Here is a 54,659-nt window from a genome sequence, read left to right on the forward strand (position 1 = left end):
AAGGTGCTCAACCCCTCATGCCCGAGCTGGTCTTCTTCTCCGGAACGATGGACTGCGGGAAGTCGACCCTGGCCCTCCAGATCGAGCACAACCGCTCCGCGCGCGGCCTGGCCGGCATGATCTTCACCCGGGACGACCGGGCCGGCGAGGGCAAGCTCTCCTCCCGGCTCGGCCTGGTCACCGACGCGGTCGAGGTGGCGGACGGCACCGACCTGTACGCGTACCTCGTCGACCACCTCTCGCAGGGCGGCCGGGCCGACTACGTGATCGCGGACGAGGCGCAGTTCCTGGCGCCGGACCAGATCGACCAGCTGGCCCGCGTCGTCGACGACCTCGACCTGGACGTCTACGCCTTCGGCATCACCACCGACTTCCGCTCCAAGCTGTTCCCCGGCTCCCAGCGCCTGGTCGAACTCGCCGACCGGGTCGAGGTCCTCCAGGTCGAGGCCCTGTGCTGGTGCGGCGCCCGCGCCACCCACAACGCCCGCACGGTCGGCGGCGTCATGGTGGTCGAGGGCGCCCAGGTGGTCGTCGGCGACGTCGACCAGTCTCTGGACGAGGTGGGGTACGAGGTGCTGTGCCGCCGCCATCACCGGCGCCGCATGACCAGCGCCTCGGCCCGGGCGGCGGCGCTGTCACCGGACGTGCTGCCGGTACCGCCCGGCTGACGGCCCCGGTCACCCCGGCGGGCGCTCCAGCAGCGCGAACCGCGCCCCCTCCCGGTCCGCCACCATCGCCACCCGCCCCAGGTCGCCCTCCCGCACCCCCTCCAGGACCCGCCCGCCCAGCCCGGCCACCCGCCGCACCGCCTCCGCCACGTCGGCCGTCTCGAAGTACGTCACCCAGTGCGGCCCCCGGCCTGGGGGCAGCGCGTCGCCCACGCCGCGGACGCCGGCGACCGGACGGCCGTCGACATGCAGGGTGACGTAGTCGCGGCCGGTGGCGGGCACCGCCTTCTGCGTGTGGCCGAACGCCGTCACGTAGAACGTGGCGACGCCCGCCGCCGTGTAGGTGACCAGCTCGTTCCAGGCGGGGGTGCCCGGCACCCCGGTGACGGCCGTGCCCAGGTGGGCCGCCGCCTGCCAGACGCCGAAGACGGCGCCGGACGGGTCGGAGGCCAGCAGCATCCGCCCGGCCTCGGCCGCGTCCAGTGGTCCCACGGCGACCGTGCCGCCGCACGACCGCACGGCGCCGGCCGTGCGGTCCACGTCGTCGGAGGCCAGGTACGGCGTCCAGGCGACGGGCAGCTGCCGGCCCGGGGGCAGTTGTCCGATGCCGGCCACCTCCCGGCCGTCGAGCAGGGCCCGCGCGTAGGGGCCGAGCTGCTGGGGGCCCGGCTGGAACTCCCAGCCGAACAGCGCTCCGTAGAACTCCTCGGTCGCCTCCAGGCCGTGCGCCATCAGACTCACCCAGCAGGGTGTGCCGGGGATGCGCAGGGTGGTGTCATCGCCGTCGTGGCCGGCCCGTCCCCGTGACTCGGTCATCGTCGCTCTTCTCTCGGCCCCTCGCGGTGGCCGGTCGCTTCCGCACTGACGGACCCCCCGGCCGTACCGGCACCCGTCCCGGAGCTGAGCGTGTCAGCCCGCCGCGCTGTCCGTTTCCGGGCGCTGGTTGACGAAAGCCGATCGGCTGTACAGCATGTGCCCGATTTTGTACGCCCCGTGATCGGGGCTGCCCGGCGGGCAGGTTAACCCGACATCGACGCGTCGGCCAGCCGGTGCGTCAGGATGGTGGCCATGAACGCCATCATCTCCGCTTCCGACCTCGCGAGCGACCTGGCGGGGGCGGCGCCGCCGGTCCTGCTCGACGTCCGCTGGCAGCTGAGCGCGGCCAAGGCGGCCGGCGCGCCGCCGTTCGACGGCCGGGCCGCGTACGCGGCCGGTCACCTGCCCGGCGCGGTCTACGTCGACCTGGACCGGGAACTCGCCGCCGCGCCCGGTCCGGGCGGCCGGCACCCGTTGCCGGATCTGGCCGAGTTCGGTGCCGCGATGCGCCGGGCGGGCGTGTCGGCCGGGCGGCCGGTCGTCGTCTACGACGGCGGCCAAGGCTGGGCGGCGGCCCGCGCCTGGTGGCTGCTGCGCTGGACCGGTCATCCGGACGTGCGAATCCTGGACGGCGGACTGGCCGCCTGGTCGGGCCCGCTCGCCATCGACGTCCCGGCGCCCGCACCCGGCGACTACGAGCCGGTCCCGGCCGCCGCCGGTCTGCTCGACGCGGACGGCGCCGCCGAACTGGCCCGCACCGGACTGCTCCTCGACGCCCGCGCGGGGGAGCGGTACCGGGGCGAGGTCGAGCCGATCGACCCGGTCGGCGGCCACATCCCGGGCGCGGTGTCGGCCCCGACGGCCGAGAATGTCGCGGCGGACGGGCGGTTCCGCCCCGCCGACGAACTCCACGCCCGTTTCAAGGAACTGGGCGCCGCCGGGGACGTCCCGGTGGGCGTGTACTGCGGCTCGGGCGTCTCCGCCGCCCACGAGGTGCTGGCCCTCGCGGTGGCGGGCATTCCGGCCGCGCTGTACGTGGGGTCCTGGTCGGAGTGGTCGGCGGACCCGGAGCGCCCGGTGGCCGTGGGCCCCGACCCGAACTGAGGAACAACGGGTAAGGGCCGCTCTCCTGGAGAGCGGCCCTTACCCGTACGTCCGAAGGGCATCCGAGGGACGTCCGAAGGGCCGAGGGGCCGTCTACTCCTGCTTCTTGCGCCGCGTGCCGAACACGATCTCGTCCCAGCTGGGGACCGCTGCCCGGCGTCCGGGCCGGACCCCGTCGGCCTCGGCCTGCCGGTCGGTGGAGCCGACCAGCCGGTCCCGGTGGCTGCCCACCGAGCGCGGCATCAGCACATCGGCGTACGCGGAGCCCGCGCCGGCCGACGCGGCGGGCGCCGGGGGCTCCTCGGCCTCCGGTTCCTCGGGCGGTTCCTCCACCGGCTCGGGCGCGGTGACCGGGCGCTCGGGCACGACCAGGTCGCCCCGGAAGCTCGGCACCGCCTCCAGCAGGCTGGTCAGCGAGTCCCGTTCGCTCTCCTCGGCGACGGGCTCGGCCGGCTGGGGCGGCAGGCTGGGCCGCTCCCGCTCCCGGTCACCGGGCCGGTCCAGCGGACGGTCGCGCGGCAGCCGGGCGATGCGCGGCACGAAGGGGAAGCTCGGCTCGGGCGCGGCGAGGTCGTCGGACTCGCCGATCAGCGCGCGCGCCTCGTCGTCGACGGCCTGCACCAGCCGCCGGGGCGGGTCGTAGGTCCAGCTCGCCGAGTGCGGTTCGCCCGCGACCAGGTAGACCAGCAGGACTTCCCAGGTGCCGTCGTCGCGGCGCCAGGAGTCCCACTGGACGGTGTCCTTGTCGGCGCCGCGCAGCAGCAGCCGCTCCTGGACGGCCTCGCCGAGCGGCGGGCCGGAGTTCTCACCGGGGCGGCGGACGGGGGTCTTGCGGGCCCGCTCCGCCATGAAGGCGCGTTCGGCGAGGACGGGGCCCTCGAACCGGCGCACCCGGTCGACGGGGATACCGGCCATCTGGGCGACCTCTTCGGCCGTCGCGCCGGCTCGTATCCGCGCCTGGATGTCTCGGGGGCGGAGATGGCTCTCCACCTCGATCTCGATCTGGCCGAGGCGGGGCCGGTCGCCGCGTACGGCGGCGCGAAGACGCTCGTCGATCGGAAGCGTGTACTCCGTCGCGTCGGCAGCCTTCAGCACCAGCCGTGTGCCGTCATTCGAGACGGCCACGACACGCAGTTCGGGCATGGGGACCTCCCGGGTGGTGCCTGCCGACGTCACGTGCGTCGCTGCTTCCGCTCTGTCGAGTGTGGCCTGCCCGGGTGCAGCCTGCCACAACCTTGCCGAGTTGCCCGGCGTGTCGGGCGGGGGCCCTGGATCGCCGTTATGGCACGGTTACCTGTTCGCAACGCTAAGTGACCGTATCAGTCACCCAGTGCAACTAGCCCCCTCCCGGCGGTCCTTGCGGGCCCTGAACCCCCTGACGGGAGACCGGACCCAGGGCTCGCAACAGTACTCCATTCGGGCCACGTGCGTGGATCGCCGCGCCGCCGACTTCTGCCGGGAACCCTTCCCGTGGCGTACTTCACGCAATCACCAGAAACGGAACTAAAGGTTTCGTCCGTACGTCCTCTTCTCGTGCAGTTGTCAGCTCACGTTCGGAAAAGACAGGCAAGGTCCGGTGATGCGGGAAAGGTCCGTTGACGAGGTCACGGAGAACGGCACGGCGAACAACACGCCGAACAGCACGGAGGACAAGGCGGAGGACAAGGCGGAGGACAAGGCGGAGGACAAGGCGGGGGACAAGGCGGGCAGGCGGATCGAGCTGAGCGTCCCCCAGGTCGCGGGCAGCGCCCTGGCGGCCGTGGTGGCCGCCAAACTGGCCGCCTCTTTCGGGGTGTACGGCACGATCCTCGGCGCCGGTGTGGTCAGCGTGGTCGCCACCTGCGGCGGCACGGTCTTCCAGCACTTCTTCCGGCGCACCGGCGAACAGCTGAAGGTCCGGCGCACCGCCGAGCAGCCCCGGGTGGCGGCGGTGTCCACGGTGTCCGGTCCCACGCCGCCGGGGGAGTTCGGCGCGGGCACGGTCTACCGCGCGCGGGTCAGGAGCTGGAAACGGCCGGTGATCGCCGCGGCCGTCGTCTTCGGCGTCACCATGGGCGGCATCACGGCCTACGAACTGATCACCGGTCACAACCTGAGCGGCGGCGGCAGTACGACGGTGAGCGACGCGCTCTCCGGTCACAACAGCTCCTCCTCGTCCGGCTCCGGCTCCGACTCCGACTCCGACTCCGGGGACTCGGACGACTCCGGCGGGACGGGTGACGACGGTTCCTCGCGGTCGCCCGACCCGGGGGAGTCCACCGGCACCGGTTCGGACGACGCCCCGGCCGCCACCCCGTCCGGGTCGGCGGACACCACCGACGAGGGCACGTCGTCGGACGGCGACTCGGCCGAGGACGGCGGCACGACCTCCGCCCCGACCCCCACGCCGGGCGACGGCGGCACCGCGACCCAGGACCAGGACCAGGACCAGGACTCCGGGGGGTCGACTACGACCCCAACACCCTCCGCAAGTGGTCGTTCCGAAACCGCCGGTCCGGGTCAAGACGATCCCGCAGCGCGGTGAACTCGCCGAAGCGCGGATACACCCGGGAGAGGTACTCCGCGTCCCGGGTGTGCACCTTCCCCCAGTGCGGCCGGCCCTCGTGCGCGGTGAAAATACGCTCGGCGGCGGTGAAGTAGGCGCGGTAGGGCGTGCCCCGGAACATGTGGACGGCGAGGTAGGCGGTGTCCCGGCCGGCGGCGGTGGACAGCGTGATGTCGTCGGCCGGGGCGGTGCGCACCTCGACCGGGAAGCTGATCCGCAGCCGGGAGCGGTCCACCATCGCCCTCAGCTCGCGCAGCGTCTCGACGACGGCCGCGCGCGGAACGGCGTACTCCATCTCCACGAACCGGACCCGGCGCGGTGAGGTGAAGACCTTGTACGGGAGGTCCGTGTACGTCCGCGCGGACAGCGCCCTGCTGGAGATCCGGGCGATCGACGGGATCGTGCCGGGGGCGGCGCGGCCGACCCAGTTGGCCGCCCGGAAGACGCCGTTGGAGAGGAACTCGTCCTCGTAGAGGCCGCGCAGCCGGCCCACCGGGCGCTGCGGGCCCGCGCTGCGGTTGTTGCGCTTGGTGTTGGTGTGGCCGGTGTGCGGGAACCAGTAGAACTCGAAGTGCTCGTTCTCCGCCCACAGTTCGTCGAACCGGCCCAGGACCTGGTCCAGCGGCATGGGTTCCTCCCGCGCGGTGAGCAGGAAGAGCGGTTCGACGGCGAAGGTGAGGGCGGTGACGACGCCCAGCGCGCCGAGGCCGACGCGGGCGGCGGCGAAGACGTCCGGGTTCTTCGCGCGGGAGCAGGTCAGGACGGAGCCGTCGGCGGTGACCAGTTCCAGGGCCCGGATCTGGGCGGCGATCGAGCCGGAGTCGCGGCCGGTGCCGTGGGTGCCGGTGCCCGCCGCCCCGGAGACGGTCTGCTCCATGATGTCGCCCATGTTGGCCAGCGACAGGCCCTCGCGCGCCAAGGCGAGGTTGAGCCGCCTGAGCGGTGTGCCGGCCTCCACCGTGACGGTCATCGCCTCGCGGTCGATGTGCCGGATGCCGGTCAGCAGGTGCGGACGTATCAGCACCCCGTCGGTGGCCGCTATGGAGGTGAACGAGTGCCCGCTGCCCACGGCCTTGACCGGCAGGCCGTCCTCGGCGGCCCGGCGGACCGCCTCGGCCAGTTCCGGCACGGAGGCCGGGGCGACCTCCCGCGCGGGGCGAGCCGTGACGTTGCCGCCCCAGTTACGCCATGTGCCGCTCCTGCCGCTCCCGCTCGCTGTGCTGCTCAACGACGCCTCCCCGACCCGCGGCCGGCCGCTTGAGCCGGCGGAACCCGAGGAAACCGACCGTCAGCGCGACGGCACCGGCCACGGCCGGCACCCCGTACCCGGCGCTCGCCCCCGCCGCGTCGATCACCCAGCCGCCCGCGGCGGAGCCGAGCGCGACGCCGACCGCGAGGCCGGTGCTCACCCAGGTCATCCCCTCGGTGAGCTGTGCGCGTGGTACGTGCTCTTCGATGAGGGACATCGTCGTGATCATCGTCGGAGCGATGGACAGGCCCGCCACGAACAGCGCCACGGCCAGAGACGGCAGGTTTCCGACCAGTAGGGGAGGGATCATACTCACGGCCATCGCGCAGACACCCAGCAGCCAGCGGCGGGCGGGCGGCCCCGCGAAGCGCAGCAGCCCGAACACCATGCCCGCCACGCAGGACCCGGCCGCATAGACGGCGAGGACCAGGCTGGCGGCCGCCTTGTGCCCCTCCTGCTCGGCGAAGGCCACGGTGACCACGTCGATCGACCCGAAGATCGCGCCGGTGGCCACGAAGGTGCCGACGAAGACCTGGAGCCCCCTGGAGCGCAGCGCGCTGCCCGCGCCGCCGCGGCCGCGCGGGTGCGGTTCGGGCTCGGTGCCGCGCTGCGCGGTCAGCCAGAAGACACCGGCCGCCAGGAAGCAGGCGGCCAGCAGCGGACCGGCCTCCGGGAACCAGGCCGTGGACAGGCCGATGGAGATGATCGGTCCGAAGATGAAGCAGACCTCGTCGACCACCGATTCGAAGCTGTACGCGGTGTGCAGCTTCGGCGTGCCCCGGTACAGGGCCGCCCAGCGGGCCCGCACCATGGCGCCGAGGCTCGGTACGCAGCCGATGCCGACGCACCACACGAACAGCAGCCACTCGGGCCACCGGAAGTGCGCGGTGAGCAGCAGCCCGGCCGCCGCGGTCAGCGAGACCAGGGTGGCGGGTCGCAGCACCCGCCGCTGCCCGTACTGGTCCACCAGCCGCGAGACCTGCGGGCCGCACCCGGCTGCGGCCAGCGCGATGGTGGCGGAGAGTGCCCCGGCCAGCCCGTACTCCCCGGTGAGCTGCGAGACCATGGTCACCACGCCGATGCCCATCATCGACAGGGGCATCCGGCCGACGAAGCCCGCGGCGGAGAAACCCCTGGAGCCGGGGGCGGCGAACAGAGCGCGGTAGGGGCTGGGCAACGGGGTCTCCGGGAAGCGGCTCGGCGAGGACGGCCCACCTCACGTCGGTAAGGTCCGTATACAACCTGTAGAGCTTACTTGCCGGTCGGCCCGGGCGCACCCGTCCGGACCAGCCGGAGCGGGCTGACACCCCCCGCCGTGACCCGGCTGTCAGTGCCAGGTGGCAGGATCGGGACCATGCCAGACGTGCTCGATGCCACCCCCTACGACGCCCTGCTCCTGCTCTCGTTCGGCGGCCCGGAAGGACCCGACGACGTGGTCCCGTTCCTGGAGAACGTGACGCGCGGCCGGGGCATCCCCACCGAACGCCTGAAGGAGGTCGGACAGCACTACTTCCTGTTCGGCGGCGTCAGCCCGATCAACGACCAGAACCGCGCCCTGCTGGACGCCCTGCGGGGGGACTTCGCCGAGCACGGCCTCGAGCTGCCGGTCTACTGGGGCAACCGCAACTGGGCGCCCTACCTGACCGACACCCTGCGCGAGATGGTCCGCGACGGACACCGCCGCATCCTCGTCCTCGCCACCAGCGCGTACGCCTCCTACTCCGGCTGCCGCCAGTACCGGGAGAACCTCGCGGACGCCCTGGCCACCCTCCAGGAGGAGGGCCTGGAGCTGCCGAAGATCGACAAGCTGCGGCACTACTTCAACCACCCGGGCTTCATCGAGCCGATGGTCGACGGGCTGGTGCGGTCCCTGAACGACCTTCCCGAAGAGGTCCGGGACGGCGCGCACATCGCCTTCAGCACCCACTCCATCCCGACCTCCGCAGCCGACACCTCCGGCCCGCTGCCGGAGCACGGCGACGGCGGCGCGTACGTGCGTCAGCACCTGGACGTGGCCCAGCTGATCGCCGACGCCGTCCGCGAGCGCACCGGCGTCGACCGGCCCTGGCAGCTCGTCTACCAGTCCCGTTCCGGCGCCCCGCACATCCCGTGGCTGGAGCCGGACATCTGCGACCACCTGGAGGAGCGGCACGCGGCCGGGGCGCCGGCCGTCGTGATGGCCCCCATCGGCTTCGTCTCCGACCACATGGAGGTCCTCTACGACCTCGACACGGAGGCCACCGCCAAGGCCGCGGAGCTGGGGCTGCCGGTGCGCCGCTCGGCCACCGTCGGCGCCGACCCGCGGTTCGCCGCCGCGATCCGGGACATGATCCTGGAGCGGGCCGCCGCGGAGCAGGGGCGGAGCGTCGCACCGTGCGCCCTGGGCGCGCTGGGCGCGAGCCACAACGTCTGCCCGGCGGGCTGCTGCCCGGCCCGCGTCGCCCGCCCCGCCGCCGCGGGCGCCGACAGCCCCTACGCGTGAGGAACCCTGTGACCAGCCCCGTGACCGACGCGACCGACCCGCTGCACGCCGAACTCCTGGAGCTCGCCCGGGAGGCCGCCCGCCGCGCGGGCGAGCTGCTGCGCGACGGACGCCCCGCCGACCTCGCGGTCGCCGCCACCAAGTCCAGCCCGATCGACGTGGTCACCGAGATGGACATCGCGGCCGAGAAGCTGATCACCACGGTGATCGCCGACCGTCGCCCGGCCGACGGCTTCCTCGGCGAGGAGGGCGCCGCCGCCGAGGGCACCAGCGGCGTGCGCTGGGTGATCGATCCGCTCGACGGCACGGTGAACTATCTGTACGGGCTGCCCACCTGGTCCGTCTCCATCGCCGCCGAGCAGGACGGCGAGACCGTCGCCGGGGTGGTCGCGGCGCCGATGCGCGGCGAGACGTACCACGCGGTGCGCGGCGGCGGAGCCTGGGCGACCGGCTCCTGGGACGGCGAGCGCCGACTGACCTGCCGGCCCGCGCCGCCACTGGACCAGGCCCTGGTCTCCACCGGGTTCAACTACGTCGCCGAGGTCCGCACCCACCAGGCGGAGGTCGCCCGGCAGCTGATCCCCAGACTGCGGGACATCCGGCGCGGCGGCTCGGCCGCGGTCGACCTGTGCGACCTGGCCGCCGGGCGCCTGGACGGGTACTACGAGCGCGGGCTGCACCCCTGGGACCGTGCCGCCGGTGACCTCATCGCCCGGGAGGCGGGCGCGCTGACCGGCGGACGCCCCGGTGAGCGGCCCACGGACGACCTGACGGTCGCCGCCGTGCCGGGCGTCTTCGAGCCCCTCCAGCGGCTCCTGGAGGACCTGGGCGCCTGGCACGACTGAGCCCCTTCGGCACCGTGCCGCACAGCACTCACCCCCGGCGCTGGATTCGCCGGGGGTGAGTGCCGGTGCGGGTGCGGTACGAGTCGCCGGGCGGTCAGCCGCTGGTCGCGGTGACCTCCACGCCGTGCTCGGCGGCGAGGCGGCGGAGGTCGTCCAGCTCGCCGAGCTCCACCTCGACGAGGAAGTCGTCCCCCTCGTCACGAGCCCGGGTCAGGTCGGACTCGGTCGCCTTTATGCGCTGCAGAAGTCCTGTGGTGAATGCGTCCATGCTGCGCCCCCTCGTCCTGGGTCGTGGGTCGGTGGCACGGGGGTGTGCCGTTCGGAAGGGGCGATCACGTCTCGAAGGTGCCCAGCGCCGCGCGGCCGGGCGGCGACGGTGCCGGACACCCACGCCCGCCCTGCGGCGAACGGTCGCTGCGCACCGCTGGACGTGCGGTACAGGCAGAGCGTGATCGCGGGGTGTAAAGCCGTCCTCCCCCAGCTCCCTTCCGCGGAAACCTCAACCGTCCGAGAAAATCTCGCATTCCCGTTCGGACCCGCTTTCTCCTCCGGCCCTTCCGCCCCGCCCACCGGGGCGCGCGCCGGGACCCGCGCCGGTCGTCCGCCGGTCGTCCGCCGGGCGGTCGCCGAGCCGTCGTCGGGTTGTCGTCGAGGCCGCGCCGACGGTCTCCGACAGTCTGCGTCGGGTGCCCGCGCCGGGGTGCCTCCGGGGCCGGGACCGGCCTCCCACGGGCGCTCGCGCCGGGACCGGTCCCGAAGGGCCCGCGACCGGGCGGCCGTTCCCCCGCCCGTCCCGGGCCCCGGCCGCCTTACAGCCGACTTATGGCCGAAAAGGGCAGGATGGAGGTCAACACACCCACCAGGCCCTGCCCGCGTGCGCCCGCCAGGCGTCGCCGGGCGGACAGAGGAAGGACAAGCGACGTGCGCGTACTCGTCGTCGAGGACGAGCAGCTGCTCGCCGATGCGGTGGCCACCGGACTGCGCCGGGAGGCCATGGCCGTCGACGTCGTGTACGACGGTGCGGCCGCCCTCGAGCGCATCGGCGTCAACGACTACGACGTGGTCGTCCTCGACCGCGACCTCCCCCTCGTGCACGGCGACGACGTCTGCCGCAAGATCGTCGAGCTCGGCATGCCCACCAGGGTGCTGATGCTCACGGCCTCCGGCGACGTCAGCGACCGGGTCGAGGGGCTGGAGATCGGCGCCGACGACTATCTGCCCAAGCCGTTCGCGTTCAGCGAGCTGATCGCCCGCGTCCGCGCGCTGGGCCGGCGTACCAGCGTGCCGCTGCCGCCGGTGCTGGAGCGCGCCGGGATCAAGCTCGACCCGAACCGCCGCGAGGTCTTCCGGGACGGCAAGGAGGTGCAGCTCGCGCCGAAGGAGTTCGCCGTCCTGGAGGTGCTGATGCGCAGCGAGGGCGCGGTCGTCTCGGCCGAGCAGCTGCTGGAGAAGGCCTGGGACGAGAACACCGACCCGTTCACCAATGTCGTCCGGGTGACCGTGATGACCCTGCGCCGCAAGCTCGGCGAGCCCCCGGTGATCGTCACCGTGCCCGGCTCCGGCTACCGGATCTGATCGCCCGTGGCAGCGTCCCCGGCGCCCCCGCAGGCGCCCCCGAAACCCACCTGGGACCCGCCCTCGGCCGCTCCCTTCCCGTGGCTGCGCCCCACCATCCGGATACGGCTCACGCTGCTGTACGGCGGTATGTTCCTGATCGCCGGCATCGTGCTGCTGTCGATCATCTACCTGCTGGCGGCCCAGGCCCTGAACGTGGGCAGTGACCTGCCCTTCAAGATCACCTCGGGCAGTGTCACCAGCGACACGTGCAATCTGCCCACCAAGGCGTCGCCCGAGGTCTTCAACACGGCGATGAACGACTGCGTCAACGAGCAGCGCCAGCACGCCCTGGACAGCCTGCTCAGCCGCTCACTGCTGGCCCTGCTCGGCCTCGCGGTGATCGCCTTCGCGTTCGGCTACGCCATGGCCGGCCGGGTGCTGTCGCCGCTGGGCCGGATCACCCGTACCGCCCGCGCGGTGGCCGGCTCCGACCTGTCCCGCCGGATCGAGCTGGACGGCCCGGACGACGAGCTCAAGGAGCTGGCGGACACCTTCGACGAGATGCTGGAGCGCCTCCAGCGCGCCTTCACCGCCCAGCAGCGCTTCGTCGGCAACGCCTCGCACGAGCTGCGCACCCCTCTCGCCATCAACCGCACGCTGCTGGAGGTCCACCTCTCCGACCCCGGCGCCCCGGTGGAGCTCCAGCAGCTCGGCAAGACCCTGCTGGCCACCAACGAGCGCAGCGAGCAGCTCGTCGAGGGCCTGCTGCTGCTCGCCCGCAGCGACAACCAGATCGTCGAGCGGGGGCCCGTCGACCTCGCCGAGGTCGCCACCCAGGCCGTCGACCAGACGCACGCCGAGGCCGAGGCCAAGGGCGTGGAGCTGCGCGGCCGGCGCGCGCCCGCCGTCGTCCAGGGCAACGGCGTGCTGCTGGAGCGCATCGCCCTGAACCTCGTACAGAACGCGGTGCGGTACAACATCGCCGAGGGCGGCTGGGTCGAGGTCACCACCGAGGTGGAGCACGGTCTGGCGGTGCTCGTGGTGACGAACACCGGGCCGGTGGTGCCGGCGTACGAGATCGACAACATCTTTGAGCCGTTCCGGCGGCTGCGCACCGAGCGGACCGGCAGCGACAAGGGCGTCGGCCTCGGGCTGTCCATCGTGCGTTCCGTGGCCCGGGCGCACGGCGGCCACATCTACGCCCAGCCGCGCGAGGGGGGAGGACTCGTGATGAGAGTGACCCTGCCGGTCTGAGGCGGCCCGCCGATCTGAGATCATGGCGCCGATCGCCGCCCCGAGGGTCCGGGCTTGTTCGCTTTGCGCGGAATTTTCGGACCGCCGCTCCGGTGCTCGCGTGTGTGATCGATCACAACGAGGCTTTTCCAGCCATCTACTCTCCGTGATCAAGAAACCCGCCGGAAAGCCGGGAAAGTCCGGGTTTTCAGGTGTCTTGATCACGGGAAGTACACGGTGAGACGCCTTTGGCGTGCGGTATCGGGACCGTGTACGGTCCCCATCGCCATCCAAGCCGATCACTCGAGCAGAGTCCGGTTGGGTGTCGATTGAGTAACAGACCTTGATGTGAGGCAAAATCTCCGCCTCGGGTCGGGCACAAGTCCGGCCTCTCACGCGTTACGTGCGCTGGAGACACCGCAGACACCCAGAGGGGGAGAGCGACATGGCAACCGATTACGACACTCCACGCAAGACCGACGACGACGTCGACTCGGACAGCCTCGAAGAGCTGAAGGCTCGCCGGAACGACAAGTCGGCCTCGGCCGTGGACGTCGACGAGTTCGAGGCCGCCGAAGGCCTCGAGCTTCCCGGAGCCGACCTCTCGAACGAGGAGCTGGCAGTCCGAGTACTGCCCAAGCAGCAGGACGAGTTCACTTGCATGAGCTGCTTCCTGGTGCACCACCGCAGCCAGCTGGCCCGGGAGAAGAACGGCCAGCCGATCTGCCGCGACTGCGACTGAGGCGGGGTCGGCCGTGACTGGCTCGACCCCTCCCTGGAAGCGCCGCTTCTCCAAGCGAGGAGCGGACCAAGGGCCGCCCGGCGGCCCGTACCGCGCGCGTGACGAAGAGCGGGGCCCGACCCTCCCGGGGACGGCCTCGCTCGGACCGGCTGCCGACCGGACTGACCTCCCGGTGCCGGTGCCGACCCCCGCGCCCGCTGCCCGACGCCGGGCGGCGGTGCTGCGGGAGAAGGCGACCGAAGGCGTCCGCAAGGGCGGCGACCGTGCCAGGGCGGCCCTGGCGCACCTCGCCGACCGCGTCATCGAGATCGCCCCGCGGGTCCCCGTACGGGACCTTCCCACGCTTCGTCGGCAGTTCCCCGGCCTCGGGCCCGAGGAGCTGGCCGACCGGCTGGTGGCCGGTGCCACCAGGGCCACGGCGACCGTCGGCGCGGGGGTCGGCGCGGCGGCGATGCTGCCCGTGCCGCCCGCCATGCCGACCGAGCTGGCCGCGGAGGTGACCGGCGTCGCGGCCATCGAGCTGAAGCTGATCGCCGAGCTGCACGAGGTCTACGGCCTGCGCCCGCCCGGCTCCCGCGCCCAGCGCAGCACCGCGTATCTGAACTCCTGGTCCGACGAGCGCGGCATCGACGTGACCAAGCCGTCGACGTTCGGCACGGCTCTGAACGGCCACATGAAGCGCCAGCTGCGCCAGCAGATCATGAAGCGGATGGTGCGCAACCTGCCCAACCTGATGCCGTTCATGGTCGGCGCCGCCGTCGGCGCGGTGCTGAACCGCAGAGACACCCACAAGCTCGCCGCCCGCATCAGGGCCGACCTGCGCAAGATCCAGGTGCCCTGGGAGGCGCTGCCCGCCCTGCCGCCCCTGGAGACCCCGCCGGACGCGCTGGAACTGGACCCGGGCGACCGGCCCGGGCCGCAGGACGGCCGCTGACTACGCGGCGGTGGCCCTCGCCGCTTCCAGTGCCTCGGCCAGCAGCTCCGGCTCCCGGGTCGACAGATACAGGTACGGCGTCGGGTCGTCGGGGTCGGTGACCTCGACCCGCAGCGCGGTCGGGATGTACGCCCGCAGCAGCAGGAAGGCGCGGGTGTCCGCCTTGTACGTACGCCAGGCGCGGGCCTCCTCCGCGTCCATCACCGTCGCCTCGCCCAGCGCCGTGACCGGGATCTTCGCCTCGCCCGCGATCAGCGAACCGCCCACCACCCGGATCCGCACCGAGCCGTACGAACTGGTGACGACCGCCGCCGCGGCCGTACCGCAGGCCAGGCCGCCGAGGATCGGCAGGGTGCCGAACGGCACCAGGACGATGGCGATCGCGAGACCCACCAGGAAGCACAGCAGCCACGCGGAGCGGGGCGCGGTGAGGCGTTCTTCGTACGGGGCGGCGGAGAGCTGCATGGAGCCAAGCTTGGCACGGGTTCCGAGCGGGGCCGCAGCCAGGGCGGAGAGGTAAGGTCTGCGCCTGTGAGTGGTACTTCCCCGGCCCTTCAGCCCCCCGCCGACGCAGTCCGGCCCGTACGGCACCCCGACGCCCCCGCGCCCGGCGAACTGCTCGGCGCCCATTACGGACAGTGCTTCGGCTGCGGCGGCGAGCAGCCGCACGGACTGCACCTGGCGGCGCGGGCCGGCGAGGGCGTGACGATCACCGCCGAGTTCACCGTGCAGCCCGCCCACCAGGGCGCCCCGGGGCTCGCGCACGGCGGGGTGCTGGCCAGCGCCCTGGACGAGACGCTCGGCTCGCTCGGCTGGCTGCTGCGCACCATCGCGGTGACCGGACGGCTGGAGACCGACTTCCTGCTGCCGGTGCCGGTCGGCACCACCCTGTACCTGGCGGCCGAGGTCACCGCGGTGGCCGGCCGCAAGATCTACTCCACCGCCACCGGCCGGATCGGCGGCCCGGACGGCCCGGTCGCGGTCCGCGCGGACGCCCTCTTCGTCGAGGTCAAGGTCGAGCACTTCACCGACCACGGCCGCCCCGAGGAGATCCGGGCCGCGATGGACGACCCGGACCAGGTCCGCCGGGCCCGCGCCTTCGAGGTGAACCCGTGAGCCGCGCCCCGCTGGAGGTGCTGCTGCGACGGGTCGATCCGGACGTACCGCTGCCGGCGTACGAGCACCCCGGTGACGCGGGCGCCGATCTGCGCACCACCGTCGGGTGCGAGCTGGCCCCCGGTGAGCGGGCCGTGCTGCCGACAGGGGTGTCGGTGGCCCTCCCGGAGGGGTACGCGGCCTTCGTGCACCCCCGTTCCGGCCTCGCGGCCCGCTGCGGTGTCGCCCTCGTGAATGCCCCGGGGACGATTGATGCCGGGTACCGTGGGGAGATCAAGGTGATCGTGGTGAATCTCGACCCGCGCGAGGCCGTGCGGTTCGAGCGCTTCGACCGGATTGCCCAACTGGTCGTCCAGCAGGTCGAGAGGGTCCGCTTCCGCCAGGTCGCGGAACTTCCCGATTCGGCACGGGCCGAGGGGGGCTTCGGGTCCACCGGCGGGCACGCCGGCGCGGACCCGGCAAGCGGCACAAGCGGTCGGGCCGTCACAGGCGGCCCGGCGGGTGGGAATCGATACGCTTCGGTCGTATCCGACCGGGAAGGACAGTGACGTGTTCGGACGTCGCAAGAAGAAGGGTGCCGCCGAGGACGCGGCCGGCGAGGCCGAGCAGGTCGTCGACAGCGTCGACACCGAGGCGGACGACGAGGGCACCCGGGTCCGGCTGGAGCCGGAGCCGCGGCCCGACGGGCCCTGGGACAGCACCGAGGTACGCGACCCGGTCGAGGGCCGGGTGGACCTCGGCGGCCTGTTCGTGCCCGGCGTCGACGGCATGGAGCTGCGGGTGGAGGTCGCGGGCGACGCGATCGTCGCCGCCACCGTCGTACTGCGCGACAGCGCCGTCCAGCTCCAGGCGTTCGCCGCCCCCAAGCGCGAGGGCATCTGGGGCGAGGTCCGCGAGGAGATCGCCACCGGCATCACCCAGCAGGGCGGCATCATCGATGAGGTCGAGGGCCCGCTCGGCTGGGAGCTGCGGGCCCAGGTCCCGGTCAAGCTGCCGGACGGCACCGGCGGCTTCCAGGTCGTACGGTTCGTCGGCGTGGACGGTCCCCGCTGGTTCCTGCGCGGTGTGATCTCCGGGCAGGGCGCGGTGCAGCCGCAGGCGGCCGGTCTGCTGGAGCAGATCTTCCGGGACACGGTCGTGGTCCGCGGCGAGGGCCCGATGGCGCCCCGCGACCCGATCGTCCTGAAGCTGCCGAACGACGCGCAGATGGTCCCCGAGGGGGTCCAGCAGGAAGAGGGCGGCTCCCGTTTCGCCGGCGGCATGGGGCAGCTTCAGCGCGGGCCGGAGATCACCGAGGTGCGGTGACCCTCGCGGGGCGGCCGCGGGCGGTTCGTGGTCGCTCGCGCCCGCGCGGCGAAGCCGCACCTCGACACAGCCCCGCGCCCCTTGAGGGGCGCGTCTTGGCGGCCTGCGTCGAAAGGGCTGTGCCCCGCCGGGGTGCGGCCCTTTGTCGTCGGCGGCGCGTCAGGGTTGCGTCAAAGACGTTGCCGGCGCCGCCATCGGTCCGATGTGACCGGGCCGGCAGCCGTAGGGTCGACGCTGCGTGGTCACAGTGCGGCGGAAGACAATGAGGACATGGGACGCGGCAGGCTTCGGATCTACCTCGGCGCGGCGCCGGGCGTCGGCAAGACCTACGCCATGCTGTCCGAGGCGCACCGGCGGGTGGAGCGCGGTACCGACTGCGTGGTGGCGTTCGTGGAGCACCACGGCCGGTCGCGCACCGAGGTGATGCTGCGCGGCCTGGAGCAGGTGCCGCGCCGGGAGCTGGAGTACCGCGGCACCCGCTTCGAGGAGATGGACCTGGACGCGGTGCTGGCCCGCCGCCCCCGGGTGGCCCTGGTGGACGAACTGGCCCACACCAACGTCCCCGGCGCGCGCAACGCCAAGCGCTGGCAGGACGTCGAGGAACTGCTGGCCGCCGGAATCGACGTGATCTCCACCGTCAACATCCAGCACCTGGAGTCGCTGGGCGACGTCGTGGAGTCGATCACCGGCGTGCGGCAGCGGGAGACCGTGCCGGACGAGGTGGTGCGCCGGGCCGGCCAGATCGAACTGGTCGACATGGAGCCCGAGGCGCTGCGCCGCCGCATGGCGCACGGCAACGTCTACCAGCCCGACAAGGTCGACGCGGCCCTGTCGAACTACTTCCGCCCCGGCAACCTCACCGCCCTGCGGGAGCTGGCCCTGCTGTGGGTGGCCGACCGGGTCGACGCGTATCTGAAGCAGTACCGCAGCGACCACCGGGTGTCGAAGATCTGGGGCTCGCGGGAGCGGATCGTGGTCGGGCTGACCGGCGGCCCGGAAGGGCGGACGCTGATCCGGCGGGCCGCGCGGCTCGCCGAGAAGGGCGCCGGCGGCGAGGTGCTGGCCGTCTACATAGCCCGCAGCGACGGGCTGACCTCCGCCTCCCCGAAGGAACTGGCGGTGCAGCGCACCCTGGTCGAGGACCTCGGCGGCACCTTCCACCACGTGGTCGGCGACGACATACCGGCCGCCCTGCTGGACTTCGCGCGCGGCGTCAACGCCACCCAGATCGTGCTGGGCTCCTCCCGGCGCAAGACCTGGCAGTACGTCTTCGGACCCGGCGTCGGCACCACGGTGGCCCGCGAGTCGGGACCCGACCTGGACGTGCACATCGTCACCCACGAGGAGGTCGCCAAGGGCCGCGGACTGCCCGTCGCCCGCGGCGCCCGGCTGGGCCGATGGCGGCTGCTGTGGGGCTGGCTCGCCGGCATCGGCGGCCCGCTCCTGCTGACCCCCCTGCTGGACAGCGTCCACCTCGGGCTCGCCAACGACGTGCTGCTCTACCTGGCGCTCACCGTCGCGGCCGCGCTGCTCGGCGGCCTCTACCCGGCGCTCGCCTCGGCCGCGGTCGGCTCCCTGCTGCTGAACTGGTTCTTCACCCCGCCGGTCAACCGCATCACCATCTCCGACCCCAAGAACATCATCGCCCTGGCCATATTCGTCGGCGTCGCGCTCTCGGTGGCCTCGGTCGTCGACCTGGCGGCCCGGCGCACCCACCAGGCGGCCCGGTTGCGCGCCGAGTCCGAGATCCTCTCCTTCCTGGCCGGCGACGTGCTGCGCGGCGAGACCAGCCTGGAAGCCCTGCTGGAACGGGTCCGGGAGACCTTCGGCCTGGAATCCGCCGCCCTGCTGGAGCGCGAGAGCGACGTGGCGCCCTGGACCTGCGCCGGCCGGGCCGGCAGCGGACCACCGGTCGAACGCCCCGAGGACGCCGACGTGGACATGCCGATCGGAGACCACATGGCGCTGGCGCTCACCGGCCGGGTGCTGCCCGCCGAGGACCGCCGGGTGCTGGCCGCCTTCGCCGCCCAGGCCGCCGTCGTACTGGACCGGCGGCGGCTGCGCGCGGAGGCCGACCAGGCCCGCACCCTGGCCGAGGGCAACCGCATCCGCACCGCCCTGCTGGCCGCCGTCAGCCATGATCTGCGGACCCCGCTGGCCGGCATCAAGGCGGCCGTCTCCAGCCTCCGGTCCGACGACGTGGCCTGGTCCGAGGAGGACCAGGCCGAACTGCTCGAAGGCATCGAGGAGGGCGCCGACCGCCTCGACCACCTGGTGGGCAACCTGCTCGACATGTCCCGCCTCCAGACCGGCACGGTCACCCCGCTGATCCGCGAGATCGACCTCGACGAGGTGGTGCCGATGGCGCTGGTCGGCGTGCCCGAGGCAGAGGTCGGGCTGGACATCCCCGAGACGCTGCCCATGGTCGCCGTCGACCCGGGGCTGCTGGAGCGGTCGGTGGCCAACCTGGTGGAGAACGCCGTCAAGTACAGCCCGCCCGGTGGCAGCGTCCTGGTGGCCGCCAGCGCCCTCGGGGACCGGGTCGAGGTCCGGATCGCCGACCGGGGGCCCGGCGTGCCGGACGAGGCCAAGGACCGCATATTCGAACCCTTCCAGCGGTACGGGGACGCCCCGCGCGGTGCCGGTGTCGGGCTCGGCCTGGCCGTCGCCCGCGGCTTCGCCGAGGCGATGGGCGGCACCCTCGACGCCGAGGACACCCCCGGCGGCGGCCTCACGATGGTCCTCACCGTCCGCGCGGCGGGGCCGGCGGCCGCGCGGTCCCGCGGCGTCGCCTGCGCAGAAGGCTCCGAAGGCCGCGTAGAAGGCCCTGCAGAAGGCCGAGTAGAAGGCCCTGCAGAAGGCCGCGCAGAAGGCCGCGTAGAAGGCCCCGTAGAAAGGCAGGCTGCCCGATGACCCGGGTGCTCGTGATCGACGACGAGCCGCAGATCGTGCGGGCCCTCGTGATCAACCTCAAGGCGCGGCACTACGAGGTCGACGCCGCCCACGACGGCGCGACCGCGCTGGAGCTGGCCGCGAGCCGGCACCCCGACGTGATCGTCCTGGACCTGGGCCTGCCCGACCTGGACGGCGTCGAGGTGATCAAGGGACTGCGCGGCTGGACCCGGGTGCCGATCCTGGTGCTGTCCGCCCGGCACTCCTCCGACGAGAAGGTGGAGGCACTGGACGCGGGCGCCGACGACTACGTCACCAAGCCGTTCGGCATGGACGAACTGCTGGCCCGGCTGCGGGCCGCGGTGCGCCGGGCCGAACCGGTGCCCGGCGGCACCGACGAGGTGGTCGTGGACACCGCCGACTTCAGCGTCGACCTGGCCGCCAAGAAGGTCGTCCGGGGCGGGAAGGACGTACGGCTGACCCCGACCGAATGGCATCTGCTGGAGGTGCTGGTGCGCAACACCGGGCGGCTGGTCAGCCAGAAGCAGCTGCTCCAGGAGGTGTGGGGGCCGTCGTACGGCACGGAGACGAACTACCTGCGGGTCTACATGGCGCAGTTGCGCCGCAAGCTGGAGGCGGACCCCGCCCATCCACGGCACTTCGTCACCGAGCCGGGGATGGGCTACCGGTTCGAGAAGTGACCCTTCCGGTTGCGCGCCCAGCGGATGCGTGGCTGTCGGCGGCTCCCGGTACGCTTCAGGTATGAGCGCTGTTCCTCGTTCCGACAAGCCGGTGGGCCGGTTCCGGCGCATGTTCGACCGGCTCTCCTCCTCGCAGGAGGACCTGGAGTCGGAGGAGCTGCGGGAGGACACCGCGACCACCGGCTGCACCCGTATCGGCGACTGCCGGGACCGGCAGATCGTCACGGTTACTGGTACCTTGCGCACGGTCACGCTGCGCCCGCGGGCGGGCGTCCCGGCGCTGGAGGCCGAGTTGTTCGACGGCTCCGCGGCTTTGGACGTGGTGTGGCTGGGCAGACGTTCCATCGTGGGCATAGAGCCGGGACGCAAGCTCATCGCATCGGGCCGGATCTCCCTGAGCCGGGGCCGCCGGGTGCTGTTCAATCCCAAGTACGAACTGCGACCCCTCGGACGGGAGTAGCCGGTGACGTCCCTCGACAAGCCGACTGAAGACACTACTGAGGACACTGAAGACACGGCAGCGGGCGACGCCCGGGCGGTGACGGAGGCCGCCCTCTTCGAAGCCTTCGGCGGCGTGCGGGGCATGATCGAGACGGTACTGCCGGGTCTGCTCTTCGTCACGATCTACACGGTCAACAAAGACCTGCGCATGTCGGCGATCGCGGCGCTGGCCGTGTCGGTGGTGCTGGTCGTGGTCCGGCTGGCGATGCGGGACACCGTCAAGCACGCCTTCAGCGGCGTCTTCGGGGTGGCCTTCGGTGTCGTCTTCGCGATGATGACCGGCAACGCCAAGGACTTCTACCTCCCCGGCATGTTGTACACCTGCGGCCTCGCCCTGGCGTACATCATCACCACGCTCGCCGGGGTCCCGTTGATCGGCCTGATCCTCGGCCCGGTCTTCAAGGAGAACCTCTCCTGGCGCACCCGCAACCCGGGCCGCAAGAAGGCGTACGCCAAGGCCAGCTGGGCCTGGGGGCTGATCCTGCTCGCCAAGTGCGCGATCCTCTTCCCGCTGTACTGGTGGGCGGACACCACGCAGCTCGGCTGGGTCCTGGTCGCCCTGAAGATCCCGCCCTTCCTGCTCGCCGTCTGGCTGACCTGGGTCTTCCTGGCGAAGGCGCCCGCGCCGATCGACGTGTTCGCGGAGATGGACGCGGCGGAGCAGGCGGAGCAGGCGGAGCAGGCGGAGCAGGCGGAGAAGGCGGCGAAGGACGGGTCCGGCAGGGCCGGTTCGCCCGGTGCCGTGGACCCGGTGGGCGGGCGGCACCGCAAGGACTGACCGGTCGGGCGGTAAGGACTGACCGATCGGGTGGTAAGGACTGACCGGTCCGGCGGTTGTGTGCCGGCCGCGGGTGGGTGGGGGCTGGTCGCGCAGTTCCCCGCGCCCCTTGCGGGGCGCGGGCAGTCGCCCGGCATCGGACAGGGGGCGCCCGGTATCCCTTTCGAGCGCCCCGTCCTCCTGCCCTCAGCCGGCGGTGCTGCCCCGCCGGGCCGACAGCAGGTCCTCCAACTGCCCTTCCCGGTCCTGTGCCGCGACGAACAGCAGCTCGTCGCCCGCCTCCAGCGAGTCCTCCTGCGACGGCGCCAGCACGCGCGTCCCGCGGATGATCGTGACCAGGGACGTGTCCTCGGGCCACTGCACATCGCCGACCTGCGTGCCGGCCAGCGCGGACTCCTCCGGCAGCGTCAGCTCGACGAGGTTGGCGTCGCCGTGGCTGAAGCGCAGCAGCCGCACCAGGTCGCCGACGCTCACCGCCTCCTCGACCAGGGCCGACATCAGCCGCGGGGTGGAGACGGCGACGTCGACCCCCCAGGACTCGTTGAACAGCCACTCGTTCTTGGGGTTGTTCACCCGGGCGACGACGCGCGGCACGCCGTACTCGGTCTTGGCCAGCAGCGAGACCACCAGGTTGACCTTGTCGTCGCCGGTCGCGGCGATGACGACGTTGCAGCGCTGGAGCGCCGCCTCGTCCAGCGAGGTGATCTCGCAGGCGTCCGCGAGCAGCCACTCCGCCATCGGGACACGTTCCACCGAGATGGCGGTCGGCGCCTTGTCGATGAGCAGGATCTCGTGCCCGTTCTCCAGCAGCTCACCGGCGATCGAACGGCCGACCGCGCCGGCTCCGGCAATGGCGACCCTCATCAGTGACCGCCCTCCTCTTCGGGACCCTTGGCGAACGCCGCCTCGACCTTGTCGACCTCGTCGGTGCGCATCATCACGTGCACCAGGTCGCCCTCTTGCAGCACCGTCTGCGAGCTGGGCAGGATCGCCTCCCCGAGCCGGGTCAGGAACGCCACCCGGACGCCCGTCTCGTCCTGGAGCCGGCTGACCTTGTGCCCGACCCAGGACGCGGCGGTGTGCACCTCGGCGAGCTGCACACCGCCGGTGGGGTCGCGCCACAGCGGCTCGGCGCCCGAGGGCAGCAGGCGGCGCAGCATCTGGTCGGCCGTCCAGCGGACGGTGGCGACGGTGGGGATGCCGAGACGCTGGTAGACCTCGGCGCGGCGGGGGTCGTAGATGCGTGCGGCGACGTGCTCGACGTCGAACATCTCGCGGGCCACCCGGGCGGCGATGATGTTGGAGTTGTCGCCGCTGGAGACGGCGGCGAAGGCGCCGGCCTCCTCGATGCCCGCCTCGCGCAGGGTGTCCTGGTCGAAGCCGACGCCGGTCACCCGGCGGCCGCCGAACGAGGAGCCCAGCCGGCGGAAGGCGGTGGGGTCCTGATCGACCACGGCGACCGTGTGCCCTTGCTGTTCCAGGGCGTGGGCGAGAGCGGAGCCCACGCGTCCGCAGCCCATGATGACAATATGCATCGCGTCACACCGTGCTTCCTGAAGGCCGTCGGGCCTGTGTGGCTGTCGTGCTCATGTCTCTCTTTCGGCTCACCTGGCTGCGTCACGCGGCCAGTGCGCGGGCCGCGGGGGACCATCATGCCGGTGGCCGTCGGCCCTGGCCCCTCCCGGGGGCCGGGATGCCGGGTTCCCGGTCGGGGAGCAACGTATCGGCGAGGGGCAGGGGGCTGGGGTGGGGGTGGGGAACGGGCCCCGGCTTCGCTCGGCTCACCCTCCGGCGGAGGACCGGCGGCGGCCGATGCTGCGGACGCTGGCAAGTGTGAGGATTCCGAGGCCGACAAGTGCCGCGATGGCACCGATCAGCTCTGCGTGCGCGGGCATATGACCTCCTGAGTGGCGACCGGACGGCGGCTGGGCGGTGCCGAAGGGTGGCGAAGTGGCGAAATTCGCACGGTCGGAACGAGTTTTGTCATATAGGCACGCCAAGCCCGCCACCTGCGGAATCCGCAGCCGCACGGCCCCGCGATTTCACTCGGAGGGCAGATGACGGCGCCGGCGGGGGTGGCGGGTGGGCGACCCCCCGTTCGAACGCTTACGATCCTCTGTTGTGTCCAAACTGACCGACGTGCCCAAGCGGATCCTGATCGGCCGCGCACTGCGCAGTGACCGGCTGGGGGAAACGCTCCTGCCGAAGCGCGTCGCCCTTCCGGTCTTCGCCTCCGACCCGCTCTCCTCCGTGGCGTACGCCCCCGGCGAGGTGCTGCTGGTCCTGTCCATCGCGGGCGTGTCGGCCTACCACTTCAGTCCCTGGATCGCCGTCGCGGTCGTCGTACTGATGTTCACCGTGGTCGCGTCCTACCGGCAGAACGTGCACGCCTACCCGAGCGGCGGCGGCGACTACGAGGTGGCGACCACCAACCTGGGCCCCAAGGCCGGGCTGACCGTGGCCAGCGCGCTGCTGGTCGACTACGTGCTCACGGTCGCCGTCTCCATCGCCTCCGGCATCGAGAACCTGGGCTCGGCGATCCCGTTCGTCGTCGAGCACAAAGTCTTCTGCGCCATCGCCGTGATCGTGCTGCTGACGCTGATGAACCTGCGCGGCGTCAAGGAGTCCGGCAAGCTCTTCGCGATCCCGACGTACGTGTTCGTCGCGGGCGTCTTCATCATGATCGCCTGGGGTGCGTTCCGCGGGCTCGTCCTCGGCGACGCCATGCACGCGCCGACCGCCGACTACGAGATCAAGCCCGAGCACCAGGGGCTGGCCGGCTTCGCCCTGGTGTTCCTGCTGCTGCGGGCCTTCTCCTCGGGCTGCGCGGCGCTCACCGGCGTCGAGGCCATCTCCAACGGCGTCCCGGCCTTCCGCAAGCCCAAGTCCAAGAACGCGGCGACCACCCTCGCCATGATGGGCCTGCTCGCCGTCACCATGTTCTGCGGCATCATCGTGCTGGCCATGACGACCAAGGTGCGGATGGCCGAGAACCCGGCCGTCGACCTGATCCACAACGGCGTCGCGGTCGGCGCGGACTACGTCCAGAACCCGGTGATCTCCCAGGTCGCCGAGGCCGTCTTCGGCAAGGGCAGCTTCCTGTTCATCGTCCTGGCCGCCGCCACCGCGCTGGTCCTCTTCCTCGCCGCGAACACCGCGTACAACGGCTTCCCGCTGCTCGGCTCGATCCTCGCCCAGGACCGCTACCTGCCCCGCCAGCTGCACACCCGCGGCGACCGCCTCGCCTTCTCCAACGGCATCGTGCTGCTGGCCGGCGCCGCGATCCTGCTGGTCTGGATCTACGGCGCCGACTCCACCCGCCTGATCCAGCTGTACATCGTCGGCGTGTTCGTCTCCTTCACGCTCAGCCAGATCGGCATGGTCCGGCACTGGAACCGCCACCTGGCCACCGAACGGGACCAGGCCACCCGCCGCCACATGGTCCGCTCCCGCGCGATCAACGCCTTCGGCGCGTTCTTCACCGGCCTGGTGCTGGTCGTCGTGCTGTTCACCAAGTTCACCCACGGCGCCTGGGTCGCGCTGCTGGGCATGTGCATCTTCTACGCCACGATGACCGCGATCCGTAAGCACTACGACCGCGTCGCCGAGGAGATCGCGGCCCCCGACACCCCCGACGACGACATGGTGCGGCCCTCCCGGGTCCACTCCGTCGTCCTCGTCTCCAAGATCCACCGCCCGGCGCTGCGCGCCCTGTCCTACGCCAAGCTGCTGCGCTCGGGCAGCCTGGAGGCGCTCAGCGTCAACGTCGACCCGGCCGAGACCAAGTCGCTGCGCGACGAGTGGGAACGGCGCGGCATCGACGTACCGCTGAAGGTGCTGGACTCGCCGTACCGCGAGGTCACCCGCCCGGTCATCGACTACGTCAAGAGCCTGCGCAAGGAGTCGCCGCGGGACGCCGTGTCGGTGATCATCCCGGAGTACGTGGTCGGTCACTGGTACGAGCACCTGCTGCACAACCAGAGCGCGCTCCGGCTCAAGGGCCGCCTGCTGTTCACGCCGGGCGTCATGGTCACCTCCGTCCCCTACCAGCTCGAGTCCTCCGAGGCGGCCAAGCGCCGGGCCCGCAAGCGGCAGGACTGGAACGCGCCCGGCGCGGTCCGCCGCGGTCCGGCCCATCACCACCACCCCGACCGGTCGAAGGAATCGTCTTCCTCTTCGTAGCCGTAGACTGGTGGGCTGTTGTCGTCACTGCTGTTGTCGTCACGCACCCCACTCACCCCCTTTCACTGGAGTCACCCCGCCATGCAGGCAGAAGAGAACACGTCGCTGGTCGGGGTGGAGTACGAGGTCGAGGTCGGCCCCGTCGCCCACGGCGGTCACTGCGTCGCCCGTACGTCCGAGGGGCAGGTGCTGTTCGTCCGGCACGCGCTGCCCGGTGAGCGGGTCGTGGCCCGGGTCACCGAGGGCGAGGAGGGCGCCCGCTTCCTGCGCGCCGACGCGGTCGAGATCCTGGACGCCTCCAAGGACCGGATCGAGGCGCCCTGCCCCTACGCCGGTCCCGGCCGCTGCGGCGGCTGCGACTGGCAGCACGCCAAGCCGGGCGCCCAGCGCCGGCTCAAGGGCGAGGTCGTCGCCGAGCAGCTTCAGCGGCTCGCGGGCCTCACCCCCGAGGAGGCCGGCTGGGACGGCACGGTGATGCCGGCCGAGGGCGACAAGGTGCCCGCCGGCCAGGTCCCGTCCTGGCGCACCCGCGTGCAGTACGCCGTCGACCCGGACGGCAACGCGGGGCTGCGGCGGCACCGCTCCCACGAGGTCGAGCCGATCGACCACTGCATGATCGCGGCGGAGGGTGTCAGCGAGTTGGGCATCGAGAAGCGCGACTGGGCCGGTATGGAGTCGGTCGAGGCGATCGCCGCGACCGGATCGCAGGACCGCATGGTGATCCTGGAGCCCCGGCCCGGCGCCCGGCTGCCGCTGGTCGAACTGGACAAGCCGGTCTCGGTCATGCGGGTCGAGGAGAAGGACGGCGGCGTGCACCGCGTCCACGGCCGCGCCTTCGTTCGCGAGCGCGCGGACGGCCGCACCCACCGGGTCGGCAGCGGCGGCTTCTGGCAGGTCCACCCGAAGGCGGCCGACACCCTGGTGACCGCGGTCATGCAGGGCCTGCTCCCGCGCAAGGGCGACATGGCCCTCGACCTCTACTGCGGCGTCGGCCTCTTCGCCGGCGCCCTGGCCGACCGGGTCGGCGACACCGGCGCGGTGCTCGGCATCGAGTCCGGCAAGCGGGCGGTGGAGGACGCGCGGCACAACCTCGCCGCGTTCGACCGCGTCCGCATCGAACAGGGCAAGGTGGAGGCGGTACTGCCGCGGACCGGCATCTCGGAGGCGGACCTGGTGGTACTGGACCCCCCGCGGGCCGGCGCCGGCAAGAAGACGGTGCAGCACCTGGCTTCACTGGGGGCGCGGCGCATTGCGTACGTGGCTTGTGATCCGGCGGCGTTGGCCCGGGATCTGGGGTATTTCCGGGGCGGGGGGTATCGGGTGCGGATGCTTCGGGTTTTTGATTTGTTTCCGATGACCCACCACGTGGAGTGCGTCGCCATCCTTGAACCGGTCGCGAAGGGCTCCTGACCTGCCCCTTTAATGCCCGGGTGGAGTTGCTCGGCCTGCTTCCTTGATACCGTCCTGGCATCATCTCGGCATGGCGATGACACTCCGGCTCCCCGACGACCTTGACGCGGAGCTCACCGAGCGGGCTCGGCGGGAGGGCCGCAGTAAGCAGGAACTGGCCATTGAGGCCATCCGTGACGCCCAGAACCGGGCCGAGCTGAAGGTTGATGACGTCCTGGCCGAGCTCATGGAGAGCGATGCGGAGATTGTGGAATACCTGAAGTGACGGATGTGCGCCACCTCCAGGTCGACGAAGTCCTGGCCATCGCCCGCGCGGTCAACGGTACCGAGCACAGCGTGCGTGACCTGGGCCTTCTGGTGTCGGCGATCGAGCGGCCCCGGACGAATGTGTTCGGAGCCGAGTTGTATCCCACGCCGCACGAGAAAGCGGCGGCACTGCTGCACTCCGTCGCCCGCAATCACGCGCTGATCGACGGCAACGAGCGCACCGCTTGGCTCGCCATGCGCGTCTTCCTGCGGTTCAACGGCGTCAGCGCCGGTGTCGTGCCGCCGCCCGTCTCCCTTGCCGGTCCGTTCGTCGAGGACGTCGCGCAGGACACCATTGATGTACCGGTCATTGCCAAGTGCCTGGCGAACTGGTTCCCCGTTTCCTGACGTTTCTGCTCGGCTCGTCGGGGGAGGGCGAGTCAGTACTTCGAACCGCGGTATTCGAGGCCCGAGGCGATCTCCGTCGAGGTAGCCATCTGCGAAGCGTGCCGCTGAAGCCGGGTGAACGCCCGAGCCGGCGGGAGTACCAGCTTCGGCCTGCTGGTCCGGTGCATTGGAGTATCAGGCTGTGCCAGTCAGAGGTTTCGATGCCCCGCCCTGGGTGCTCTGCCACGGCGTCACGTACCCGGCGCCGTCGTGATCGACGAATCCTGGGCCAACGCGGTGAAGGGGGGAGCTGGGGCGATGCACACCCCTGCCGGTCCCCGCCCTGTCGCTCGACGCGACCGGCCCGCGTTGCCCACGACGCCCGTACTGGCCAAGCCGAGCCGGGGCGGGAACGGGGGAGCGGGCACAGGAGCGTGCGGCGCCCCCTGCGGTGGCACTACTGGCTACTGGCGATCCGCGCGATCGATGCGATCCACGTGGAAGGTCAGCCCAGCTACGGTGCCGGACTGGACGACGGGACCGTGCTGGACTCCCCCGCTGACGCGGTTGTCCACTGTGCGCCGGCTGTCCGCCGCGGACGCCGGGAGTCGCAGTAGCGAGGCCAGCAGCGTATGCAGGGCCTCGTCGCTGCCGTCGTCGGCTTCCGCGAGTCGGCGCAGACGGTCACCGTACCGTCGGCTGATCTCGCGGGCGATCCGTGCACGTTCCGTGGCGTCGGCGGCGAGGAGCCGGGTCCTCGCGTCCTGCAGGTCGTCGAATGTGTCGGGGTCCGCGCCTGTGCGGGTCAGGTACCGGCCGAGGAGTTCCCGGGCGTGGGTCCAGGAGTCGGTGACCATGAGTGAGACCAGTGTGGTGGCGCCCGACGCCGCGAGTACGGCCAGTTCGCTGTCCATGTGTCTTCTCCTAGGCGAGGGGGGAGCCGGAGGCGGGCGCCTCGTCGTCGTCCGGAGCGAGGGACGCCGGCGGATCGAAGTGGTGCTGGATGTCCTCGGCGGTCTCGAGGTTGTCCTGCTCCTTGATGAGGCCGGCGATCTGTGCCGCGAGCATCGGGCGGCGTACGTCTCCGTCGGTGAAACCGATGCTGTCGAGAAAGTCGGAGAGATGCGTTGTGGCCGTCCCCCGTCCCCGCGGCCCTGAGGGAGGCTCCGGCTCGGCACAGTCCGACGTGGCCGGCTCGCCGGCCTGCTGAAAGATCAGATCCTGTAGCCGTTCGGGAATGTCTGCGTCATTGGCCGCCGAGGTCAGCTGAGCGAGCAGAGCCAGGTCGTTCACCGTACGTTCCACGTGCTCGTCGTTCCTGGCGAGCCACCAGACCACGGCGCTGCCGGTGTCCTTGAGGACGTCCTCGCCCAAGTACCGGCGTCTGCTCTGCTCGTACTTGCGCTGGTGCACCCAGACCTCCTCGTCCTTGCGTACGTCGGCGAGCTTGTCCAGGCGCTCTTGGTCCTGCTGCGCCAGGACGAGTTGGAGGTTCTCTGCCATCGCCTGGAGGTGACCGGTGGACTCAGGCATCATCCGGCTGAGGGCGCCGGACAGTTCCTGCTCGACGAGTGAGGCCCGGACCGGTTCTCGTTGCTCGGTGATGGCGCGGGCCCGCTTCAGGACCGCGTCTACGGCGAGGCCCGCCGGGTTGAGAACGGGGGTACTCGCGGGAGCGGCGACGAGGCACCAGCGCACCGTCGCGGAGAAGACGAAGTCGTAGTCGGCCCACTTGCTGGGCAGCACTACCTGGCTGACGCGGTGTTCCGTGCGTTCCACGGGGGCGGCCGTGAGCTGCTCCTCGAAAGTCACCGGTACCGTGCCGCGGCGCATCGCGGCGATCCGGAAGACGGCCGCGGGAACGACGAGCAGCAGCACTGCCAGCAGTGGCCAGGCCCATGCGGGCCACCGCTGCGTCAGACCGACGATGCACAGCAGGAGACCGCTCAGTACGGTAAGGAAGACGGTTGTGGTTTTCCGTGCGGTGGTCATGGACGAGTCCCCCTGGGTGCGGTTGTCTGCGGTGCGGCCGGGGCGATGCCTTGAGCCGCGCTGATCTTGCGGAGCAGCAGGCCGGTGGTCTCCGCGGCCCGCGCCGCATCCCCCGGATCGGTGCGCTCGGCGTCGCGGGCGCACGCGTACAGCAGAGCGAAAATCTTGCCCCGTTTCTCCGTGCACCGCTGTGCCGCGCTGACGAGCAGGTCGAGCAGAATCCCGCCGTGCGGTCCGGTGCCGGCGGTCGCCCAGTGGAGCCAGTGGCGTGCTGCTGCCTGCCACTCCTCAGGCGGCAGCTCGGTCAGTACCGCGTGCCAGCAGGTGGTCAGGGAGCGCTGAGCGGTCTGCTCGTCGATCAGCGCGTGCGAGGTGCCCGGGCGGAGCGTCAACAGTTCGGGGTCGCCGGCCTGGAGGAAGATCCCGAGATGGGCGGGGGAGAAGTCGGAACGGGCGAGGCGGTCGAGCAGCACGCGGTGCAGCCTGCGGCTGCGCGCCACCAGGTCGCACAGCGCCTGCCGGGCACGCGTCGTGCCGTGTTCACGTCGGGCCAGGTGGTAGAGCCTGACCAGGGCTTGATCGGGATGACTGGTCGCGAGGACATCGGCACAGACGCGGACCAGCACTTGTGCGAGCTCCCCCTTGAGGGGCCGGTTGGCACACCACTGGTAGAGCTGCTCGCGGAAGTATCTGGCGTGCACCGGGTCCGCCAGCCCCCGGGTGAGCGCGTGCACGGCCGCTTCCAGGCGAGGCCGGCTCGTCGCACCGGTGCTCCAGCGTTCGACGAGGGCACCCAGTCCGTCCGCGCGTCCGGTCCGCAGGTATTCACCGGCCACTCGTTCCACCAGGCCGTCGCGTACGACGGTGACGACGTGCGGGTCGTTCAGCTCCACCACACTCGCGGCCCAGGTGCCGAGGTGGGGGCGGAGATCGGGCATGTGGTCCCAGAAATGGGCACGCACGGCCGAGTCGAAGTCCAGCTTGTCGAACCGGACCTGTCCGTTGGGGGCGGCAGTGGCCGAGATCTCGGAGAGTCGCTCGGCGAGGTCTCGGTGCTGTAGCGGCGAGTCACCCTCCGACGGAGGCCCGAGGGCGCTCAACAGTTGCTCGGCCGCGCGGTGAACGACATCGGCATGCGCCCCGTGCAGCATGGACACGGCGATCAGCAGGGCTCGTTGCGGCGCCTCCCGCCGCTTGGTGACGAGCGCTGCGGCTTCCCGTCGGCCGTCGTTCCGCGCCCGCCCAGCTGCCGCGCACCACTGACCGAATTCGTCCCCGGGCTGACCGGCTTCGCGTGCCCGGCGAATCAGGTCGGCGAATTCCGCGGTTTCCCGCATCGGCCTGTTCGCGGTCAGGAACCCGGTGACGGTGCCGTCGGGCCGGAGATACTGTTCGGGCGCCAGGCCGTGCAGGCGCAGATGCCGCCGGAGAACGCCGATACTGGACGGCCGTTGGAGCACCACACGGCAGTACTGCAGGTCGGGGTCGAGAACGCCGCGGTGCGGCATGACCACGACCAGATGAGCTCGCTGCTCGTGCACGGCCTTGCGCAGCGCCGGCAGGTCGGCCTGGGCCGTGGCCCAGCGGCGGTCGTCCGCGGCGGACAGGTCCAGCAGCAACTGATCACCGGTCCCGACCAGATCGGGGTCCTGGAGGGAGAGCTCGCTCTCCTCACCGGGCAGGAGTTCATGGAAGACACCGCTGTCCCGGTGGTGTTCGTGCAGCAACACGCGGGCCACAGCCGACCGGCCGTTGCCCGGGACGCCGTCCAGGATGACGGTGCCGGAGTCGGCGAGTACGGCACGTGCGTCGCCCATACCCGGTGGAGCGACCAGTACGTAGCGCAGTCGGCGGAGTTGGTCCTCGGCGACTCGGCGGAAAGCCGGCTTGTCCGAGTCCTGCGGGTGCGTGCCGATGTGGACATCACCGGAGCCAGTGATCGTGACGCCCGAGTCCCGGACCCAGGTGCCGGTGTGCTGGTTCACTGGTCCTCGTCCTCGTGACCGGCCCGTTCGCCGAACCGGTGCTGGATGCTGCCGTGGTGGTCGCCCTCGAAGTACGTCATCCCGTCGCCCGAGAAGTGACGGTCGCCCGAGACATGACGTGAATGCGAGTAGATGTTGCCGTTCCCGGTGTGGACAGGACCGTGGGTGCCCTTGACGACGGTGCCGACGTCACCGGTGAAGTCACGGCTCTGCACGGCTGTACCGTTCACGGTCCCGATGGAATTGGTCACACTGCCTGGTGAGAGCGTCCCCGGCTCGATCCCGGACCGGTCGTCGAGGCCGGGAATCAGGTCGGCCATCAGATCACCGATGCGCGCGACACACACGTCGGTGTCGCCGGAGTCGAACGCGATGGACTGGAGATCGGCGAGCCGTCGCAACGCGGGCGGAAGATCGGCCTGGCTCAGTCGGCTGGTTTTGCGTCCGTCCAGAACGGGGACCACTGGGACCTCGCACTCGAAAGCCGCCTCGAGCTCCTTGCGCACCCAGTCCGCAGGATCCTCCAACCGGCTACGGAATTTCGTCCAGTGCGGTCCGATGACGGCCAGGAGTACGGAGCTGCGCCGTACCGCGGCCAGTAGCCGTTCGGCCCAGCTTTCACCGGGGACGATGGACTGTGACGCGTGGAACGCGTGTCCCGGGCCGAAGCGGTGCGACAGCCCTTGGCGAAGCAGGGCCGCGGTCTTCTCACCATCCCCGGTGCGGTAGTTGATGAAGATCTCGCTCATGACGGTGACTCCTCAGGAGGGGTGATCGGGCGGGACAAGGTGCCGAGCCGCGGTGCCAGCCGGCGTACCGCTGGGTGGTCCGGGTAGCGGCCCAACACCCGGGCGAGTCGTCGGAGATCGGTCGTGACGGTCCCCGAGCGCACGGCTGACACACCGTCGAGCAGTGGCTCCGTCAGCGCGCACGCGTGGTCGATCTCGCTGGCGCAGGCATACGCGAGCGCGCGGCGTACGCCGTACCGCACCTGCGTACGCACCGCGTCGGGGCCGACCTGAGTGAGCTGCCGGTCCAGTTCCTCGCCCGCATCGAGCGGTCGCCCGAGATCGACGAGGCACCAACCGGTGACCATGCCGACCGAATCGGGAAGATGCATGGAGCCGATCACCGGACCGTCGGCACCGTCGTTCGGACGGGCGAGCAGGGTACGAGCCCGGTCCAGGGCACGGAGACAGGCGCCGACATCACCGGCGAGGGCCTGCCCCTGCGCTTCGCGCTGTGCGGCGAGACCGCGGATCCGTGACGGCAGCATGCCGCTCTGCGCCCGGCGGGCCAGCGCGATCGTCTGCTCGGCGTCCTCCCGGTACAGCGTCACCAACGCCCTGCGGACCAGCGCATAACCGGCCAGTGCCCGATCACCGCCGGCGGCGGCCAGGTCGACCGCACGCTGCGTCCACCACAGCGCCCCATGCTCGTCCCCGGTCTCCTGCACCAGCCAGCCCACATACTCGGCGTACCGGGATCCGAGCGCCAGCAGGCGGCGTCTGGTGCCGCTGTCGCTCTGCGCCGACAGCTCCCGCAGCGTGTGTGTCTGTGCGATTAGAACGGGCAGGAGCAGGCCGGGTTCCACGGTCTGACCGAGTCTGCGGTAGTGCGTGAACAGTGAGCGTGAGGCTTCCAGCATGCCGACGCCGGCGACCGGGGAAGCCGGACCCGATCTGTCCGACCTCCAGGTCATCAGCGAGGCGACACCAACATTCATCACCTCACGCCGGCCCACGGGCCCGAACGAGCTCGGGCCGTCCGGTGACAACTGCATCATCCAGTTCTCCTCCTCGACCCGGCCTGGCACCGACACGGCAGGTGAATCGACAGCGGTAGGGGTGCGCAGGGCGATCAGTGCCCCGTCGGCACCTAGTGCGGCGTCGCACAGCCGCGCGAGATCACGGCTGGGTGCCTTGATGCCCCGCTCGACTTTGCTGAGCTGCGCTTTGCTGTAGTGCACGAGACCGGACAGGTCCGTAAGGCTCAGCCCGGCCTCCAGACGACGCTTCCTCAGTTCCTCGCCGAACGGGGTGGACGGATGCGGCACGGGAACCTCCCAAACCCGGTCGTCCGGGCTGAGGCGGTACTGCACGAAAGAGTGCGGCAACAACTCCCGGACGGACAAGGCGATCGATGCTGTTTCCCGTTTCCTTCTCCGGTGGCGGGGCGCGGCAAGCTCGTGCTGGGCAGCTGGGTTCGCCGAGGGAACCGGGGACGTGGCTCGACCGGTCATTGCCGAGCGACTGCCGGCCAGGTTCCCGGTTTGCTGGCGTTCGACGACGTGTGGCAGGGGCCGGGTGGGGTGAGCCGCTCGCCCCGGCCGGGCTGAAGTGCGCGCGCGGGTTCAGCCGCTGGGGGCAGGATGAGGGTGACGACGGCCGTGGCCGGCGGGTCAGGCCGCCGGCGAAACGGGAGTTGGCCCGCCGATGCCGGTGCCCCGCGTGCCGACGCGGTCGGCGGCGCCGATGTTCGGACCGCCACGGATGTTCTCCTCGGCCGGGGAAGACGTTTGATGACCGGAAGTGTCTCCGGTGGACCATGACAGTGAGGGAGCAGTACGTGAGCGCAGTTTCGGATCTCAGCTCGGTTCTCGACCAGGACGTGCGGCTCGTCGATTCCGTCCGGGAAGGCGAGTGGTCGCTCCCGACGCCGTGCGACGAGTGGGACGTGCGTGCTGTCGTCGCTCATCTCGTCGACGTGCAGCAGCGGTTTCTGGCCACCCTGACGTCGCGCCCCGTCCGGACGGGGTCCACCTTCGGCGAGAACGCGGAACTGCTGACGGCCGCGTTCGCGCAGGACGGCGCTCTCGAACGCGTCGTCGCGGACCGCCTCGGCGACATCACCGGACTCACGCTCCTGAACATCCTGGTCATGGAGCACCTGGCGCACGGCTGGGACCTCGGCCAGGCGCTCGGCCGCCCCCCGGCCTTCGACGAGGAGGTGACGCGCCGGACCATCGACTTCGCCCAGGAGATGAGCCCCAAGGTGCCCCCGTCCCTGCGCCGTTTCGCGGATCCGCAGCCCGTGCGGCAGGACGCGCCGGCCATCGACCGCCTCGCCGCTCTTCTCGGCCGAGGGGTCTCGTAGTGCCGAGGGGCGGGGCGACGGGGCGCCCCTTGACGTGGCGTCCTGCGAGGGCGTGCGCAGACGTACGTACGTAGTTCCTGCCGACGCGAAGGCATGCCCGGTGCGGGAGAGTTTCTCCGTGGGTTCGCGTGACCCGCGGCCCCTGTTCGTCCCGGTGAGTGAAATGGAATTGATGTCTCCTCACCCGGTGCCACCCGTCCTGGACGACCTGGCACGCGTGATCGGTGCGACGACTTCCCGGCAGGACGCGGCGCCGACGCCGTGCGCCGGGTTCGACGTGGGCTCGCTGCGGCGGCACCTGCTCGGCGGCATCGGGTACTTCAGCGTCGTCCTGGCCGATCCCGACGGCGACCGGCGGCCGGATCCGCGGGACTATTCCGGGGCTGACGGGACCGATGTGCTGGTCGCGGCGGTCGAGGAACTGTCGGTGGTCGTGCGGGCCGCCCTGGCCGGTGGCGTGGAAACGGTTGCGGTGCGGGTTCCCGCGCTGGGTGGCACGTTTCCCGGTGCGTACGTGCTGAGCATGCTGCTGGCCGAGGCCGTGGTGCACGGCTGGGACATCGCCCGCGCCACCGGTCAGGCATGGCACCCCGATCCCGCGGCGTCCGAGCAGGCGCACGCGTTGCTCGCCGACCAGATCAAGCCGGAGTACCGGGGTGGCGCGGGCATGCCGTTCGCGCCCGAGGTGCTGGTGCGTCCGGACGCTTCGGCGCTGGACCGGTTGCTGGGCTTCGCGGGCCGCTCACCGCACTGGACGCCCACAGCCGTCAGCAAGGGCCGTTGACCGAGGCCGGGTCGTCCGGCGCGGCAAGAACGTGTTCGCAGCACTCTTCACCTGGAGACCCGTTGCCTCCCATACCCGTCAGCGACGTCGATCTCTACACCGAATCGGCGCGCATCGACCCGTACGACCTCTATGCCGAACTCCGGGCCCTCGGGCCCGTGGTGTACCTGTCCCGCTACGACCTCTACGCGCTGCCCCGCTACGACGAGGTACGTGCCGCCCTGATGGACTGGCGGACGTTCTCCTCGGCGCGGGGCGTGTTCGTGGACCCGGACGTCAACGCCCAACTGGAGGGGATCACGCTGTGCAGTGACCCACCCGAGCACACGGCACTGCGCTCGGTGCTGGGGCGGCCGCTGCGGCCGGACCGGATGCGCGAAGTGACGCCGCGGATCGAGGCCGAGGCCGACCGGGTGGTCGAGCGGCTGGTCGGCCGGGGCCGGTTCGAGGTCGTCACCGAACTGGCGGAGTACCTGCCCATGACCGTGGTGTCCGATCTGGTCGGACTCCCCGAGCACGGGCGGGAGAAGATGCTGGAGTGGGCCGCGGCCATCTGGAACACCCAGGGGCCCGCCGACGACCGGGCGGCCGCGGCGGGACCGGCCGTCGAGGAGTTCATGGCGTTCGCCATGAATGACGCCGTGCCGGGGAAGATCGACCCCGACGGCTGGGCGGCACAGCTCTACGCGGCCGCCGACCGTGGCGAGATCGCGCACGACAAGTGCCCGGTCATGATGCTCGACTACGTCACCCCCAGCCTGGACACCACCATTCTCGCGATCACCAACGCGGTCGCACTCTTCGCCCAGCATCCCGACCAGTGGGAACTGCTGCGCGCGGACCGCTCGTTGATCCCGCACGCGATCAACGAGTCGCTGCGGCTGGAGACCCCGGTGCCGCAGTTCAGCCGGGTGCTCACCGAGGACCATGAGATCGGCGGCGTCCCGCTGGCCGCCGGGTCACGGGTCGCGTTGCTCTACGCCTGCGCCAACCGCGACGAGCGTCACTACCCGGACCCCACCCGCTTCGACATCACCCGCCGCCCCTCGGACCACCTCGCTTTCGGCCGGGGCGAGCACGTGTGCGTCGGCATGCACCTCGCCCGGCTGGAAATGAGCGTGCTGCTGGAAAGGCTCGCCGACCGGGTCGCCGGGTTCCGCTCCCTTCAGCACCGGCCCATGATCAACAACGGGCTGCGTGGGCTCGACCGCCTGGAAGTGGCGATCGAGCCCGCGACCTGAGGCTCGGCACCGCGTCCGCCGCCGTCATGGCCGCCGGCCGCCTCCCCGCGCCGGTGCCCCGCGCCGGCGCGGTACCCGGCCACGCGAGCGACTCCGCCGGGGCGGGCATCTCCACCCCGGACCTTGACAGTCTTCGCGAGCGAGCCGCCGAGCCGCCGAGCCGCCGAAGGAGGTGTCGACGTGGTCCTGACCGGTTCCGAGATCGTGGACCGGCTTCACATCGTTTGCTGTGCGGGACCGGCATGGCCGGCGCGGCGTGGCGGGTGCCGTCGCCCGGGCTGCCGCGACGTCGGACGGCGCGCACATGTGCACGGAGTTCGGCACGGCCGGGATCGTCGCCGGCGCCGTCTGCTTTCCGGTGTCCCGAACGCCGCCGCTGTCGTCGTCACGGCTCGGTCGTGTAGTCGCGAATGCGCGCGATGACGGTGTCCAGGGCGGCTTCGAGTGCCTCGGTGGTGCGTTGGGCCTGGGCGAGGAGGAGGCCGCCCTGCACGGCAGCCAGCAGTGCCAGGGAGAGCGCGCGGACGTTGGTGTCGGGCCGGAGTACGCCACTGTCGATCATGGCACTCAGACCGCGGTGGATCGACTCCGCCCAGGCGGTGAAGCCGGCCGCCAGTGTGTCCCGGGCCCACGGGTGGGTGTCGGCCAGCTCACTGGACAGGCTGCCCATCGGGCAGCCCCCGACGCCCCCCTGCCGCCTGGCGGTCTCGATCACGACCGCACGCCAGGAATCGAGGGCCGCCAGGCTGTCCAGCCTGGCCAGCAGTGGAGCCTGGTGGGACAGGATCGTCTCTGTCTGGTGGGCGATGACTGCCCGGGTGAGGTCGTCCTTGTCGGCGAAGTAGTGGTAGATCTGCGACGAACTGACCCCGGCCGCGTCACGGACGGCAGGCGTGCTGGTGCCCGCCACCCCTTGCCGGTACATCAGATCCGCAGCGGCCGCGACGATTCGCTCCCGTGTCGCTCGGCCCTTGTGCGTACTCGGTGCGTCCCGGCGTGCCGTACTGCCTGTCACTGCTCACCCCTCCAACAGTGGATCCTCCAACAGTGGATTTGACTATCCAATCCTAGCGTCCCTATTTTGGATACAACAATCCAATCTGGAGGTTCGTCATGAGCGACGCTCACCATGATCTTGAGTCGGCGACCGTACTGATCACCGGCGGGACCTCCGGTATCGGCCGGGCCACCGCGCAGCTCTTCGCCGAGCGCGGTGCGCGGGTGGTGGTGACCGGCAGGGACGAGCACCGCGGCCAGGAGGTCGCCGCCGAGACGGGAGGGCGTTTCATCCGGGCGGATCTCGCCTCGCCGAAGGAGATCGAGCGGCTGGCCGCCGAGGCCGGCGAGGTGGACGTGCTGGTCAACAACGCCGGTTACTGGGAGCTCGGCCCGACCTCGGAAACTTCCGAGGCGGGCTTCGACGCGATGGTCACGGTGAACTTCCGTGCCCCGTTCTTCCTCACCGCCGCACTGGCCCCGGGCATGGCGGCACGCGGCCGCGGGGCGATCGTGAACGTCTCCACGATGGTCGCCGCCCGCGGCGCCGTGGGCATGGCCGCCTACGGGGCGAGCAAGGCGGCGCTGGAGGCTCTGACCCGTTCCTGGGCGGCCGAGTTCGGCCCGGAGGGCGTGCGCGTCAACGCCGTCGCCCTCGGCCCGAGCCGTACCGAGATCACGAAGAGCATGGGCGACCTGCTCGACACTCTCGCCGCCGCCAGCCCGCTGGGGCGTGCCAACGAGCCGGACGAGGTCGCCCGCCTCATCGTCCACCTTGCCGGAGAAGACGCCCGGCCGCTCACCGGCACCGTCATCGCCGCCGACGCCGGCCGCACCGCCGCCCTCTGAAACTCGGGCGCGGCCCGTCCGAACGTCCGAAGGAGAAGGATCATGATCCTCGTCACCGGTGCGACCGGCAAGGTCGGCTCCGAAGCCGTCCGGCTGCTCGCCGCACGCCAAGAACCGACCCGGGCCCTGGTCCGAGACCCGTCCCGGATGCCTCACGCGGACGGCGACGCGCTGGAGGTCGCCGTCGGCGACTTCGACCGCCCCGACACCCTCGACGCGGCCATGCGCGGCGTCGACACCGTCCTGCTCGTCAGTCCCGCCGTACCGGCGCAGGAGATCGCGGTCATCGACAGCGCCGTCCGCAACGGGGTGACCCACATCGTGAAGGTCACCAGCAAGGCGTCGGCCGACTCGCCGGTCGACCGGCGCCGCGGTCAGGCCCGGATCGAGGCGCATTTGGAGGCCTCCGGTACGGCCCACACCCTGCTGCGGTCGAACGCCTACCTGCAGAACCTGCTCGCCCTCGCACCGGGGGTCACGCGGTCCGGCGGCTTCCTCATGTCGGCCGGCGACGGACGGATCGGAATGATCGACGCACGGGACGTCGCGGCGACCGCGGTCGCGGTAGCCACCGCACCCGGCGGGCACGCGGGCCGTGCCTACTGCCTGACCGGACCGGAGCTGATCACCTACACCGAGATCGCCGAGGAGCTCTCCACGATGTTGGGGCGTCCCGTCGAGTACCGGCGGACGACTCCGGACGAACACCGGGCGGCGATGCTCGCGGCAGGCGTCCCCGAGCCGGTCGCCACCTCCAACGCCCAGGCGTTCGGCCTGATCGCCGAGGGCGACGCGGCCTGGGTGTCCCCCGACGTCGAGACCCTCACCGGCAAGCCCCCGCGCGACCTGCGCACCTTCCTCCGGGACCACCTGGCCGCGTTCGGGTGATCTCGCGTGAGCTCATGCCGTTGGGCCGGGCTCGTTGATCACAGAGCTGACGGTGAGCACGGCGCCTGCCTCGAAAACTCGCCGGTGTGCGCATCGACTGAGGCCGGCTTGTGAGGCGAGCCGTTCGTAGCGGCCACGGCCGTGGTGCCACCGCAGTCGCAACAGCCCCGCGAACGCACGGCGACGCGGGGCGCTGTTGCGTGTCCGCGACCGGCGGTTGTCGCGCGGCCCGCGTTCCTTCCACGTTCCTTCCGCGTGGGCCCACTCGTCGGCGCCGCACCGAAGACGACGGTGGCGACCTGAGGCGGCAGGGCGGCAGCGTGGCGGGGTGACCTTTAACGAGCCCGGGGGACCCGGGCTCGGTCGAGGTCGGCCCCGCCGGCCCCGTCGGCCCCGCCGGAAGTCGCACCGTAGGCGTCAGCCTTTCCCCAGGGCCAGGCACGTGCGCAGGGGGACCATCGGTCGGGCCGGACGGTTGTCTCACGCACTCATCCGTCCGGCCCGACCCGGTCCCCCATGTCAGGCATGACCGTGGGGCGGCGAAACCCGCACCGGATCAGACGGGAACGGCCTCGAGCACGGAGACCAGCGAGGCCGAGGCCGACACCTTGTCGAGGCGCAGTCCCGCCTGCTCGAAGAGGCGCTCGAACTCGGCGATGCTGCGTTCCCGGCCGGTGACCAGCGTCATCATGTTCAGGTCCATCAGCGGCGGCAGGCCGGGCTTGCCCATCTGGTCGACGATGAGTTCCGCCACCAGGACCCGCCCCCCGGGCTCCAGCGCGTCTCGGCAGTTTCGCAGGATGCGTACGGCGGAGTCGTCGTCCCAGTCGTGCAGGACGAACTTCAGCAGGTGCACATCCGCTGTCGGTACCTTCTCGAAGAAGTCGCCGCCGACGAAGGTGAACCGGTCGGCCACACCAAGCCGTTCGGCCGATGCCACGGCGTCCGCGCCGACGTGCGGCAGATCGAGCACGGTGCCGGCCAGGCGCGGGTCGCGCAGCATCAGGGTGTGGACGAAGTTGCCGCCGGCGCCCCCTACGTCCACTGCTGTCCTGGCGTCCTTCAGGTCGATGACATCGGCCAATTGATGAGCAAGGCCGTGGGTCATCGCCGTCATGGCGGCGGTGAAGACGCCGGCCTCGTGCGGCTGGCCGGAGATCCAGTCGAAGAACGGCGCGCCGAGCGTGGCCTCGGCCTGGGGGGCGCCGGTCCGGACCGCCTGCGCAAGATGGCCCCAGGGTCCCCAGTGCGAGGCCGTCCCGCCGTAGAGCGCCAGGTCGCGCAAGGAGTCGGGGTGATCGGTGCGCAGGGTCAGCAGCAGCGCCGTGGCGGTGAACCGGTCGTCGTGCTGAGCGGCGACCAGCCCCAGCGAAGCACAGGCACGCAGGAACCGGAACGTCGCTTCGGGATGGAGCGATTCGGCCTCCGCGACGTCGGCGGCCGTGGCGCCGTCCGGGTGGAGGTGATCGGCGAGCCGCAACTCCGCCGCAGTGCGCACCACTTGAGTCACCCAGTAACCGGTGATCATTTGCAGCATGCGGCCGGTCTCTCCCGCGGGCGGCTCGACAGAACCGGCCGGAACCAGGGGATGCTCGAAAAGTGCCATGACAGTCCTCTATCAGTGGTTGTAAAGGTGACGGTGACGATTCCGGGACAGGAGCGTTGGACGCCCCTTCGGGAGCCGTGTCAGCGACTACGGCAAGGCGTGCAGGGGAGCGTGGTTGGCCTTGAAGATGCGCTCACCAGCCCGGCGGAGCGTGAAGTCGCGCAGCGGTGTGGGGAGGTTGCGGGCCTTGTCCCGGCGGTGGTTCTGCGCCACCACCCAGGCGACCCGCTCGGCACGCCGGGTCTGGAAGGCGGCGAGGGCCGCGGGCACGTCGGGGATGGTCGTGAGGGTGTCGGCCAGCACGAGGGAGTCCTCCAGGGCCATCGCGGCACCCTGGGCCATGCTCGGCGAGAAGGCGTGAGCGGCGTCGCCGACGAGGACGGCGCGCGGACGGGTCCAGACAGTGTTCTCACTCTCGTACAGCGCGGCGAAGTACGCGTTCGCGCCCTGCTCCAGCAACGGGGGGACCGGGCCGCCGAAGTCGCCGAAGAGTGCTCGCCAGTCACCTGCCGGGGCCTCGGGGACAGGACTGTTGATGTCGGCGTAGCAGTAGACGCGGCCGGCGCCGAGTTGCACGGTCAGGAACGTACGGCCCTTGGCGCCCAGCCGGCCGGTCCAGTCGGTGATGCCCGGTATCTCGGTGTCATCGGCGATGAACCGCCAGCACAACTGACCCAGGAAACGAGGTTCCGGGCCGCCGAAGAGGGTGCGGCGTACCGCGGAGTTGATGCCGTCCGCTCCTACCACCAGGTCGTAGGCGGCGGTGGCGCCGTCCGTGAAGGTCACGGTGCCGTCCTCGGCCACCGCGGTCACCTCGGTGCGGTAGCGCAGGGCCGTGCCGTCGACGGCTGTGCGCAGCACCTCGTGCAGTCCGGCGCGGGTGATCGCCAGGCACGGTCCGACCTCGCCCCAGATGCGTTCCGCGGCGAACTCCGCGAGCGGCCGTCCGCGGTGGTCCCGCAGCCTCTGCCGGGCCACGGGCTCCGCCCGTTTGGTCACCTCGGCCGCCACCCCGATGCCCCGAAGCGCTCGCACGGCGTTCGCCGGGAGGTAGAGGCCGCTGCCGAGTACCTGTCCGTCGTCGGCGCGGCGCTCGACGACGTCCACCTGGAAGCCGCGGTCGCGGTCCAGCAGTGCCTTGGTCAGCGCCAGACCGGAAATGCCGGCCCCGACGATCAGGATTCGAAGATTGTTCACACAGGGTCCTTGCAGGTGACGGGCGATGCGACGGCGTCTGCCGAAGCGCCGCGCCCGGGCCGCCGGAAGCTGCCCGTCCAGGTCACCGCGAGGGCTGCGAGACATCGAGTCTCTTACGCAACCTGACGGGTGGGTGGGTGGATCGGCGTCCCGATGGCGGGCATGAAGAGAGCTCCTCGGAGACGGGCCTCGACCGAGATCACCCGTGTCCGCCGCGAGCTTCGCATGCTTGTCTACTCGCCTTCGGTCGATCTGTCCAGCCGAGGACTTCCTCAACTGGCTCTTTGTCAGGCGAAGATGGGCGCGCCCTGGCAGGGCGCGCCCATCCGGGCCGGGGCGTGCGTGGCACGAGGCGGCGCCTCCGCTCGGCACCCCCACTGCGCCCCGCCCAGGGCATGCCACCGCGGTCGGGTCCGGCTTCGGCGGTCGGCGGAGCGACGCTCCGCAGGCTAAGTGGAGATGTCAACTCTCAGATCTGGTAGCGTCGCAGACATGGGCGACCGTGGAGCGGCAGCTCAACTCGGGCGTCGGTGGCGTCCCGGCGCGACGAGCGGGAAGGTCGAGTGATCGATGCGGCTGGATGCGCAGCGTAATCGTGAGCGAATCCTCGACGCGGCGTTGCGCTGTTTCGGCCGTCACGGGGGAAGCTGTGAAATGGCCACCATCGCGAAGGAGGCGGGGGTCGGCTCTGCCACCTTGTTCCGTCACTTCCCCGCAAAACAAGCGTTGATCGAAGCCGTTCTGCTCGGCTGTCTCGAAAAGTCCGAGGAAGCGGTCGCGGAGGCCCAGGCGATGGCCGATCCCTTCGAGGGCCTCACCTCATTGCTCACCCATTTCGTCCAGTCGTTGGTGCAGAATCGAAATCTGCACCGGTTCGCCGGACAACACCTCGTCGATCCGGGAATCAGGGGTCGGCGCGTCGGTGTCTTCGAGGGCAGCGCGGCACTGCTGCGCCGCTGCCAGGAAACCGGGAAAGTCGACGCCGACGTACAGATGGCTGATTTGTTCACGCTTGCCGAGGGCATCGCTGAGGTCACCGATTCAGATGGCTGGCAGCGGCCACTGGCTCTCGTCATACGCGGCATTGAGGCGAAGCACTGAGTTTCGGGATGCTCCGTAGAAGTCCTCTTTTGGTGTGCGAGCATCACTTACGGATTGCTCGCAATGAATCCTAGACGAACAGGAATAATGACGTGATACCTCGCGAATCCGGAGCGGCCACGGCTGCTCACGACCTGATCCAGACCTACCTGCGCGGAATCAACGACCCACTGCTCGCCCCCTTCGGCTCCCTGCCGGAGGGCGCCCACGTCGTCGACCTCGCCTGCGGAACCGGGGAACCGTCTCTGCCGCTCGCTCGCCGACGCCCGGATCTGCGGATCACCGGGATCGATGTCGATCCCGCCCTGCTTGCCGAGGCTCGCGCGAAGGCGGGCCGGGAGGACATCGCAACGGTCGAATTCCATGAGATGTCCATGATCGAGACGACATTCGCTGACGCCAGTGTCGACGGCATCGTCTCCCGGATGGGCCTGCTTCTGGCGGGGCTGGCCCCCTTCGGTCCTGCGGCCCGTGAAGCGGCCCGGGTACTGCGTCCCGAGGGATTGCTGACTCTCGCCACCTGGACGGATGCGGCGTCGAATCCCTATACGGGCATCGCCCTCCCCGTCCTCCGCCAGGTGCTGCCGGCGGGTGCCGTTCCCGACTTCGAATCCAGCTTCGCCGATTCCGCCGAGGAGGGCGCACTCGAAAAACATCTCGTCGCTGCCGGCTTCACGCATATCGCAGCTTCGTGGTTTTCTTGGGAGACCGAATGCCCCGACTTCGAGACCTGGTGGGAATTCAACACCAGCGCGGGCCGGCTCAACTCGTTCTTCGCCTCCCTCGACCCGGAGCAGCGCGCCACGGCCCGCCGGGTGATGGCCGACAACATCAGTGGCTACCAGACGGATTCCGGCGGCTTCCGCATTCCGGCAACCTGCCGCATCATCACTGCCCAGCGGTGAAATAGTCCGTACGTACACGGACGTATGCGGCCCCGGCAGTGCGTCCCAGGTCCCGCGGCGGCAGAAGACACCCCGGCCCCCGTAAGCTGCCGGGTGCCGAGAAAGGGTGCCGGATGGTACGCGTCGAAGTGCTCGGGCCACTCGTCGTGCGACGCGACGGGACCGAGGTGTCGCTCGGGCCACCGCAGCAGCAGGCGCTGTTCGCCGCGCTGGTGCTGGCCCGGGGCGTGCCGCTGCCGGGTACCGCCCTGGCCGCCCAGATCTGGGACGACGAGGTGCCGGCCAGCGCGGCCGCGGTCATCCGCAAGTACGTGCACCACCTGCGCCGACTGCTCGGCGACGAGCTGACCATCGAATCGTCCCCGCGCGGATACGCGATCAGGCTCGCCCCCGGCACGCTCGACGCGGACGACTTCGCCCGCGCCGTCCGCGCGGCGGACGCGGCCCGCGCCGACGGTGACCCGGGCACCGCGGCGGGCCTGCTGCACGAGGCGATGGCGCTGTGGCGGGGCCCCGCGCTCACCGGGGTGAGCGGTCCCGGCGCGGACCGGCACCGGCAGGTGCTCGAAGGACGGCGGCTGGCGGCGTTGCGCACCCGGCTGGAGATCGGCCTCGAACAGGGCCACGAGCAGCGGATCCTGCCGGAGCTCCGGTCGCTGGCGGACTCTCACCCGCTGGACGAGCACTGGCGGTTGCTGCTGATGACGGCGCTGTACCGGTGCGGTCGCCAGGCGGACGCGATCGCCGTGTACCAGCAGTGCCGGGAACTGCTCCGCGACGAGCTGGGAGTGGATCCGGACCCCCGGCTGCAGGAGCTGTACGGCCGGATCCTGCGCGCCGACGAGACACTGCTGTCCGCGTCGGCGGGCCCTCCGGTGCCGTCCCAGTTACCGGCGCCAGGTGCGGATTTCGTCGGCCGGGCCGAGGAGCTGCGCCGGGCGGACGCGCTGTCCGACAGCGGCGTCGTGGTGGTCTCCGGGATGGCCGGCGTCGGCAAGACCACCCTGGCGCTGCACTGGGCACACCGGATCGCCGACCGGTTCGGCGACGGCCGCCTCTACGCCGACCTGCGTGGCTTCGGTCCCGGACGGGACCCGGCGCCGCCCGCGGAGATCCTCGACCGGTTCCTCCAGGCACTCGGGGTCGCGCCCGCCGACGTGCCCGGCGACCTCCAGGTGCGCGCCGGGCTGTTCCGCACGTTGACCAGTGGCCGGCGGCTGCTCATCCTGCTGGACAACGCGGCCGACGCCGACCAGGTACGGGACCTGCTCCCCGGCGCGGGACCCGCACTCGTCGTCGTCACCAGCCGGGGGACGCTCCCGGCGCTGCGCACCCGGGCCGGCGCCCGGCTGCTGGCACTGCGGCCACCGGCGGACGAGGAGGCGCTGGCACTGCTCGCGGCGCGGGCCGGTACGGACCGGGTACAGGCCGAACCGCTCGCGGCCCGCGAGATCGTCGCCCGCACCGGTGGCCTGCCGCTGGCGCTGGCGGTGATCGCGGCGCGTGCGGTGGCCCAGGAACACCTGCCGCTGTCCGCGATCGTCTCCGAACTGCGCGAGACACACGGCACACTGGACGCCTTCGCGGGTCCGGACGATCCGCGCGCCGTCCTCTCCTGGTCGTACGACGCGCTCGAACCAGCGGCCGCCGACGCGCTGCGGGTCCTTGGCGCGCACCCCGGCCCGGAGGTGAGCGCCGAGGCGGCGGCGAGCATGCTGGCGCTCCCCGTGCCGCGTACCCGGACACTGCTGCGCACCCTGGTAGAGGCGGCGCTGCTGGCCGAGCACCGGCCGGGCCGGTTCGTCGCGCACGACCTGGTCCGGGCGTTCGCCGCCGAATTGCCGTGGCCCGGCGATCAGGAGCGCCGGGCAGCCGTGCACCGGCTGCTCGATCACCATCTGCACACCGCGACGGCGGCGATGACGGCCGTCTTCACCTCCCGGCCGACGATCACGCTGCGGCCCGCGTTGCCGCACGTCGTGGTCGCGGCACCGGCGACGGACGCCACCACCTGGTTCACCGACGCGTACCCGGCGCTGACCGCCGCCCACGACCTCGCCCACCGGGACGGGTTCGACGAGCACTCCTGGCAACTGGCCTGGGCACTGCGCGACTTCTACAGCCGGCACGGTCTCTGGCACCACCTGCAGACCTCGCAGCGACTCGGGCTGGCGGCGGCCCGGCGCCTGGGCGACCGGCTCGCACAAGCGCATGCCCGGCGTGGGCTGGCGCTCGTGGAGTCGAATCTGGGCCGGTACTCGGCGGCCCACGCACAGCTACGGCAGGCAGCCGAAGCCTTCGAGGCCGCGGCGGAAACGGAATTCCTCGCGGAGACGTACCGCTTCGAGATCTGGCTGCTGGACCGCACCGGCGAGCACGAGTCGCAACTCGAGATGGCGCGACGCCTGCTGGACATGTACCCGCCCGGCGCGAGTCGCCGGGCCTCGGCGCTCAACACGGTGAGCTGGACCGAGGTCCAACTGGGCCGGCTCGGGCCGGCCCTCGCCCACGCGGAGGAGGCCATCGCACTCGCCGCGGACCTCGGGCCGTACTCCCTGGCCGACACCTGGCACACGCTCGGCACCGCACAGGCCGGGCTCGGACACCACGAGGCGGCGGAACAGAGCTTCACCCGCGCGGCGGAAACCTACCTGCGGCTCGGTGCGCACGCCCTCGCCGCTCTCGCCCTGCGCGCGCTGGGCGACGTGCACCGCGACACGGGGCGGCACGACCAGGCAGCCGCGGCCTATCGCAGGGCGGTGGCGGCGGCGAGCCGCACCGACGATCCGATGGCGGTGGCCATCAGCGAGGAACTGGCCGTCTACCGGACGTGAACGGCACGGGAACGGGCCGTCAGGAGAATCGTGAGCGACCGTCTCCCTTCGGAAGGACCCGACCACCCATGTCCGCACCCACCCCACCGCCCGGCGTCGTGATGACGCAGCTGCTCGGCGGCTTCCAGGTCTCGCAGGCGCTCTACGTCGTCGCGAAACTGGACGTCTGCACGATGCTGGACGATGGACCTCGCACCGTCGCCGACCTGGCGGAGCGCAGCGGCGCGCTGGCCGACCCGCTCGGCCGGCTGATCCGTACCCTGACCATGATCGGCGTGTTCCGCACCACCGAGGACGGTCTGGTCGCGACCACCCCGCTGGGCGCTCTGCTGTCCCGCAACCATCCGGCGTCGTTGGTGGACGCGGCCGAACTGTGGATGGAGACGCACTACGCACCGTTCGGCGAGCTGCTGGAGACGGTCCGTACCGGCGTGCCGGGCGCCACGCGGTACTTCGGCAAGCCGGCCTTCGAGTGGCTGTCCGAGGACCCCGCGCGGGCCGCGCTGATGACCCGCGCGATGGCGAACGTCACCGGCGCGCTGCGGGAAGGCATGTTCGACGGGTACGAGCTGCCGCCCGGCCGGGTCGTGGCGGACATCGGGGGCGCGGACGGTTCGGTGCTGGCGCGGCTGCTCGCGGACCGGCCGGAGCGCACCGGCATCGTCCTCGACCTTCCGGCGGCCGAGGCACAGGCGACCGCGCGGCTCAAGGAGCAGGGACTGTCCGACCGGGTCACGTTCACGGAGGGTGACTTCTTCGAGTCGGTGCCGGCGGCCGACATCTACGTACTCAGCTTCATCCTGCACGACTGGGACGACGAGTCCGGGGCGGGCATCCTGGAGTCGATCCGGAAGGCCGCGAACCCGGGCGCCCGCGTGCTGATCCTGGAAGGCGTGGTCCCGCCCGGTGACACCCCGCACATGATGAAGATGGTGGACCTGACCATGCTCGGCATGCTGCCGGGCAGGGAGCGGACCGAGCCGGAGTTCCGCGCCCTGCTGGAGCGGGCCGGATTCACCCTCGACCGCGTCGTGCCCACGCCGACCGTCTTCTCGATCGTGGAAGCGTCCGTGAACTGAGCGGTGGTTCGGCGGCGGCGACGGCATCCGGTGTGCCGACCCGGCCGGTGCGTCGCGCCACGCGGGCCGGTACGCCTGGCGACGCTGACCGGTGGCACGTTCGGCCCTGGGGAGTCAGGTCGTCAGGTCGTCAGGGAGTCAGGGGGAGGCGGTCCGCCGCCTCCCGCAGACAGTCGGCGAAATCGGCCACGGCGGGGTTGACGCCGCCGGGGAGGCGGGCGAGCTGGACGCGGCGGGTGACGGGCACTCCGTCGGATACGCGGACCAGCCGTACGTGCTCCGGCACCAGGCCGGCCAGGTACGGGGGCAGCGTGGTGCCCCCCCCATCCCGCCGCGACCAGGGCCAGTTTCGACAGCCAGTCCTGCGTCTGGTGCCCGACCTTCGGCCGCTGCGGCAGCGCGGGCCAGACCCCGAATCCCGATTCGCCCGACGTCTGCGGACTCGCGATCCACGTCGCGAGCCGCAGTTCGTCGAGGGTCACGGAGCCGTCGCGGCCGAGCTCCGCGAGTGCGGGCACCGCGACGAGGAGGTCGCCTTCGAGGAGGACGTCGAGTTCGAACGGCGGATCCGCCTCGTCGGGAGCCGGGTAAGGAGGCCGGGCGGAGATGACCGCGAGGTCCAGCGTGGAGGCGCGCAGACTCCGGATGAGCGCCGGGGTCGACCCCTCCCTGGTGATCACCTCGATGTCGGGACGGCGTCGCCGCATCAGCGCCAGTGCCTCGGGAACCAGCACCGCGCCCACGCTCTTGAACGTTCCGAGCCGCACCGTGCCGCTGCCCGGGTCCGCCCCGTGCAGCACTCGCCCGGCGAAGTCGACCGCGTCCAGAGCGGTCGACGCATGCCGCAGAAGCACGGTGCCGGCCGGGGTCGGCCGGACCCCTTCGGCCCGCCGCTCGAACAGCCGGGCGCCCGCCGCGCGTTCCAGCACGGCAATCCGCCGTGACACCGCGGACTGGGTGTAACCGAACGCTTCCGCGGCGGCGGTGAAGGACCCGGTTTCCGCGACGGCCCGCAACAGTCGCAAAGCAGTGGACGACCCCATGAGAAAAAGCATGCGTCGGTTCCACTGTTTGACGAACAGTCATGGCCGTCGCCCCTGTCACCGAGACGATCGGGCACCCCGCCGAGCACGCGGCCGATCCCGCTCCCCCTCAGCCGGGCTCGACATCACCCGGCTCTCCAGCCGAGGCATCATGAACCATGAGCACTTCACCGGCGCACGCCGATCAGCACGTTGAGGCGCCACGCAGTCAGCTGTCCCAGCTGGCGACCACCGAGCAGATCTGCGCCCTCAGACGCGATGTCCTCGGACACGTGGGCAGCAAGTGGAGTTCACTTGTTCTCATAGCGTTGGCCGACGGACCGAGGCGGTACTCGGAACTGCGCCGCTCCAGTCGCATCTCGCAGCGCATGCTGACCCTGACCCTGCAGGAGCTGCAGCGCGACGGCCTCATCGCGCGAACGGCCGCACCGGATGCGGTGACCGCCCGCGCCTACGCCCTCACCGCGGCCGGACGGTCACTGTCCGCCCTGGTGACGTCGTTGATCGAGTGGGCGGACGAACATCACGACCACATCCTCGGCAGCCGGACGCGGTTCGACGACGGGGCGGCACCGATGTGAGCCGCGGAGGTCAGGCGCCGAGCAGCGCCTCGGCCAGTTCCTCGGGGTGCGTCAGCAACGACTCGTGCGTACCGGGAACCATGATCGGAGCGACACCGATCCGCGCGGCGAACTCCGCACCGGGCCGGGCCAGGGCCAGGTCCTGTTCGGCGAGCACGTAGGCCGCCGGTATGCCGAGGGTGGTCACCGGATCGACATCGAGCGCGTCGAGCATGTAACCGCCCGGGTGCGGCAGCAGCAGATCGAAGGCGAGACGCTGTGCCGCCTCCGGTACGCCCTGCATGAAGAACTGCTGGAACAGCTCGAACGACAGACCGACCGTGCCGTTGGGCGAAGCCTCGATTGCGGCACGCACGTAGGCGGCGTTCTCCGGGAGGTTCTCGTCGTTCATGGAAACGCCGCGCTGCGGCACGAACGCGCTGTAATAGATGACCTTCGCGACCCGCTCAGGGATGCGATGGGCAACGGCAGTGATGGGCGCGCCGCCCCAACTGTGGCCCACTAGAACGACATCGTGCAGGTTCCGACGCTCGATCTCCTTGACGATGTGGCTCACTGCGTCCTCCATACGCAGATTGCTTGAATCCTCTCCCGGGGCCAGTCCGGGCATGGTCAGAGGAAATGCCTGTTGTCCACGCGCTTGAATTCTCTGCGCCACGCCGTGCCAGGCCCACGCGCCGTGCCAGGCTCCGGGTACAAGTACGAAAGTCATGAGCGAAAGCCTAAGCGGATCTGCTGATATCCGGCAACGCAGGGAACGGTGACTCCGCACACGAACAGATTTGTTCGCGGAGTGATCCGCAGGCAGGCACAGCCCCGGTCGAGCTGCCGAAGCCGGCGGCGACCCGCGCGAAGGCGGCGGTCACCGGGGCGATAGTCGTCCCTCGCACCCGCAGGCAGTCGGCATGCGTTGGTCGCATGGCGGTCATGCTGAACAGTCGTTGGCGTCATGCCCGGATCGCGTGTTCACTCGGTGAGTGCGGTCGGCAAGCGGCCGGCCTGCGAAGGCGAGGAGTTCTTTATGCCTATGACCAAGATTTACCTGAGGACGGGAAGCTCGCCCGAGCACCGCCGGGCCATTTCCGACGCGATTCACGAAGCTCTCGTTGACGTACTCGGAATTCCGAACGACGACAAGTACCACATCTTCCACGAGCTTGCGGACGACTACCTCATCTCGGCGCCGGTCGCGTTCGGTCTGGAACGCCGCCGGGAGGCGATATTCATCCAGTCCTATTTCGGGAAGCGTCCCGAAGAGCAGCTGAAGCGTCTCTACGCCGCGCTCGTGGCCAACCTCGGTGAGCGGGCCGGGCTGGAAAGCAGGGACATCTACATCAACATCGTGGAGTCACCCTCGGCGAACTGGTGGGCGGACGGTCGAGTCCTCGACCCGGCCACGGGTTTCGACGAGCGCATCGCAGCGGACAAGTTGCCCAGTACCTCTTGATACCGCTTCCGAGCGGACAGCCGGCGGAACTCGGCTGCCGTCTCGGTGACACGGCGACGTTCGAAGTCGACCCGCGCCATGGCCCGGGTCGGCGGACTCCTTCAGCCCTGCCGCTCGAAGCGCCGGGCGCCGCCGGTCACCGTGTGGCCCGTGAATGATGATCGGAGTGCAATGCCCATGTCCACGAGGGACAGCCTCGACAGGCTCGGAGGCCGGTTGCCGTTGCTCGCGCCGGCCGACCTCGACGACGAACAACGCCCGGTGTACGAAGCGCTGACGCGCATGGTGGTGCCGGAAGCGGCGGAGAGCGGCTTCACCGCGCGGCTCGACGACGGCCGTTTCGTCGGCCCGTTCAACGCGATGCTCCGGATTCCGAAGATCGCGGCAGCTCTCGGGCAGTGGACGGGCCAGGTGGCCCGGTCCGGGCTGACCGACGATGTCCGTCAAGTAGTCATCCTGACCGTCGGGGCCTTCTGGTCGGCCGACTACGAGATCGACGCGCACCGGTCGGCGGCCCGTGTCGTCGGTGTTCCGGTCGCCGCGATCGAAGCGATCCTGCGGGGGGAGGTCCCTGACGGGCTGAGCGAGCAGGCGCAGATCGCGCACCGCCTCACCTCCAGTCTTCTCACCGACCATGCCGTACCGCAGGAGTTGTACCTCCAGGCGGTGCGGGCCTTCGGCGAGGCGGGGGTGATGACGATCCTGTGCCTCATCGGCCAGTACCAGTTGATCTCCTCTGTTCTCGTGTGCTTCGAAGTGCCCGTCCCCGAGCGCGACGGTTCCCGTCCTTACCAGGAGGATCAGGCATGACGGTCGAGATCGTCGCTCCGGCCCACGGTGAGATCGACGCACTCCGCCTGCGCGAACGGGACGTGCCCGTCCCCGGCCCACGACAGGTGCTCGTCGCGGTACGCGCCGCCGGCGTCAACCCGAGCGACTGGAAGAGCCTGCACCGGTCCTGGCCCCGGGACGAGCCGATGGGCGTCGGCTCCGAAGCGGCCGGCGTGGTGGCCGCGATCGGGGCCGAGGCGGCAGCCGAACGCGCGATGGCGGTGGGCGACGAGGTCATCGCCTGTCCGGTTCCCGGCGCGTACGCCTCCCACCTCCTGGTCCCGGCCGACGACGTCCTGCCGAAACCGCGGTCGCTCGACTTCGCCCAGGCGGCCAACCTGCTTGTGGTCGGCACGACGGCCGCCGAGATGCTGGCGGTCACGAAGGTCCGGCGCGACGACACCATCGTCGTGCACGGCGCTTCCGGCGCGACCGGCGTCAGCGTGCTGCAGCAAGCGGCTCAGACGGGTGCCCGGGTGGTCGCGACGGCGAGTGAGCGCAACTTCGACCTGGTCCGCTCCCTCGGCTCGGTACCGGTCACCTACGGACCGGGACTGGAACAGCGAATCCGCGACGCCGCGCAGGCACCCGTCGACGCCGCCCTCGACTGCGTCGGCACCGTGGAGGCCATCGATACATCCCTGGCCCTGGTCGGCGATCGGACCCGTGTGGTCTCGATCGCCGGTGCCGACTACGCCCGTGAACGCGGTGTCCGCCTCATCGGCGGCTGGGACCCGGACAGCCTCGCCTTCCGCAAGGAACAGCGTCCGCGCCTGATCGACATGGCTGAACGCGGCATACTCACCGTTCCCATGGCACGCACCCTGCCCCTCACCGTCGAGGGAGCGCACGAAGCGTTCGCCGCCCTCCGGTCGAACCATCCCGGCGGCAAGCTCGCGCTCATCTGCGAGCAGAAGTGACACGGTGGCACCGACAGCCGCGCCCAACTCTCCCCGCGGCGGATTCCGGTGACGTATGCGTACGCGGCGGACGAAGCCCCGCGTCCGGGCACGACCCCCCGGGGAACCCTCCAGCCGTCTTTTCCGCGCTCCTGGGCCGACGGCTGGTCGGACTTGGGCGAGGTCTGCGGACGACGAATAGCTCTAGACGACTGGTCTACTCATGTACTAGCCTTCGTCCATGCGAACGTCACAGCGCACCGCGCGTCCATCGACCGATCTCCGCTCTCGACCTGTCGGGACCCTTGGGGGCCGCCCGGAGTCACCGGGGCGGGCGAGGCGGGCGGGCGGGCCAGGTCCGGGTGTGCCCTCGGTCGCGCGCACCGCATGGCTCGGCCCGGCTGCCGCGATCGTGGTCGTGGGATGGGGGGCGAACATGTTCGCCTCGCTCCTGCAGGTCTACCGCGGACAACTGAGCGAGCTTCAGGTCGACGGTCTGTTCGGGGCCTATGCGCTCGGGCTCATCCCCGCTCTGCTGGTGATGGCGCGGCTGTCCGACCGGCTGGGCCGGCGGCGGGTGCTTCTCGCGGCCCTGGTGGTCTCCGTGCTCGGTTCCGCGGTGATCCTGGTCTCGGGCGGGGCTTTCGGCACGATCCTGTTCGGACGCGTCCTCGTCGGTGTCAGCGCCGGGGCGGCTTTCGGGCCGGGCACGGCGTGGATCAAGGAACTGTCGGACGCGGCCCGGGCGCCGGGAGCGGGGGCGCGTCGGGCCGCCGTGGCGCTGACGACCGGTTTCGCGGCCGGGCCGTTCCTCTCCGGCGCCCTCGTCCAGTGGGCCCCAGCCCCGGAGGTCACCTCCTACCTGGTCCACATCGGCCTCGTGGGGCTGGTGGTGCCGTTCCTGCGGGGCACTCCGGAGACCGGTGGCCGGGCCACCGCCGCGTCCCGTACCCGGCGCGACCCGGCGGACCGCGGGCTGCGCACGGTCCTGACCGGCCGGGTCTTCCTCACCGCGGTCCTGCCGACGGCACCCTGGGTGTTCGGGACCGCGACGGTGTCGCTCGCGGCGCTGCCCGTCCTGGTCCCGCTGGGGGAGTACGGCCCGGTGGGCAGCGGAACCATGGCCGCCGTCACTCTCGGCACCGGCATCCTGGTGCAGCCCTGGGCACGGCACCTCGCCCGGCGCTCACCGGCGGCCCCCTTCCGGGCCGGCCTGTCCGCCGCGGTCGCCGGCCTGCTGCTCGCGGCACTCACCGTGACCACCGGCGCACTGCTTCTCCTGCCGGTCGCCGCCGTCGCCCTGGGGACGGCGTACGGACTGCTCCTGATGAGCGGTCTGCGCCTGATGGAGACGCTCGCTCCCGCCGAGGACACCGCGACAGCGATCGCCGTCTTCTACGCCCTGACCTACCTCGGATTCGCTTTCCCCGTCCTCGTGCAGACACTGGGCACCTGGGTCGCCCCCGCGTCCGTCCTGATCGCCGGATCCGGCCTCGCCCTGATCGCCATGTTGACGACGTTCATGGCCTGGCCCACGGCACGGACGCCCCGCGCGGAGCGCTGACAGGGCCGATCGGGAGCGGGCGGCGCGCATCACCGGACCTTCCGGTGA

Annotated in this window: 52 protein-coding genes; 34 read left to right on the plus strand and 18 right to left on the minus strand. The window is 71.3% G+C overall.

The features are described 5' to 3' along the window. The first annotated feature begins 17 nt into the window (after positions 1-17). Complete coding sequence (locus tag ACTT8P_RS06345) at positions 18-668, plus strand: thymidine kinase (protein WP_442830532.1); 651 nt, start codon at positions 18-20, stop codon at positions 666-668. 9 nt (positions 669-677) lie between these two features. On the opposite strand, the gene ACTT8P_RS06350 is transcribed toward ACTT8P_RS06345, so the two are convergent. Then, entirely contained in the window at positions 678-1,484 is an 807-nt protein-coding gene (locus ACTT8P_RS06350) for a VOC family protein (RefSeq protein ID WP_442830533.1), read from the minus strand. Positions 1,485-1,736: 252 nt separating this feature from the next. On the opposite strand from ACTT8P_RS06350, the gene ACTT8P_RS06355 reads away from it, so the two are divergent. Beyond that, complete coding sequence (locus ACTT8P_RS06355; RefSeq protein ID WP_442830534.1) at positions 1,737-2,588, plus strand: sulfurtransferase; 852 nt, start codon at positions 1,737-1,739, stop codon at positions 2,586-2,588. Positions 2,589-2,681: 93 nt separating this feature from the next. Here the strand turns inward: ACTT8P_RS06355 and sepH are convergent, their stop codons facing one another. Further along, positions 2,682-3,731 carry a septation protein SepH gene (sepH, locus tag ACTT8P_RS06360; protein WP_442830535.1) on the minus strand — a complete coding sequence of 350 codons (1,050 nt, stop codon included), beginning with the start codon at positions 3,729-3,731 and terminating at the stop codon, positions 2,682-2,684. 436 nt (positions 3,732-4,167) lie between these two features. Between sepH and ACTT8P_RS06365 the strand changes: the two genes are divergently transcribed. Further along, positions 4,168-5,112 (plus strand): hypothetical protein, encoded by a 945-nt coding sequence (locus ACTT8P_RS06365; protein WP_442830536.1) that lies wholly within the window; start codon positions 4,168-4,170, stop codon positions 5,110-5,112. Here ACTT8P_RS06365 and ACTT8P_RS06370 read toward each other — a convergent pair. Then, positions 5,036-6,361: a D-arabinono-1,4-lactone oxidase gene (locus ACTT8P_RS06370; RefSeq protein ID WP_442830537.1), complete on the minus strand. Its 1,326-nt coding sequence runs from the start codon at positions 6,359-6,361 to the stop codon at positions 5,036-5,038. The genes ACTT8P_RS06365 and ACTT8P_RS06370 overlap by 77 nt on opposite strands. Continuing rightward, positions 6,315-7,559 carry an MFS transporter gene (locus ACTT8P_RS06375; protein WP_442830538.1) on the minus strand — a complete coding sequence of 415 codons (1,245 nt, stop codon included), beginning with the start codon at positions 7,557-7,559 and terminating at the stop codon, positions 6,315-6,317. The genes ACTT8P_RS06370 and ACTT8P_RS06375 overlap by 47 nt, the downstream gene beginning before the upstream one ends. Positions 7,560-7,736: 177 nt before the next feature. Here ACTT8P_RS06375 and ACTT8P_RS06380 point away from each other — a divergent pair, with 177 nt between their 5' ends. Next, positions 7,737-8,864 carry a ferrochelatase gene (locus ACTT8P_RS06380; protein ID WP_442830539.1) on the plus strand — a complete coding sequence of 376 codons (1,128 nt, stop codon included), beginning with the start codon at positions 7,737-7,739 and terminating at the stop codon, positions 8,862-8,864. A 20-nt stretch (positions 8,865-8,884) separates the two neighbouring features. Further along, positions 8,885-9,709, plus strand: coding sequence for an inositol monophosphatase family protein (locus ACTT8P_RS06385; RefSeq protein ID WP_442830579.1), 825 nt, complete (start codon positions 8,885-8,887; stop codon positions 9,707-9,709). A 94-nt stretch (positions 9,710-9,803) separates the two neighbouring features. Here ACTT8P_RS06385 and ACTT8P_RS06390 read toward each other — a convergent pair whose 3' ends face one another. Then, a complete protein-coding gene (locus ACTT8P_RS06390; RefSeq protein ID WP_361163076.1) occupies positions 9,804-9,977 on the minus strand; it encodes a hypothetical protein in 174 nt (57 codons plus the stop codon). A gap of 653 nt (positions 9,978-10,630) precedes the next feature. Between ACTT8P_RS06390 and ACTT8P_RS06395 the strand changes: the two genes are divergently transcribed. The 4 genes from ACTT8P_RS06395 (at position 10,631) to ACTT8P_RS06410 (ending at position 14,175) form a co-directional block, all read left to right on the plus strand. Beyond that, positions 10,631-11,284: a response regulator transcription factor gene (locus tag ACTT8P_RS06395; protein ID WP_003993508.1), complete on the plus strand. Its 654-nt coding sequence runs from the start codon at positions 10,631-10,633 to the stop codon at positions 11,282-11,284. 6 nt (positions 11,285-11,290) lie between these two features. Continuing rightward, a complete protein-coding gene (locus ACTT8P_RS06400) occupies positions 11,291-12,520 on the plus strand; it encodes a sensor histidine kinase (RefSeq protein ID WP_442830540.1) in 1,230 nt (409 codons plus the stop codon). Positions 12,521-12,944: 424 nt separating this feature from the next. Next, positions 12,945-13,241 carry a DUF4193 domain-containing protein gene (locus ACTT8P_RS06405; RefSeq protein ID WP_003993510.1) on the plus strand — a complete coding sequence of 99 codons (297 nt, stop codon included), beginning with the start codon at positions 12,945-12,947 and terminating at the stop codon, positions 13,239-13,241. Between the two features lie 13 nt (positions 13,242-13,254). After that, positions 13,255-14,175, plus strand: a complete 921-nt coding sequence (locus tag ACTT8P_RS06410; protein WP_442830541.1) for a hypothetical protein — start codon at positions 13,255-13,257, stop codon at positions 14,173-14,175. Here the strand turns inward: ACTT8P_RS06410 and ACTT8P_RS06415 are convergent, their stop codons facing one another. After that, a complete protein-coding gene (locus ACTT8P_RS06415) occupies positions 14,176-14,640 on the minus strand; it encodes a DUF3093 domain-containing protein (protein ID WP_442830542.1) in 465 nt (154 codons plus the stop codon). Positions 14,641-14,706: 66 nt separating this feature from the next. Here ACTT8P_RS06415 and ACTT8P_RS06420 point away from each other — a divergent pair, with 66 nt between their 5' ends. The 7 genes from ACTT8P_RS06420 (at position 14,707) to ACTT8P_RS06450 (ending at position 21,468) form a co-directional block, all read left to right on the plus strand. Beyond that, positions 14,707-15,291 (plus strand): PaaI family thioesterase, encoded by a 585-nt coding sequence (locus ACTT8P_RS06420; protein WP_442830543.1) that lies wholly within the window; start codon positions 14,707-14,709, stop codon positions 15,289-15,291. Then, positions 15,288-15,839, plus strand: coding sequence for a dUTP diphosphatase (gene dut / locus ACTT8P_RS06425; protein ID WP_442830544.1), 552 nt, complete (start codon positions 15,288-15,290; stop codon positions 15,837-15,839). The genes ACTT8P_RS06420 and dut overlap by 4 nt, the downstream gene beginning before the upstream one ends. A gap of 1 nt (position 15,840) precedes the next feature. Beyond that, entirely contained in the window at positions 15,841-16,596 is a 756-nt protein-coding gene (locus ACTT8P_RS06430) for a DUF3710 domain-containing protein (RefSeq protein ID WP_442830545.1), read from the plus strand. Between the two features lie 270 nt (positions 16,597-16,866). Beyond that, a complete protein-coding gene (locus tag ACTT8P_RS06435) occupies positions 16,867-19,509 on the plus strand; it encodes an ATP-binding protein (RefSeq protein WP_442830546.1) in 2,643 nt (880 codons plus the stop codon). Next, entirely contained in the window at positions 19,506-20,189 is a 684-nt protein-coding gene (locus ACTT8P_RS06440) for a response regulator (RefSeq protein WP_442830547.1), read from the plus strand. Before ACTT8P_RS06435 ends, ACTT8P_RS06440 begins: the two co-directional genes overlap by 4 nt. 61 nt (positions 20,190-20,250) lie before the next feature. Then, positions 20,251-20,649 carry an OB-fold nucleic acid binding domain-containing protein gene (locus tag ACTT8P_RS06445; RefSeq protein ID WP_442830548.1) on the plus strand — a complete coding sequence of 133 codons (399 nt, stop codon included), beginning with the start codon at positions 20,251-20,253 and terminating at the stop codon, positions 20,647-20,649. A gap of 3 nt (positions 20,650-20,652) precedes the next feature. After that, positions 20,653-21,468, plus strand: coding sequence for a DUF3159 domain-containing protein (locus tag ACTT8P_RS06450; protein ID WP_442830549.1), 816 nt, complete (start codon positions 20,653-20,655; stop codon positions 21,466-21,468). A 186-nt stretch (positions 21,469-21,654) separates the two neighbouring features. Here ACTT8P_RS06450 and ACTT8P_RS06455 read toward each other — a convergent pair whose 3' ends face one another. Together ACTT8P_RS06455 and ACTT8P_RS06460 are read right to left on the minus strand one after the other, a co-directional pair. Continuing rightward, positions 21,655-22,332 (minus strand): potassium channel family protein, encoded by a 678-nt coding sequence (locus tag ACTT8P_RS06455; protein ID WP_442830550.1) that lies wholly within the window; start codon positions 22,330-22,332, stop codon positions 21,655-21,657. Next, positions 22,332-23,003 (minus strand): potassium channel family protein, encoded by a 672-nt coding sequence (locus ACTT8P_RS06460; protein ID WP_361163100.1) that lies wholly within the window; start codon positions 23,001-23,003, stop codon positions 22,332-22,334. Before ACTT8P_RS06460 ends, ACTT8P_RS06455 begins: the two co-directional genes overlap by 1 nt. 586 nt (positions 23,004-23,589) lie before the next feature. On the opposite strand from ACTT8P_RS06460, the gene ACTT8P_RS06465 reads away from it, so the two are divergent. From ACTT8P_RS06465 to ACTT8P_RS06480, 4 genes are all read left to right on the plus strand, one after another. Next, entirely contained in the window at positions 23,590-25,650 is a 2,061-nt protein-coding gene (locus tag ACTT8P_RS06465) for an APC family permease (protein ID WP_442830551.1), read from the plus strand. Between the two features lie 81 nt (positions 25,651-25,731). Further along, entirely contained in the window at positions 25,732-27,060 is a 1,329-nt protein-coding gene (locus ACTT8P_RS06470) for a class I SAM-dependent RNA methyltransferase (protein ID WP_442830552.1), read from the plus strand. Between the two features lie 70 nt (positions 27,061-27,130). Then, entirely contained in the window at positions 27,131-27,325 is a 195-nt protein-coding gene (locus ACTT8P_RS06475; RefSeq protein ID WP_442830553.1) for a ribbon-helix-helix protein, CopG family, read from the plus strand. After that, complete coding sequence (locus ACTT8P_RS06480; protein WP_442830554.1) at positions 27,322-27,714, plus strand: type II toxin-antitoxin system death-on-curing family toxin; 393 nt, start codon at positions 27,322-27,324, stop codon at positions 27,712-27,714. The genes ACTT8P_RS06475 and ACTT8P_RS06480 overlap by 4 nt, the downstream gene beginning before the upstream one ends. A 443-nt stretch (positions 27,715-28,157) precedes the next feature. Here ACTT8P_RS06480 and ACTT8P_RS06485 read toward each other — a convergent pair whose 3' ends face one another. Genes ACTT8P_RS06485 through ACTT8P_RS06505 form a run of 5 tightly spaced genes read right to left on the minus strand, consistent with a single transcriptional unit; the run spans position 28,158 to position 33,726 of the window. Continuing rightward, on the minus strand, positions 28,158-28,607 hold the full coding sequence (locus ACTT8P_RS06485; protein ID WP_442830555.1) for a hypothetical protein: 450 nt from the start codon (positions 28,605-28,607) through the stop codon (positions 28,158-28,160). Between the two features lie 10 nt (positions 28,608-28,617). Then, complete coding sequence (locus tag ACTT8P_RS06490; protein WP_442830556.1) at positions 28,618-29,685, minus strand: hypothetical protein; 1,068 nt, start codon at positions 29,683-29,685, stop codon at positions 28,618-28,620. After that, complete coding sequence (locus ACTT8P_RS06495) at positions 29,682-31,670, minus strand: hypothetical protein (protein ID WP_442830557.1); 1,989 nt, start codon at positions 31,668-31,670, stop codon at positions 29,682-29,684. The genes ACTT8P_RS06490 and ACTT8P_RS06495 overlap by 4 nt, the downstream gene beginning before the upstream one ends. Then, positions 31,667-32,419, minus strand: coding sequence for a toll/interleukin-1 receptor domain-containing protein (locus ACTT8P_RS06500; RefSeq protein WP_442830558.1), 753 nt, complete (start codon positions 32,417-32,419; stop codon positions 31,667-31,669). The genes ACTT8P_RS06495 and ACTT8P_RS06500 overlap by 4 nt, the downstream gene beginning before the upstream one ends. After that, on the minus strand, positions 32,416-33,726 hold the full coding sequence (locus tag ACTT8P_RS06505; protein ID WP_442830580.1) for a helix-turn-helix domain-containing protein: 1,311 nt from the start codon (positions 33,724-33,726) through the stop codon (positions 32,416-32,418). Before ACTT8P_RS06505 ends, ACTT8P_RS06500 begins: the two co-directional genes overlap by 4 nt. 512 nt (positions 33,727-34,238) lie before the next feature. Between ACTT8P_RS06505 and ACTT8P_RS06510 the strand changes: the two genes are divergently transcribed. The 3 genes from ACTT8P_RS06510 (at position 34,239) to ACTT8P_RS06520 (ending at position 36,791) form a co-directional block, all read left to right on the plus strand. Further along, positions 34,239-34,766, plus strand: a complete 528-nt coding sequence (locus ACTT8P_RS06510; RefSeq protein WP_442830559.1) for a TIGR03086 family metal-binding protein — start codon at positions 34,239-34,241, stop codon at positions 34,764-34,766. A gap of 118 nt (positions 34,767-34,884) precedes the next feature. After that, positions 34,885-35,550 carry a TIGR03086 family metal-binding protein gene (locus ACTT8P_RS06515; RefSeq protein WP_442830560.1) on the plus strand — a complete coding sequence of 222 codons (666 nt, stop codon included), beginning with the start codon at positions 34,885-34,887 and terminating at the stop codon, positions 35,548-35,550. A 62-nt stretch (positions 35,551-35,612) separates the two neighbouring features. Continuing rightward, complete coding sequence (locus ACTT8P_RS06520) at positions 35,613-36,791, plus strand: cytochrome P450 (RefSeq protein WP_442830561.1); 1,179 nt, start codon at positions 35,613-35,615, stop codon at positions 36,789-36,791. A 385-nt stretch (positions 36,792-37,176) separates the two neighbouring features. Here the strand turns inward: ACTT8P_RS06520 and ACTT8P_RS06525 are convergent, their stop codons facing one another. Next, positions 37,177-37,806: a TetR/AcrR family transcriptional regulator gene (locus tag ACTT8P_RS06525; RefSeq protein WP_442830562.1), complete on the minus strand. Its 630-nt coding sequence runs from the start codon at positions 37,804-37,806 to the stop codon at positions 37,177-37,179. 98 nt (positions 37,807-37,904) lie between these two features. On the opposite strand from ACTT8P_RS06525, the gene ACTT8P_RS06530 reads away from it, so the two are divergent. Together ACTT8P_RS06530 and ACTT8P_RS06535 are read left to right on the plus strand one after the other, a co-directional pair. Then, the gene (locus ACTT8P_RS06530) at positions 37,905-38,636 is read left to right on the plus strand and encodes an SDR family NAD(P)-dependent oxidoreductase (protein WP_442830563.1); all 732 of its coding nucleotides are present in this window, start codon (positions 37,905-37,907) and stop codon (positions 38,634-38,636) included. Between the two features lie 42 nt (positions 38,637-38,678). Further along, a complete protein-coding gene (locus ACTT8P_RS06535) occupies positions 38,679-39,524 on the plus strand; it encodes an SDR family oxidoreductase (RefSeq protein WP_442830564.1) in 846 nt (281 codons plus the stop codon). Between the two features lie 556 nt (positions 39,525-40,080). Here ACTT8P_RS06535 and ACTT8P_RS06540 read toward each other — a convergent pair. Together ACTT8P_RS06540 and ACTT8P_RS06545 are read right to left on the minus strand one after the other, a co-directional pair. Continuing rightward, complete coding sequence (locus ACTT8P_RS06540; protein WP_442830565.1) at positions 40,081-41,061, minus strand: methyltransferase; 981 nt, start codon at positions 41,059-41,061, stop codon at positions 40,081-40,083. A gap of 156 nt (positions 41,062-41,217) precedes the next feature. Further along, a complete protein-coding gene (locus ACTT8P_RS06545; protein WP_442830566.1) occupies positions 41,218-42,327 on the minus strand; it encodes an FAD-dependent monooxygenase in 1,110 nt (369 codons plus the stop codon). A gap of 570 nt (positions 42,328-42,897) precedes the next feature. On the opposite strand from ACTT8P_RS06545, the gene ACTT8P_RS06550 reads away from it, so the two are divergent. The 4 genes from ACTT8P_RS06550 to ACTT8P_RS06565 all read left to right on the plus strand — a co-directional run bounded on the left by ACTT8P_RS06550 (position 42,898) and on the right by ACTT8P_RS06565 (position 48,246). Then, on the plus strand, positions 42,898-43,428 hold the full coding sequence (locus tag ACTT8P_RS06550; RefSeq protein WP_442830567.1) for a TetR/AcrR family transcriptional regulator: 531 nt from the start codon (positions 42,898-42,900) through the stop codon (positions 43,426-43,428). Between the two features lie 92 nt (positions 43,429-43,520). Continuing rightward, complete coding sequence (locus ACTT8P_RS06555; RefSeq protein ID WP_442830568.1) at positions 43,521-44,333, plus strand: class I SAM-dependent methyltransferase; 813 nt, start codon at positions 43,521-43,523, stop codon at positions 44,331-44,333. A 113-nt stretch (positions 44,334-44,446) separates the two neighbouring features. Beyond that, positions 44,447-47,167 carry a BTAD domain-containing putative transcriptional regulator gene (locus ACTT8P_RS06560; protein ID WP_442830569.1) on the plus strand — a complete coding sequence of 907 codons (2,721 nt, stop codon included), beginning with the start codon at positions 44,447-44,449 and terminating at the stop codon, positions 47,165-47,167. 68 nt (positions 47,168-47,235) lie between these two features. Further along, complete coding sequence (locus tag ACTT8P_RS06565; RefSeq protein ID WP_442830570.1) at positions 47,236-48,246, plus strand: methyltransferase; 1,011 nt, start codon at positions 47,236-47,238, stop codon at positions 48,244-48,246. A 122-nt stretch (positions 48,247-48,368) separates the two neighbouring features. Here ACTT8P_RS06565 and ACTT8P_RS06570 read toward each other — a convergent pair whose 3' ends face one another. Continuing rightward, entirely contained in the window at positions 48,369-49,301 is a 933-nt protein-coding gene (locus ACTT8P_RS06570) for a LysR family transcriptional regulator (RefSeq protein WP_442830571.1), read from the minus strand. Between the two features lie 146 nt (positions 49,302-49,447). Between ACTT8P_RS06570 and ACTT8P_RS06575 the strand changes: the two genes are divergently transcribed. Next, on the plus strand, positions 49,448-49,870 hold the full coding sequence (locus ACTT8P_RS06575; RefSeq protein WP_442830572.1) for a winged helix-turn-helix transcriptional regulator: 423 nt from the start codon (positions 49,448-49,450) through the stop codon (positions 49,868-49,870). Positions 49,871-49,880: 10 nt separating this feature from the next. Here the strand turns inward: ACTT8P_RS06575 and ACTT8P_RS06580 are convergent, their stop codons facing one another. Continuing rightward, positions 49,881-50,582: an alpha/beta fold hydrolase gene (locus ACTT8P_RS06580; protein ID WP_442830573.1), complete on the minus strand. Its 702-nt coding sequence runs from the start codon at positions 50,580-50,582 to the stop codon at positions 49,881-49,883. Between the two features lie 315 nt (positions 50,583-50,897). Between ACTT8P_RS06580 and ACTT8P_RS06585 the strand changes: the two genes are divergently transcribed. From ACTT8P_RS06585 to ACTT8P_RS06600, 4 genes are all read left to right on the plus strand, one after another. Continuing rightward, positions 50,898-51,317 (plus strand): tautomerase family protein, encoded by a 420-nt coding sequence (locus tag ACTT8P_RS06585; RefSeq protein WP_442830574.1) that lies wholly within the window; start codon positions 50,898-50,900, stop codon positions 51,315-51,317. 177 nt (positions 51,318-51,494) lie between these two features. Further along, a complete protein-coding gene (locus ACTT8P_RS06590) occupies positions 51,495-52,127 on the plus strand; it encodes a carboxymuconolactone decarboxylase family protein (RefSeq protein WP_442830575.1) in 633 nt (210 codons plus the stop codon). Then, on the plus strand, positions 52,124-53,068 hold the full coding sequence (locus ACTT8P_RS06595; RefSeq protein WP_442830576.1) for a quinone oxidoreductase family protein: 945 nt from the start codon (positions 52,124-52,126) through the stop codon (positions 53,066-53,068). Before ACTT8P_RS06590 ends, ACTT8P_RS06595 begins: the two co-directional genes overlap by 4 nt. Before the next feature lie 220 nt (positions 53,069-53,288). Beyond that, positions 53,289-54,611, plus strand: a complete 1,323-nt coding sequence (locus ACTT8P_RS06600; RefSeq protein ID WP_442830577.1) for an MFS transporter — start codon at positions 53,289-53,291, stop codon at positions 54,609-54,611. The last annotated feature ends 48 nt before the right edge of the window (positions 54,612-54,659 follow it).

Source organism: Streptomyces sp. JW3 (assembly GCF_052216785.1).
Taxonomy (GTDB): Bacteria; Actinomycetota; Actinomycetes; order Streptomycetales; family Streptomycetaceae; genus Streptomyces.

Bases quoted from the DNA above. Each gene is read 5' to 3' on its own strand.
- ACTT8P_RS06460 (WP_361163100.1), bottom strand. From the start codon at position 23,003: ATGCATATTGTCATCATGGGCTGCGGACGCGTGGGCTCCGCTCTCGCC.
- ACTT8P_RS06405 (WP_003993510.1), top strand. From the start codon at position 12,945: ATGGCAACCGATTACGACACTCCACGCAAGACCGACGACGACGTCGAC.
- ACTT8P_RS06390 (WP_361163076.1), bottom strand. From the start codon at position 9,977: ATGGACGCATTCACCACAGGACTTCTGCAGCGCATAAAGGCGACCGAG.
- ACTT8P_RS06570 (WP_442830571.1), bottom strand. From the start codon at position 49,301: ATGCTTTTTCTCATGGGGTCGTCCACTGCTTTGCGACTGTTGCGGGCC.
- ACTT8P_RS06455 (WP_442830550.1), bottom strand. From the start codon at position 22,332: ATGAGGGTCGCCATTGCCGGAGCCGGCGCGGTCGGCCGTTCGATCGCC.
- sepH (WP_442830535.1), bottom strand. From the start codon at position 3,731: ATGCCCGAACTGCGTGTCGTGGCCGTCTCGAATGACGGCACACGGCTG.
- ACTT8P_RS06600 (WP_442830577.1), top strand. From the start codon at position 53,289: ATGCGAACGTCACAGCGCACCGCGCGTCCATCGACCGATCTCCGCTCT.
- ACTT8P_RS06415 (WP_442830542.1), bottom strand. From the start codon at position 14,640: ATGCAGCTCTCCGCCGCCCCGTACGAAGAACGCCTCACCGCGCCCCGC.
- ACTT8P_RS06345 (WP_442830532.1), top strand. From the start codon at position 18: ATGCCCGAGCTGGTCTTCTTCTCCGGAACGATGGACTGCGGGAAGTCG.
- ACTT8P_RS06470 (WP_442830552.1), top strand. From the start codon at position 25,732: ATGCAGGCAGAAGAGAACACGTCGCTGGTCGGGGTGGAGTACGAGGTC.
- ACTT8P_RS06350 (WP_442830533.1), bottom strand. From the start codon at position 1,484: ATGACCGAGTCACGGGGACGGGCCGGCCACGACGGCGATGACACCACC.
- ACTT8P_RS06380 (WP_442830539.1), top strand. From the start codon at position 7,737: ATGCCAGACGTGCTCGATGCCACCCCCTACGACGCCCTGCTCCTGCTC.
- ACTT8P_RS06490 (WP_442830556.1), bottom strand. From the start codon at position 29,685: ATGACCACCGCACGGAAAACCACAACCGTCTTCCTTACCGTACTGAGC.
- ACTT8P_RS06565 (WP_442830570.1), top strand. From the start codon at position 47,236: ATGTCCGCACCCACCCCACCGCCCGGCGTCGTGATGACGCAGCTGCTC.
- ACTT8P_RS06365 (WP_442830536.1), top strand. From the start codon at position 4,168: ATGCGGGAAAGGTCCGTTGACGAGGTCACGGAGAACGGCACGGCGAAC.
- ACTT8P_RS06540 (WP_442830565.1), bottom strand. From the start codon at position 41,061: ATGCTGCAAATGATCACCGGTTACTGGGTGACTCAAGTGGTGCGCACT.
- ACTT8P_RS06475 (WP_442830553.1), top strand. From the start codon at position 27,131: ATGGCGATGACACTCCGGCTCCCCGACGACCTTGACGCGGAGCTCACC.
- ACTT8P_RS06530 (WP_442830563.1), top strand. From the start codon at position 37,905: ATGAGCGACGCTCACCATGATCTTGAGTCGGCGACCGTACTGATCACC.
- ACTT8P_RS06575 (WP_442830572.1), top strand. From the start codon at position 49,448: ATGAGCACTTCACCGGCGCACGCCGATCAGCACGTTGAGGCGCCACGC.
- ACTT8P_RS06535 (WP_442830564.1), top strand. From the start codon at position 38,679: ATGATCCTCGTCACCGGTGCGACCGGCAAGGTCGGCTCCGAAGCCGTC.
- ACTT8P_RS06550 (WP_442830567.1), top strand. From the start codon at position 42,898: ATGCGGCTGGATGCGCAGCGTAATCGTGAGCGAATCCTCGACGCGGCG.
- ACTT8P_RS06580 (WP_442830573.1), bottom strand. From the start codon at position 50,582: ATGACTTTCGTACTTGTACCCGGAGCCTGGCACGGCGCGTGGGCCTGG.
- ACTT8P_RS06595 (WP_442830576.1), top strand. From the start codon at position 52,124: ATGACGGTCGAGATCGTCGCTCCGGCCCACGGTGAGATCGACGCACTC.
- ACTT8P_RS06500 (WP_442830558.1), bottom strand. From the start codon at position 32,419: ATGAGCGAGATCTTCATCAACTACCGCACCGGGGATGGTGAGAAGACC.
- ACTT8P_RS06435 (WP_442830546.1), top strand. From the start codon at position 16,867: ATGGGACGCGGCAGGCTTCGGATCTACCTCGGCGCGGCGCCGGGCGTC.
- ACTT8P_RS06485 (WP_442830555.1), bottom strand. From the start codon at position 28,607: ATGGACAGCGAACTGGCCGTACTCGCGGCGTCGGGCGCCACCACACTG.
- ACTT8P_RS06590 (WP_442830575.1), top strand. From the start codon at position 51,495: ATGTCCACGAGGGACAGCCTCGACAGGCTCGGAGGCCGGTTGCCGTTG.
- ACTT8P_RS06445 (WP_442830548.1), top strand. From the start codon at position 20,251: ATGAGCGCTGTTCCTCGTTCCGACAAGCCGGTGGGCCGGTTCCGGCGC.
- ACTT8P_RS06585 (WP_442830574.1), top strand. From the start codon at position 50,898: ATGACCAAGATTTACCTGAGGACGGGAAGCTCGCCCGAGCACCGCCGG.
- ACTT8P_RS06560 (WP_442830569.1), top strand. From the start codon at position 44,447: ATGGTACGCGTCGAAGTGCTCGGGCCACTCGTCGTGCGACGCGACGGG.
- ACTT8P_RS06440 (WP_442830547.1), top strand. From the start codon at position 19,506: ATGACCCGGGTGCTCGTGATCGACGACGAGCCGCAGATCGTGCGGGCC.
- ACTT8P_RS06355 (WP_442830534.1), top strand. From the start codon at position 1,737: ATGAACGCCATCATCTCCGCTTCCGACCTCGCGAGCGACCTGGCGGGG.